General features: G+C 60.6%; 54 protein-coding genes (2 of these 54 cut by a window edge). 32 read left to right on the top strand and 22 right to left on the bottom strand.

All coding sequences use genetic code 11. The features are described 5' to 3' along the window. Positions 1–636 carry the 5' portion of a lipid A-modifier LpxR family protein gene (locus tag ATO10_RS05025; protein WP_051597956.1) on the bottom strand. 291 nt of this gene lie to the left of the window's left edge, so only the first 636 of its 927 coding nucleotides appear in the window; it begins with the start codon at positions 634–636; its stop codon lies off the left edge, out of view. A gap of 178 nt (positions 637–814) precedes the next feature. Between ATO10_RS05025 and ATO10_RS05020 the strand changes: the two genes are divergently transcribed. Next, positions 815–1,927 (top strand): THUMP domain-containing class I SAM-dependent RNA methyltransferase, encoded by a 1,113-nt coding sequence (locus ATO10_RS05020; RefSeq protein ID WP_035248864.1) that lies wholly within the window; start codon positions 815–817, stop codon positions 1,925–1,927. Here ATO10_RS05020 and ATO10_RS05015 read toward each other — a convergent pair. Then, complete coding sequence (locus ATO10_RS05015) at positions 1,924–4,188, bottom strand: adenosylcobalamin-dependent ribonucleoside-diphosphate reductase (RefSeq protein ID WP_035248862.1); 2,265 nt, start codon at positions 4,186–4,188, stop codon at positions 1,924–1,926. The two genes, ATO10_RS05020 and ATO10_RS05015, sit on opposite strands and share 4 nt — an antisense overlap. A gap of 105 nt (positions 4,189–4,293) precedes the next feature. Between ATO10_RS05015 and ATO10_RS05010 the strand changes: the two genes are divergently transcribed. Next, positions 4,294–4,731, top strand: coding sequence for a DUF1489 family protein (locus tag ATO10_RS05010; RefSeq protein ID WP_035249246.1), 438 nt, complete (start codon positions 4,294–4,296; stop codon positions 4,729–4,731). A 66-nt stretch (positions 4,732–4,797) separates the two neighbouring features. Here the strand turns inward: ATO10_RS05010 and hisG are convergent, their stop codons facing one another. Genes hisG through hisS form a run of 3 tightly spaced genes read right to left on the bottom strand, consistent with a single transcriptional unit; the run spans position 4,798 to position 8,067 of the window. Further along, positions 4,798–5,496 (bottom strand): ATP phosphoribosyltransferase, encoded by a 699-nt coding sequence (gene hisG, locus ATO10_RS05005; RefSeq protein ID WP_035248861.1) that lies wholly within the window; start codon positions 5,494–5,496, stop codon positions 4,798–4,800. Then, the gene (locus tag ATO10_RS05000; RefSeq protein ID WP_035248858.1) at positions 5,493–6,593 is read right to left on the bottom strand and encodes an ATP phosphoribosyltransferase regulatory subunit; all 1,101 of its coding nucleotides are present in this window, start codon (positions 6,591–6,593) and stop codon (positions 5,493–5,495) included. Before ATO10_RS05000 ends, hisG begins: the two co-directional genes overlap by 4 nt. Continuing rightward, positions 6,583–8,067, bottom strand: a complete 1,485-nt coding sequence (gene hisS / locus ATO10_RS04995; RefSeq protein WP_035248856.1) for a histidine--tRNA ligase — start codon at positions 8,065–8,067, stop codon at positions 6,583–6,585. Before hisS ends, ATO10_RS05000 begins: the two co-directional genes overlap by 11 nt. 123 nt (positions 8,068–8,190) lie before the next feature. Here hisS and ATO10_RS04990 point away from each other — a divergent pair, with 123 nt between their 5' ends. Next, the gene (locus tag ATO10_RS04990) at positions 8,191–8,400 is read left to right on the top strand and encodes a SlyX family protein (RefSeq protein ID WP_035248854.1); all 210 of its coding nucleotides are present in this window, start codon (positions 8,191–8,193) and stop codon (positions 8,398–8,400) included. Positions 8,401–8,466: 66 nt separating this feature from the next. On the opposite strand, the gene dnaE is transcribed toward ATO10_RS04990, so the two are convergent. Beyond that, the gene (gene dnaE, locus ATO10_RS04985; protein ID WP_035248852.1) at positions 8,467–11,964 is read right to left on the bottom strand and encodes a DNA polymerase III subunit alpha; all 3,498 of its coding nucleotides are present in this window, start codon (positions 11,962–11,964) and stop codon (positions 8,467–8,469) included. 113 nt (positions 11,965–12,077) lie between these two features. Here dnaE and ATO10_RS04980 point away from each other — a divergent pair, with 113 nt between their 5' ends. From ATO10_RS04980 to ATO10_RS04945, 8 genes are all read left to right on the top strand, one after another. Continuing rightward, on the top strand, positions 12,078–12,824 hold the full coding sequence (locus ATO10_RS04980) for a sterol desaturase family protein (RefSeq protein ID WP_035249245.1): 747 nt from the start codon (positions 12,078–12,080) through the stop codon (positions 12,822–12,824). Positions 12,825–13,008: 184 nt separating this feature from the next. Then, positions 13,009–14,376, top strand: coding sequence for a xanthine dehydrogenase small subunit (xdhA, locus tag ATO10_RS04975; protein WP_035248850.1), 1,368 nt, complete (start codon positions 13,009–13,011; stop codon positions 14,374–14,376). Continuing rightward, positions 14,373–16,637, top strand: a complete 2,265-nt coding sequence (gene xdhB / locus ATO10_RS04970; protein WP_035248848.1) for a xanthine dehydrogenase molybdopterin binding subunit — start codon at positions 14,373–14,375, stop codon at positions 16,635–16,637. The genes xdhA and xdhB overlap by 4 nt, the downstream gene beginning before the upstream one ends. Then, positions 16,634–17,578: a xanthine dehydrogenase accessory protein XdhC gene (xdhC, locus tag ATO10_RS04965; protein ID WP_035248846.1), complete on the top strand. Its 945-nt coding sequence runs from the start codon at positions 16,634–16,636 to the stop codon at positions 17,576–17,578. The genes xdhB and xdhC overlap by 4 nt, the downstream gene beginning before the upstream one ends. Next, positions 17,575–19,095 carry an ABC transporter ATP-binding protein gene (locus tag ATO10_RS04960; RefSeq protein ID WP_035248844.1) on the top strand — a complete coding sequence of 507 codons (1,521 nt, stop codon included), beginning with the start codon at positions 17,575–17,577 and terminating at the stop codon, positions 19,093–19,095. Before xdhC ends, ATO10_RS04960 begins: the two co-directional genes overlap by 4 nt. Continuing rightward, positions 19,082–20,167, top strand: a complete 1,086-nt coding sequence (locus ATO10_RS04955; protein ID WP_035248842.1) for an ABC transporter permease — start codon at positions 19,082–19,084, stop codon at positions 20,165–20,167. Before ATO10_RS04960 ends, ATO10_RS04955 begins: the two co-directional genes overlap by 14 nt. Continuing rightward, complete coding sequence (locus tag ATO10_RS04950) at positions 20,167–21,099, top strand: ABC transporter permease (protein ID WP_035248840.1); 933 nt, start codon at positions 20,167–20,169, stop codon at positions 21,097–21,099. The genes ATO10_RS04955 and ATO10_RS04950 overlap by 1 nt, the downstream gene beginning before the upstream one ends. Positions 21,100–21,155: 56 nt before the next feature. Further along, positions 21,156–22,232, top strand: coding sequence for a BMP family ABC transporter substrate-binding protein (locus tag ATO10_RS04945; RefSeq protein WP_035248837.1), 1,077 nt, complete (start codon positions 21,156–21,158; stop codon positions 22,230–22,232). Between the two features lie 51 nt (positions 22,233–22,283). Here ATO10_RS04945 and ATO10_RS04940 read toward each other — a convergent pair whose 3' ends face one another. Next, the gene (locus ATO10_RS04940) at positions 22,284–22,700 is read right to left on the bottom strand and encodes a CBS domain-containing protein (protein ID WP_035248836.1); all 417 of its coding nucleotides are present in this window, start codon (positions 22,698–22,700) and stop codon (positions 22,284–22,286) included. Between the two features lie 179 nt (positions 22,701–22,879). On the opposite strand from ATO10_RS04940, the gene ATO10_RS04935 reads away from it, so the two are divergent. Both ATO10_RS04935 and ATO10_RS04930 read left to right on the top strand, forming a co-directional pair. Next, positions 22,880–23,233 (top strand): carboxymuconolactone decarboxylase family protein, encoded by a 354-nt coding sequence (locus ATO10_RS04935; RefSeq protein WP_035248834.1) that lies wholly within the window; start codon positions 22,880–22,882, stop codon positions 23,231–23,233. 114 nt (positions 23,234–23,347) lie between these two features. After that, positions 23,348–23,959 carry a DUF937 domain-containing protein gene (locus ATO10_RS04930; RefSeq protein ID WP_035248832.1) on the top strand — a complete coding sequence of 204 codons (612 nt, stop codon included), beginning with the start codon at positions 23,348–23,350 and terminating at the stop codon, positions 23,957–23,959. Here ATO10_RS04930 and ATO10_RS04925 read toward each other — a convergent pair whose 3' ends face one another. Continuing rightward, positions 23,960–24,493, bottom strand: coding sequence for a hypothetical protein (locus ATO10_RS04925; RefSeq protein WP_051597955.1), 534 nt, complete (start codon positions 24,491–24,493; stop codon positions 23,960–23,962). Then, positions 24,490–25,476: a 2-hydroxyacid dehydrogenase gene (locus tag ATO10_RS04920; protein ID WP_035248830.1), complete on the bottom strand. Its 987-nt coding sequence runs from the start codon at positions 25,474–25,476 to the stop codon at positions 24,490–24,492. Before ATO10_RS04920 ends, ATO10_RS04925 begins: the two co-directional genes overlap by 4 nt. Before the next feature lie 120 nt (positions 25,477–25,596). Between ATO10_RS04920 and ATO10_RS04915 the strand changes: the two genes are divergently transcribed. Then, on the top strand, positions 25,597–26,088 hold the full coding sequence (locus ATO10_RS04915) for an SH3 domain-containing protein (protein ID WP_035248828.1): 492 nt from the start codon (positions 25,597–25,599) through the stop codon (positions 26,086–26,088). Between the two features lie 67 nt (positions 26,089–26,155). Further along, entirely contained in the window at positions 26,156–27,040 is an 885-nt protein-coding gene (locus tag ATO10_RS04910; protein WP_035248826.1) for a cation diffusion facilitator family transporter, read from the top strand. Positions 27,041–27,171: 131 nt separating this feature from the next. Here the strand turns inward: ATO10_RS04910 and ATO10_RS04905 are convergent, their stop codons facing one another. The 7 genes from ATO10_RS04905 to ATO10_RS04875 form a co-directional block, all read right to left on the bottom strand. Beyond that, positions 27,172–28,065, bottom strand: a complete 894-nt coding sequence (locus ATO10_RS04905) for a DUF7946 domain-containing protein (protein ID WP_035248823.1) — start codon at positions 28,063–28,065, stop codon at positions 27,172–27,174. Between the two features lie 95 nt (positions 28,066–28,160). Further along, positions 28,161–30,182, bottom strand: a complete 2,022-nt coding sequence (locus ATO10_RS04900; protein ID WP_035248821.1) for a M3 family metallopeptidase — start codon at positions 30,180–30,182, stop codon at positions 28,161–28,163. A gap of 55 nt (positions 30,183–30,237) precedes the next feature. After that, on the bottom strand, positions 30,238–31,275 hold the full coding sequence (locus ATO10_RS04895) for a HesA/MoeB/ThiF family protein (RefSeq protein WP_035248819.1): 1,038 nt from the start codon (positions 31,273–31,275) through the stop codon (positions 30,238–30,240). After that, positions 31,275–31,742, bottom strand: coding sequence for a dUTP diphosphatase (dut, locus tag ATO10_RS04890; RefSeq protein ID WP_035248817.1), 468 nt, complete (start codon positions 31,740–31,742; stop codon positions 31,275–31,277). The genes ATO10_RS04895 and dut overlap by 1 nt, the downstream gene beginning before the upstream one ends. Continuing rightward, the gene (gene coaBC, locus ATO10_RS04885) at positions 31,739–32,932 is read right to left on the bottom strand and encodes a bifunctional phosphopantothenoylcysteine decarboxylase/phosphopantothenate--cysteine ligase CoaBC (RefSeq protein ID WP_035248815.1); all 1,194 of its coding nucleotides are present in this window, start codon (positions 32,930–32,932) and stop codon (positions 31,739–31,741) included. The genes dut and coaBC overlap by 4 nt, the downstream gene beginning before the upstream one ends. An 88-nt stretch (positions 32,933–33,020) precedes the next feature. Continuing rightward, positions 33,021–33,833 carry a ChaN family lipoprotein gene (locus ATO10_RS04880; protein WP_035248812.1) on the bottom strand — a complete coding sequence of 271 codons (813 nt, stop codon included), beginning with the start codon at positions 33,831–33,833 and terminating at the stop codon, positions 33,021–33,023. Beyond that, the gene (locus tag ATO10_RS04875; protein ID WP_035248810.1) at positions 33,830–34,702 is read right to left on the bottom strand and encodes an RNA polymerase factor sigma-32; all 873 of its coding nucleotides are present in this window, start codon (positions 34,700–34,702) and stop codon (positions 33,830–33,832) included. The genes ATO10_RS04880 and ATO10_RS04875 overlap by 4 nt, the downstream gene beginning before the upstream one ends. Positions 34,703–34,845: 143 nt before the next feature. Between ATO10_RS04875 and ATO10_RS04870 the strand changes: the two genes are divergently transcribed. Next, positions 34,846–35,733, top strand: a complete 888-nt coding sequence (locus tag ATO10_RS04870; RefSeq protein WP_035248808.1) for a glutathione S-transferase — start codon at positions 34,846–34,848, stop codon at positions 35,731–35,733. 45 nt (positions 35,734–35,778) lie between these two features. Beyond that, positions 35,779–37,287, top strand: coding sequence for a YifB family Mg chelatase-like AAA ATPase (locus tag ATO10_RS04865; protein WP_035248806.1), 1,509 nt, complete (start codon positions 35,779–35,781; stop codon positions 37,285–37,287). Here the strand turns inward: ATO10_RS04865 and ATO10_RS04860 are convergent. From ATO10_RS04860 to rsmI, 4 genes are all read right to left on the bottom strand, one after another. Beyond that, positions 37,284–38,198 carry an alpha/beta hydrolase fold domain-containing protein gene (locus tag ATO10_RS04860; RefSeq protein ID WP_035248805.1) on the bottom strand — a complete coding sequence of 305 codons (915 nt, stop codon included), beginning with the start codon at positions 38,196–38,198 and terminating at the stop codon, positions 37,284–37,286. The genes ATO10_RS04865 and ATO10_RS04860 overlap by 4 nt on opposite strands. Continuing rightward, complete coding sequence (gene gshB, locus ATO10_RS04855) at positions 38,195–39,136, bottom strand: glutathione synthase (protein ID WP_035248803.1); 942 nt, start codon at positions 39,134–39,136, stop codon at positions 38,195–38,197. The genes ATO10_RS04860 and gshB overlap by 4 nt, the downstream gene beginning before the upstream one ends. Positions 39,137–39,200: 64 nt before the next feature. Next, a complete protein-coding gene (locus ATO10_RS04850; protein ID WP_035248802.1) occupies positions 39,201–39,554 on the bottom strand; it encodes a YraN family protein in 354 nt (117 codons plus the stop codon). A gap of 7 nt (positions 39,555–39,561) precedes the next feature. Further along, positions 39,562–40,380, bottom strand: coding sequence for a 16S rRNA (cytidine(1402)-2'-O)-methyltransferase (gene rsmI / locus ATO10_RS04845; RefSeq protein ID WP_238323394.1), 819 nt, complete (start codon positions 40,378–40,380; stop codon positions 39,562–39,564). 145 nt (positions 40,381–40,525) lie between these two features. Here rsmI and ATO10_RS04840 point away from each other — a divergent pair, with 145 nt between their 5' ends. Genes ATO10_RS04840 through murJ form a run of 3 tightly spaced genes read left to right on the top strand, consistent with a single transcriptional unit; the run spans position 40,526 to position 46,006 of the window. After that, on the top strand, positions 40,526–41,701 hold the full coding sequence (locus ATO10_RS04840) for a penicillin-binding protein activator (RefSeq protein ID WP_035248800.1): 1,176 nt from the start codon (positions 40,526–40,528) through the stop codon (positions 41,699–41,701). Further along, positions 41,661–44,471, top strand: a complete 2,811-nt coding sequence (locus ATO10_RS04835; RefSeq protein WP_035248799.1) for a [protein-PII] uridylyltransferase — start codon at positions 41,661–41,663, stop codon at positions 44,469–44,471. Before ATO10_RS04840 ends, ATO10_RS04835 begins: the two co-directional genes overlap by 41 nt. Next, a complete protein-coding gene (gene murJ / locus ATO10_RS04830) occupies positions 44,471–46,006 on the top strand; it encodes a murein biosynthesis integral membrane protein MurJ (RefSeq protein WP_035248798.1) in 1,536 nt (511 codons plus the stop codon). The genes ATO10_RS04835 and murJ overlap by 1 nt, the downstream gene beginning before the upstream one ends. 67 nt (positions 46,007–46,073) lie before the next feature. On the opposite strand, the gene ATO10_RS04825 is transcribed toward murJ, so the two are convergent. Then, positions 46,074–46,760 carry a rhomboid family intramembrane serine protease gene (locus ATO10_RS04825; RefSeq protein ID WP_035249241.1) on the bottom strand — a complete coding sequence of 229 codons (687 nt, stop codon included), beginning with the start codon at positions 46,758–46,760 and terminating at the stop codon, positions 46,074–46,076. A gap of 76 nt (positions 46,761–46,836) precedes the next feature. On the opposite strand from ATO10_RS04825, the gene trpS reads away from it, so the two are divergent. The 5 genes from trpS (at position 46,837) to ATO10_RS04800 (ending at position 51,162) form a co-directional block, all read left to right on the top strand. Beyond that, positions 46,837–47,859 carry a tryptophan--tRNA ligase gene (gene trpS / locus ATO10_RS04820; RefSeq protein ID WP_035248797.1) on the top strand — a complete coding sequence of 341 codons (1,023 nt, stop codon included), beginning with the start codon at positions 46,837–46,839 and terminating at the stop codon, positions 47,857–47,859. A 163-nt stretch (positions 47,860–48,022) separates the two neighbouring features. Further along, the gene (locus ATO10_RS04815; RefSeq protein ID WP_035248796.1) at positions 48,023–48,505 is read left to right on the top strand and encodes a VOC family protein; all 483 of its coding nucleotides are present in this window, start codon (positions 48,023–48,025) and stop codon (positions 48,503–48,505) included. A gap of 262 nt (positions 48,506–48,767) precedes the next feature. Beyond that, positions 48,768–49,628, top strand: coding sequence for a branched-chain amino acid aminotransferase (locus tag ATO10_RS04810; RefSeq protein WP_035248795.1), 861 nt, complete (start codon positions 48,768–48,770; stop codon positions 49,626–49,628). Next, positions 49,621–50,658 carry an AbrB family transcriptional regulator gene (locus tag ATO10_RS04805; RefSeq protein WP_051597953.1) on the top strand — a complete coding sequence of 346 codons (1,038 nt, stop codon included), beginning with the start codon at positions 49,621–49,623 and terminating at the stop codon, positions 50,656–50,658. Before ATO10_RS04810 ends, ATO10_RS04805 begins: the two co-directional genes overlap by 8 nt. A gap of 48 nt (positions 50,659–50,706) precedes the next feature. Further along, a complete protein-coding gene (locus tag ATO10_RS04800; RefSeq protein ID WP_035248793.1) occupies positions 50,707–51,162 on the top strand; it encodes a universal stress protein in 456 nt (151 codons plus the stop codon). Positions 51,163–51,165: 3 nt separating this feature from the next. Here ATO10_RS04800 and ATO10_RS04795 read toward each other — a convergent pair whose 3' ends face one another. Next, complete coding sequence (locus ATO10_RS04795; RefSeq protein ID WP_035248792.1) at positions 51,166–51,723, bottom strand: CGNR zinc finger domain-containing protein; 558 nt, start codon at positions 51,721–51,723, stop codon at positions 51,166–51,168. 114 nt (positions 51,724–51,837) lie between these two features. Between ATO10_RS04795 and ATO10_RS04790 the strand changes: the two genes are divergently transcribed. The 7 genes from ATO10_RS04790 to ATO10_RS04760 form a co-directional block, all read left to right on the top strand. Then, entirely contained in the window at positions 51,838–52,458 is a 621-nt protein-coding gene (locus ATO10_RS04790) for an FMN-dependent NADH-azoreductase (protein WP_035248790.1), read from the top strand. Between the two features lie 112 nt (positions 52,459–52,570). Then, entirely contained in the window at positions 52,571–53,134 is a 564-nt protein-coding gene (locus ATO10_RS04785; protein ID WP_035248788.1) for a NifU family protein, read from the top strand. Next, positions 53,124–53,771 carry a tRNA (adenosine(37)-N6)-threonylcarbamoyltransferase complex dimerization subunit type 1 TsaB gene (tsaB, locus tag ATO10_RS04780; protein WP_035248786.1) on the top strand — a complete coding sequence of 216 codons (648 nt, stop codon included), beginning with the start codon at positions 53,124–53,126 and terminating at the stop codon, positions 53,769–53,771. The genes ATO10_RS04785 and tsaB overlap by 11 nt, the downstream gene beginning before the upstream one ends. Beyond that, positions 53,768–54,187 carry a GNAT family N-acetyltransferase gene (locus tag ATO10_RS04775; protein WP_035248783.1) on the top strand — a complete coding sequence of 140 codons (420 nt, stop codon included), beginning with the start codon at positions 53,768–53,770 and terminating at the stop codon, positions 54,185–54,187. Before tsaB ends, ATO10_RS04775 begins: the two co-directional genes overlap by 4 nt. A gap of 163 nt (positions 54,188–54,350) precedes the next feature. Next, a complete protein-coding gene (locus ATO10_RS04770; protein ID WP_035248781.1) occupies positions 54,351–55,355 on the top strand; it encodes a BMP family lipoprotein in 1,005 nt (334 codons plus the stop codon). Between the two features lie 78 nt (positions 55,356–55,433). Next, positions 55,434–56,966: an ABC transporter ATP-binding protein gene (locus ATO10_RS04765; protein WP_035248778.1), complete on the top strand. Its 1,533-nt coding sequence runs from the start codon at positions 55,434–55,436 to the stop codon at positions 56,964–56,966. After that, on the top strand, positions 56,966–57,142 hold the beginning of the coding sequence (locus ATO10_RS04760) for an ABC transporter permease (protein WP_035248774.1). 918 nt of this gene lie beyond the right edge of the window; only the first 177 of its 1,095 coding nucleotides appear in the window; it begins with the start codon at positions 56,966–56,968; its stop codon lies beyond the right edge, outside the window. The genes ATO10_RS04765 and ATO10_RS04760 overlap by 1 nt, the downstream gene beginning before the upstream one ends.

Genomic DNA, 57,142 nt, shown 5'->3' with positions numbered 1-57,142 from the left:
GTTGCCGCCGTCAAACCCGCCAAAGATCAGATCGCTGCCGACCCGCACAAAGGTTTCCACCCCGGCCTGTGCCTCGACAAAGGGACGGGCTTCGACCACAGCGCCCATCGGCAGGGGCATCGTGGCAGAAACGGTGGCAGTGGGGAAAATGTCGTTGGGCAACTGATTGGCCGCCGCCACGCTGGGATCATCCGCGCCAAGCAGTTCATGGGTCCATTCCTGAAAACCAGAAAGGCCGGTCTGAGGGCCAACCAAGACCAGATCACCGCCAACGGTGTAATCCACCAAGCCGCGTGCAAAATGGGTATGTGCGCCAAAGGATAGCACGCCCGCATAGCGGCGGTCATTGGGGGGCGCGACCGGTGCGGTCAGGCTCTCGGGCGTGTAAATCGCACTGCGAAAGCGATATTCGATCACATCGCCGAACCCCTCGGGCTGACCGCCGCCCCAGCTGTACCCGCGCACCATCGAAACGGTGTAGGAATCCGTCAGCCAGCGATCTTCGCCATCCCCCAGAAAGTCGTTGTTAAAGATAGTGCCCCAGCCCAAGGTCTGTCGCTCTTGCGCCTGCGCTGGCAACCCTGCCATCGCCAGCCCGCACGCCAAACCCAGCGCTGCCCAATTGGCCGCTTTCATGCCTGTCCCCGATCGTTTTTGTTCGTCTGCTCTTTGGCCGCAAGATACCGAATCGCGCGAATCTCGCCAAGCGCAGAAATACCCTTGCAGCCTTATTTTGCTTCCTTGGGGGACTTTGGCGGGAAGTTTTGGCCAGAAAGTGGTCGAAGCGGGGTGTTTTTCCGGCTAAGCAACCGCAATGAGCGAACAGCCAGAGTTTGAAATTTTCCTTGCCGCCACGCCGGGGCTGGAAAGCGTGGTGCAGCACGAAGCCCGCGCTCTGGGCTTTGCGGCGCCCAAAACCGTGGCCGGCGGCGTATCGTTCATGGGAAGCTGGCCGGATGTCTGGCGCGCCAACCTGACTTTGCGCACCCCCAACCGGGTGCTGGCCCGCATCGGCGGTTTTCGCGCTATGCACTTGGCGCAGCTTGACAAACGCGCGCGTAAATTTGGCTGGGCGCAAATATTGTCGCCCGACCTGCCCGTCAAGGTCGAGGTCACCTGCAAACGCTCGCGCATCTATCACGACCGCGCCGCCAAGCAGCGCATCGAGACCGCCCTGCGCGAAAGCGCGGGTCTCCAAATCGACCCGGAGGCCCCCCTGCGCCTGATGACCCGGATTGAAGATGACCTATGCACCTTCAGTCTGGACACCTCGGGTGAGCCTTTGCACAAACGCGGCCACAAGCAAGAGATCGGCAAAGCGCCCATGCGCGAAAATCTGGCCGCCGCTTTTCTGCATCAATGCGGCTATGAGGGGACAGAGCCGGTGTTGGACCCCATGTGCGGTTCAGGCACCTTCGTGTTAGAGGCCGCCGAGATCGCGATGGGTCTTTTGCCCGGGCGAAGCCGCAGTTTTGCATTTGAAAGCTTCGCCAGCTTTGACCAAGGCGCGTGGGATGCGATGAAAGCGCAAACCACACCCCGCCACACCGATCTGCGGTTCTATGGATCAGACCGTGACACCGGCGCCGTGCACCGTTGCGGCGCCAATGCCGCGCGCGCCGGTTTGACCGACATCACACAGTTTGATCACTTCGCCATCAGTGACCGACCACGCCCCGAAGGGCCACCCGGTCTGGTCATCGTCAACCCGCCCTATGGTGGTCGGATCGGGAATAAGAAACTGCTCTACGCGCTCTACGGCGCATTGGGCAAAACCCTGCAGGAACGGTTCAAAGGCTGGCGGGTGGGCATCGTCACATCCGAGGCCGGGCTGGCCCGCGCCACGGGGCTGGCTTTCAAGCCCCCAGGCCCGCCAATCCCGCATGGTGGCCTTAGGATCAAGCTATACCAGACCGCACCGCTTTAGCCGCACTTTGAATGACCGCAGCTGGGGCAGGTCATGCAGCCCTCGACCATCTTCATGCCAAACTCGCCACAGCTGGGGCAGGCAGGGCCGCGCGGGCGTTCCCCCACTGCCATGGCCTCGGCCTGCGGGTCAGCCTTCAGGCCCATACCCTCGCCTTCGATAAAGCCGATGGTGACCAGATGGCGCTCAATCACGCCGCCAATCGCCGCCAGAATCGACGGGATATACTTGCCCTGCATCCACGCGCCACCGCGCGGGTCAAACACCGCCTTCAGCTCTTCGACCACAAACGACACATCGCCGCCGCGCCGGAACACCGCTGAAATCATCCGCGTCAGCGCCACCGTCCAGGCGAAATGTTCCATGTTCTTCGAGTTGATGAACACCTCAAACGGGCGACGATGGCCGTTGATCACCACGTCATTGACGGTGATGTAAATCGCATGCTCGCTGTCGGGCCATTTCAGCTTATAGGTATTGCCTTCAAGGGCTTGCGGGCGGTCCAGCGGCTCGCTGATATAAACCACATCCGCACCACTATCGACCTCAGGCGCCTTTTCGGTTTCTTCAGACACACTCAAAACCGAGCCTGTCACATCGTTCGGGCGATAGGTCGTGCAGCCCTTACAGCCGGTCTCATAAGCCTCCATATAGACGTCCTTGAAGGCTTCAAAACTGATGTCCTCGGGGCAGTTGATGGTCTTGGAAATCGAACTGTCGATCCACTTTTGCGCCGCAGCCTGCATGCGCACGTGATCCAAAGGCGCCAGCGTTTGGGCGTTCACAAAATAGTCCGGCAGGTCTTTGTCGCCAAACTTTTCACGCCACATCTGAACGGCGTAATCGACCACCTCTTCTTCCGTGCGCGAGCCATCTTTTTGCAGAACCTTACGGGTGTAAGAATAGGCAAAGACCGGCTCGATCCCGCTGCTGACATTGCCCGCATAAAGACTGATCGTGCCCGTCGGTGCGATCGAGGTCAGCAAGGCGTTGCGCACCCCGTGCTTGGCAATTGACGCCCGGACGTCATCATCCATATCGCCCATATGCCCCGACGCCAGGAACTGATCCGCATCGAACAGCGGAAAGGCGCCCTTCTCCTTGGCCAAGTCCACCGACGCCAGATAGGCGGCGCGGGCGATCCGTTGCAGCCAGCGCTCGGTCTGACGCGCCGCTTCCTCTGAACCGTACCGCATGCCGACCATCAGCAACGCATCCGCCAAGCCCGTCACGCCCAAACCAATCCGCCGTTTGGCTTGAGCTTCTTGTGCTTGTGCCTCCAGCGGGAAGCGGCTGGCATCCACCACGTTGTCCATCATCCGCACCGCGGTGGCGACCAGATCATCCAGCTGATCCTCGTCCAGATCAGCCCCGCCCTCAAACGGGTCTTTAACCAGACGAGCAAGGTTGATCGAGCCCAGCAAACACGCGCCATAGGGCGGCAAAGGCTGCTCGCCACACGGGTTGGTGGCCGCGATGGTCTCGCAATAGTTCAGGTTGTTCATCGCGTTGATCCGGTCGATGAAAATCACCCCCGGCTCGGCATAGTCATAGGTCGCGCGCATGATCTTGTTCCACAGATCACGGGCCTGCACCGTATGATAAATCTTGCCGTCAAAGATCAGCTCCCATGGGCCATCCGCCTTGACGGCCTCCATGAACGGATCGGTGACCAGCACCGACAGGTTGAAGTTGCGCAGCCGCGCCGGGTCTTCCTTGGCGGTGATGAAGGCCTCGATATCCGGGTGGTCACAGCGCATCGTCGCCATCATCGCGCCGCGGCGCGAACCGGCCGACATGATGGTGCGGCACATCGCGTCCCAGACATCCATGAAAGACAAAGGCCCCGAGGCATCTGCCGCCACGCCTTTCACATCGGCGCCGCGCGGACGGATGGTGCTGAAATCGTATCCGATGCCGCCGCCTTGCTGCATCGTCAGCGCGGCCTCTTTCAGCATGTCAAAGATGCCGCCCATATTGTCGGGCACGGTGCCCATGACAAAACAGTTGAACAACGTCACCGAGCGCGCTGTCCCCGCCCCGGCGGTAATCCGACCTGCGGGCAGAAATTTGAAATCCTCAAGCGCGGAATAAAATTTGCCTTCCCAATCACTTGGGCTTCTCTCAACCTCGGCCAGGGCACGGGCGATCCGGCGCCAGCTGTCTTCGACCGTCAGGTCAATGGCGGTCCCGTCTGCCTCTTTCAGGCGGTATTTCATATCCCAGATCTGTTCAGCGATCGGAGCGGTGAAACGGGTCATGGCAGCTTCCCTGGCAGCAAAATTCAAGGGCTACCACAATAGAATTTTACTGGATTTCGCGCAAGATATAGTTGCCGCCAATTGCGGGTGCACTATCATCAGCGCATGGGCAAAAGTGACAAAATCAATCTCGTGAAACTCTGTGTCGGCGTAGAAAAGGTCGAAGACCTGATCGCCTGGCAGGCCCATCGGCGCGCGCAATTTCCCGGCACGCCGACCCGCCACGTCACACGCATGTGGCCCAAACGCAGCGATGAATTGCTGAATGGCGGGTCGATTTACTGGGTGATCAAAGGCGTGGTGCAGGCCCGCCAAACCGTTCTGGACCTGCAAGAGGTCCGGGGCGAGGACGGCATCCGCCGCTGCGCCATCGTGCTGGGTGATGATGTCATTCGCACCCAACCCGCACCGCGCCGCGCGTTTCAGGGCTGGCGCTACCTAACGCCCCAAGACGCCCCTGCTGACCTGCCGCAATCGCGCGCGTCAGAGGATGTTTTGCCCCCAGAACTGTCGGCCGCGTTGGCCGACATCGGGGTCATCTGACGGCGCAAAAACCGCCATACACAAGTCATGCACAACGCATGCACAATCCATGCATACGCGATGCGCTTACAGGCTGATGTCCAACTTGGCGATCAGCGCATCATAGCTGGCGCGCATCTCGTCGCTCCAGCCGGTGCGGCGGCCCCTAAACAGCGTAGCCTGCGATTGGTGAATGCTACCGTCCGACAGGATCTTCAGATGGTTGGCGCGCAGGGTTTCCCCGGTTGAGGTGATATCGGCGATGGCCTCGGCGGTCAGGTTTTTGACGGTGCCTTCGGTCGCGCCTTGGCTGTCAACCAGCTGGTAATCTGCCACGCCAGCGTCGCGCAAGAACTCGCGCACCAGACGGTGGTATTTGGTGGCGATCCGCAGACGGAAACCGTGCTGCGCGCGGAACGCAGCCGAAGCCGCATCCAGATCGTCCAGCGTATCGACATCGGCCCAGCACTTGGGCACGGCGATGATCAGATCGGCATGGCCAAAGCCCATCGGCGAAAGTGCGCGGAGCTTGTCATCCCAATCGGCGATTTTTTCGCGCACAAGGTCCGAGCCCGTAACGCCCAGATGAATACGCCCTGCCGCCAGTTCGCGCGGGATTTCCCCGGCAGACAGCAGCACCAGTTCGATCCCGTCAACCCCGTCGACGGCCCCGGCATATTCGCGGTCTGAGCCGGTACGGCGCAGGCTGACATCACGGTCGGCGAACCACTGAAAGGTTTTTTCCATCAGCCGGCCTTTGGAGGGCACACCAAGTTTCAGCATCACTTGCCCCCCTTGGTCAGCAACAGGACCTCGGCCGGGCGCACGACCCCGCCGACGGCAGGCATGGCCTGCCCCAATACGCCGGTCAGCGCATCATAGCGCCCGCCACTGGCGACAGGCGGCAAATCGAGCCGGGTCTCGTTGTAGAACCCAAACACGAACCCATCGTAATATTCCATCGTGGTGCGGCCATAGCTGGCCTCGAAATCCAGATTATCGACATCGACCCCCCGCGCGCCAAGCGCGGCCAGACGTTTTTCAAGCCGCTCAACAGCATCGGCAATCGCGGGCATATCCACCGCAATATCGCGCAGCTGTTCCAGCGCGTTGGGTGCGGTTTCGCGCAGGCCAAGAATTTGATCGAGGATTTCAAGTTCCGTCTGCGACAACGCTGCGGCGGCGGCATCTTCTTGCAGGGCCTCAATGCGCGCGGCGACTTCGGCCTGACTGCGCAGCCCAATCGCGGGACCATTGGCGGCAAGCACCGCGTCAACGCCCTGTTCTGCAACCTGCGCCAGCAGGTTTTGACGACTGGCCGGCGCAGGACTGCGCCCGCCGAACCGGTCAATCAGCGCGCGGAACCGGCGCGGTCGCCACAAGTGGCGGCGCAGCGCGGCCTTGCGTTTGTCGGTGGTCGAAAGCCCGTCCACCGCCGCCAGCAAAATGCCCATGTCGCCGGTCGCGGCGCGCAGGCCCAGCGGCGAGAGCACCTCGTCAAACAGCGCGAACACATCGGCATCCGCCTGTTCGCGGTCGGCGTCGCCGAACTGCTCATAGCCCACCTGAAAGTACTCATTGGGGCGACCCTGTTCGTGTTCCTGTTGGCGGAACACCTTGCCCATATAGGTATAGCGGCCCTGATCGGCGCCCTCGTCCAGATGCATCCGCACCACGGGCACGGTGAAATCGGGGCGCAGCATGACCTCACCACGCAGGGGATCCGAGGTCACGTAAGCTCGGGCGCGGATGTCCTCGCCATAGAGGTCCAGCAGCGTGTCGGCGGGTTGCAGCATGTCGGTTTCGACAGGCAGCGCCCCGGCGCCTTGGAAGAACTTAAACAGCCGTTCCGATTGGGCGCGAATTTCAGCGTCAAACCGCATCGTTTTCGCCTTCGATGATGGCGCGGATGCGGGCGACCATATCGGCGCGCGACACTTCGAACTGGGCGGGCTGGGATTTCCATTCCTCAAGGCTGGCGCTTTGGGCAATCTTGGCGCCCAGCACCAGATCCTTGACCTGCACCACACCGCGCTCGGCCTCGTCGCTGCCTTGAATGACCGCGACGGGTGACTGACGCTTGTCCGCGTACTTCAACTGGTTGCCGAAGTTCTTGGGGTTGCCCAGGTAAACCTCGGCCCGGATACCGGCTGCGCGCAGCTCGGCCGCCATGGCCTGATAGTCTGCCATGCGGGTTTTATCCATCACCGTGACCACAACGGGGCCTTGCTCAGACCCGCCCATGCGGCCCTTGGCGCGCAGCGCGGCCAACAAGCGATCGACCCCGATTGAGACGCCGGTGGCCGGCACGGCTTGCCCGGTGAAACGCTTGACCAGATCGTCATAGCGCCCCCCCCCGGCGACCGAGCCAAACTGGCGCGGACGACCCTTTTCATCTTTGATTTCAAAGGTCAGCTCGGCCTCAAACACCGGGCCGGTGTAATAGCCAAGCCCGCGCACAACGCTGGGGTCGATCTCAACCCGGTCCGGGCCAAATCCCTGAGCAGCCAAAAGCTCAGCGATGGTTTCCAGCTCGGCAATGCCCTCGGCGCCCACTTTGGATTCGCCTACAGCCGCGCGCAGGTTTTCGAACGTCTGCGCAGCGGTGTCGGCTTTCGACGTCAGGAAAGCAATCACCGGCTCTGCCTGATCGTCCGACAGGCCCACACCGTCGATATACGCGCCCGAGGCATCCAAGCGCCCCTTGCCTAGCAACTGGCGCACGCCGTCGGCGCCGACTTTGTCGAACTTGTCGATGGTGCGCAAAACGTCGTCGCGGGCGGCGTCATCGCTCAGACCCATGGTCTCCAGAACGCCGTTCAAAACCTTGCGGTTGTTGACGCGCACGATGTAGTCACCACGCGGAATACCAACGGCCTCCAGCGTGTCAGCCAGCATGCCGCAAATCTCGGCGTCCGCGGCCACGCTTGCCGAACCAACCGTATCGGCATCACACTGATAAAACTGGCGAAACCGCCCCGGCCCCGGCTTTTCATTGCGCCAAACCGGGCCCATCGCATAACGGCGATACGGGCTGGGCAAATCATTGCGGAACTGTGCCGCGACCCGCGCCAAAGGCGCCGTCATATCATAACGCAGCGCCAGCCAATCGCCGTCATCTTCCTCCTGCCAGGCGAACACACCAGCGTTCGGGCGATCCACATCGGGCAGGAACTTGCCCAGCGCCTCAACCGTTTCAACGGCCGAGGTTTCCAGCGGATCAAAGCCATGACGATGATACACCTCGGCAATCGTGTCGAGCATCGCTTTGCGCTCTGTCACATCCACCCCAAAGTAATCGCGGAACCCTTTCGGGGTCACCGCCTTGGGGCGCCGGGGCTTTTTGTCCTTGGCCATCATGCTATCCATAGGTTGCAGTGTCGCGCGCGGCATAGCGGATGGGGGCAGCCGGGGCAAGGTCGGCTGGCCATTCGCCCCCATTTCGCGCTAAACCGCCGCAATCAACCAACGGAGCCCTCCATGAGCGACGACCGCCTGACAAAACTGGAAACCCGCGTGGCTGAACTGATCGCCACGACCGAGGACCTTTCCGATATCGTCGCCCAACAGGCGGATGAAATCGCCCGCCTGACCAACCGCGTACGGATGCTGAAGGAGCGCGAGGCCGAACGCGAACTGACCGACGGCGCCTCCGTGCCCTTGGCCGATCAAAAACCGCCCCACTGGTGAGCCACCCACCCGAGGCGCCATAGGGGCGCCGAGACATCTCTTGCGCCCAAAGGGCGCGCAATTTGGTTACACTTCCTCGACCTGCACCACACCGGGCAGCGACTTCAACGCGCCTTTGATCTGCGGGTTCAGCGGGAACTGGTCGGGCAATTCCACCGACACCTCTCCGGGCAAAGCAGGGTCCATGAGGCAAAACTGCACCGGTCCGCGCGATCTGATTTTCTCATTCTTGGCGCGCTCCAGCAAAGATTGCACCGCTGCCACCGCCGCCACATCATCGGCGAAAATCTTCAACCCCATCGACCCGGCATCGGCCACCACCGCGTCCACGGGCGTGACGGAATTGGCCAACAGTTTCAGCTGATCGCTTTCCAATTCGGCCTTAACGCTCAGCACGACATTAGCGCCGGTTTCCAGAAAATCGCGGGATTTCTCCAACACCTCTGAAAACAGCGTGACCTCGTACAGCCCGGTTGGGTCTGACAATTGGGCAAAGGCAAACCGGTTGCCCCGCGCTGATTTACGTTCCTGCCGCCCCGCCACCGATCCGGCCAGACGGGCCACAAACGCCCCGCCCTGTGCCTTGGCGGCGACCTCTTCCAATGTCATTACCTTCTGGCGGCGCAGCGCGGGCATGTAATCATCCAGCGGATGACCCGATAGATAAAACCCAATCGCCTTATGCTCTTCGGCCAGACGCTCATTTGGCATCCAATCGCCCACGGGCGACAGGCGCGGCTCGGGCAGGTCATCCCCTGCCTCGCCAAACAGCGACACCTGATTTGAGGCGCGCTGTTCATGGATCGCGGCTGAATAATTCACCAGCGCGTCCAGATTATCAAATACCCGGCGCCGGTTTGCGTCCAGCTGATCAAACGCGCCGGCCCGCGCCAGCATTTCCATCGGGCGTTTGCCGATACGTTTCAGATCGACCCTGCGGGCAAAATCATAGAGCGTGGCGAAAGGTTTGCCATCGCGCGCCTCTTCGATCAGTTTCATCGCCTCGGCGCCGACGTTTTTCAGCGCGCCCAGCCCATACACCAGCTCCTGATTCACCACTTTGAACACCGCGTCCGAGCGGTTCACGCAGGGCGGCACAATCGGGATATCCAGCCCGCGCCGGACTTCCTCGGCATAGACTGCCAGCTTGTCGGTCAGGTGGATATCGCAGTTCATGACACCGGCCATGAACTCGACCGGGTGGTTGGCTTTTAGCCAGGCGGTTTGATAGCTGACCACCGCATAGGCGGCGGCGTGGGATTTGTTGAAACCGTAGTTGGCGAATTTCTCAAGAAGGTCGAAAACCTCGGTCGCTTTTTTCTTATCGACCCCGTTTTCCGCCGCGCCCTTTTCAAACTTGGGGCGCTCGGCATCCATCGCCTCTTTGATCTTTTTACCCATCGCCCGGCGCAGCAGGTCAGCGCCGCCCAGCGTGTAATTCGCCATCACCTGAGCAATCTGCATCACCTGCTCCTGATAGACGATAATACCCTGAGTTTCCTCAAGAATATGATCGATCAGCGGGTGAACGGATTGCAGATCCTTCTGGCCGTTTTTTACCTGACAATAGGTCGGGATGTTTTCCATCGGACCGGGGCGGTACAGCGCCACAAGCGCCACGATGTCTTCGATACAGGTGGGCTTCATCTGGCGCAGCGCGTCCATCATACCCGAGCTTTCCACCTGGAACACAGCGACCGTTTTCGCGCTGGCGTAAAGCTTATAGGTGGGCTCATCTTCAAGTGGGATGGCGTTGATCTGGTTCTCGGCCCCCTCGGCCGGTTCATAAAGCTGCGTGCCATCGGCGGCCACGTGCAGAGGGCGACCCTGGGCGTGGATTTGCTCAATCGCGTTTTGAATCACCGTCAGGGTTTTTAGGCCCAGAAAGTCAAACTTCACCAGACCGGCCTGTTCGACCCACTTCATGTTGAACTGGGTGGCGGGCATATCGGAACGCGGATCGCGGTAAAGCGGCACCAGCTGATCGGTGGGGCGGTCGGCGATCACCACGCCCGCGGCGTGGGTGCCGGCGGAGCGCAGCAGCCCCTCGACCTTCATGCCATATTTCAGCAGCCGGTCGACGACTTCTTCGTTGCGGGCCTCTTCGGCCAGACGGGGTTCATCGCGCAGGGCCTGTTCAATGCTGACGGGTTTGACGCCCTCAACCGGGATCATTTTCGACAGGCGATCTACCTGCCCATAAGGCATCTGCAACACGCGGCCCATGTCGCGCACCGCCGCCTTGGACAGCAAAGCGCCAAAGGTGATGATCTGCGCCACCTTGTCGTCACCGTATTTGTCCTGCACGTATTTGATCACCTCTTCGCGGCGATCCATGCAAAAGTCGATGTCGAAGTCGGGCATGGAGACCCGTTCGGGGTTCAAAAAGCGTTCGAACAGCAGGCTGTAGCGCAGCGGATCAAGGTCGGTGATGGTCAGCGCATAGGCCACCAGTGACCCCGCGCCCGAGCCCCGCCCCGGCCCCACCGGAATGTCATTGTCCTTGGCCCATTGGATAAAATCCGCCACGATCAGGAAGTAGCCGGGGAAGCCCATGCCTTCGATGATGTCCAGCTCAAAGTCCAGCCGTTCCTGGTATTTTTCCACAGTGTCAGCATGCGGGATCACGGCCAGGCGCTCTTGCAGGCCCGCGTTTGCCATGCGGCGCAGCTCGGCGACCTCGTCATCGGCAAACTTGGGCAAGATCGGCGCGCGTTTTTCCGATTTATAGGCGCAGCGCTTGGCAATCTCGACGGTGTTTTCCAGCGCTTCGGGCAGGTCGGCAAACAGCGCGGCCATTTCCTCGGGCGTTTTGAAATAATGCTGCGGTGTCAGACGGCGGCGGGCTTCGGATTGATCGACATAAGCCCCCTCGGCGATGCAGATCATCGCGTCATGGGCCTCGTACATGTCGGACTTGGGGAAGTAGACATCGTTGGTGGCGACCAGCGGCAGGTCCATCGCATAGGCCATTTCGACATGGCCGCGTTCGGTTGCTTGTTCAGCCTCGGTCAGCGCGCCGCCTTCGCCGGGGTGACGTTGCAATTCAACATAGAGCCGATCCGGGTAAGTCGCCGCCAGACGTTTCATTAGCGCCTCGGCCTTGGGGGTTTGTCCGTTTTGCAGGAACTGGCCAATCGGCCCTTCGGGGCCGCCGGTCAGACAAATGACGCCCGCCGAATACTGCTCCAGCTCGTCCAGCGTCACATGGGGCAGCTGGCCATCGGTGCGCAGGTACAGGCACGAGTTCAGCTTTTCGAGGTTCATATACCCCGCCTCGTCCTGCGCCAGCAGGACCAGCGCCGCAAAGGGCCGGGGCTTTTCGCCCGGCGCGGGCGGGTCAAATGCGACATCGACCTGACAACCCATGATCGGCTGAACCCCGGCGCCTGAGGCCAGCGTGGAAAACTCCAACGCCGCAAACATGTTGTTGGTGTCGGTCACGGCGACGGCGGGCATGCCCATGTCGGCGCAGGTTCCGGCCAGTTTCTTGACCCGCACCGCCCCTTCGAGCAACGAGTATTCGGTGTGCAGGCGCAGGTGGATGAATCGCGGATCAGTCATGGCCGCCACGCTACCCCGGCCATGGAGGCGGGGGAAGGTACGAAGTGATGCCGTGGCGAAACTCTTGCCCTGCGGCGCAGTGGTCGGGCAGCATCCGGGGCGGGAGGATGGCAATGAAACGCTTAAGGATCATGGCCCGGCATGACAGTGTCATTGCCATGGCGCTGTTGTTTGTGGCCGGGACAAGCTGGCTGATTTTAAACGGCGGAGCGCTGGTCTGGGCCTGTGTGCCCATCGGTATCGGTCTGCAACTGCTGAATGAATACAATATTCACCGGCACCTGTTTCACCTGAAACCGCCGCGCAATCAGATGTTCTTTAACCTGCTGTACCGCGCCCATTATGGCCATCACGACTTTCCAACCTGCGAAAAACTGTTGTTTGTGCCGATCTGGTTCGCCTTGCCGATGGCGGGCGTGAACTTTGCATTGGTCTATGGCGTTGCATCCCTGTTGGGCCTGCCCGCTGCCCCTGTCGCCGTGGCGGTGGTTTTGGTGGGTGGGGTCGGCATGTTTCTGGCCTATGAATGGTTCCACATGACGGCACATATGAATGCGCGCAAAACGGCGGCGGAGCGGCGGGTGACCCAGCTCCATGCGCAGCACCATTTTCGCGACTTTTCGAAGTGGTTTCATGTCAGCCCCGGGGGCGAGATCATCGACAAGGCGCTTGGCACGGCAATCGACCGCGACAGCCTGCGCCAGCAATCGCGCATCGAGTTCATCACCACGCTGGGCCTGCGCCCCGATGACCCGCGTTTGCTGAAGGCGCGCGCTCGTTTCGCGCAAATGGCGGGACTAAGCGCACAAGACCTGCAACGCGCCGCGCAAATGCCCGCGACGGCCCATAAAACAAACTGAATGGCCTGAATCCTGCCCATTTTTTGACCATATGGTCTAAATCCGTGTAGGCTGAGGCATGAAACCGTTGCATTGGCCCGCCCTGAAGGCTTGGTTTGCAGGGGTTTGGTCGCAGTTGCTCTCTTTCTGCCGCATCGGGTGAGCGCTTTGGACCGGGGAACAGACAGCGGCGGATGACAGACATATGGATGTCTCGTTTTTACTGAATGGTCAGCCGGTATCCCTGCGGGATGTCTCGCCGACGCAGACCTTGCTGAACTGGTTGCGCGAAGAGCGTGGGCTGGTTGGCACCAAAGAGGGCTGCAACGAGGGCGATTGCGGCGCATGCACGGTCAAGGTGACCGACGTCGATGGCGCGAAGGCGCTGAACGCCTGCATCCTGTTTTTACCGCAGTTGCAGGGCAAAGCTGTGCGTACCGTGGAAGGGCTTGAAGGGCCCGATGGCGCACTGCACCCTGTGCAGCAGGCGATGATTGATGAACATGGTTCGCAATGTGGTTTCTGCACGCCGGGGTTTGTCATGTCGATGGCGACAGCCCATGGCACCGGCGACACTGATTACGACACAGCGTTGGCCGGAAATCTGTGCCGCTGCACTGGCTATGCCCCGATTGTGCGGGCCTGCGAAGTGGCGCAAGAGCTGCCCGAGCCAGACTGGATGGAAGAGCCGCTGGATAGCGTCCCGGATGTGGCATGTTCGCCTTTTCTGCCGCAAAGTGCGGATGAACTTGCCGCATGGTATGCCGAAAACCCCGACGCCACTTTGATTGGCGGGGCGACGGATGTTGGGCTTTGGGTGACCAAACAGTTGCGCGATCTGGCTCCTGTCGCGTTTTTGAACGGTTGCTCAGACTTGCAACAGATCGAGGTGGGCGAGGACGCGATCCGCATTGGAGCGGGGGTCACGATCACCGATCTGGCGGCGGCCTTGGTGCCCCTGTACCCCGGAATGCGGGACGTTTTTCATCGCTATGCCTCGGTCCAGATACGTAATGCGGCCACGATCGGCGGGAACATCGCTAACGGCTCGCCCATTGGTGATGGACCGCCCGTGTTGATCGCACTGGGGGCGGAACTGACCCTGCGCAAAGGAAATGAACGCCGTTCCATTCCGCTGGAGGATTTCTTTATTGATTATGGAAAACAGGACCGCGCGCCGGGTGAGTTTGTCGAAAGCATCACCATCCCGCGCAAGCCGAGCCAACTGCGGGCCTATAAGCTGAGCAAACGGTTCGATCAGGATATTTCGGCCGTGTGCGGCTGTTTCAACGTCGTGGTTAAGGACGACATCGTGGCCAGCGCTTGCATTGCGTTTGGCGGCATGGCGGGCACCCCTAAACGGGCGACACAGGTTGAAGCGGCGTTGCTTGGCCAGCCGTGGACGATGGACACGATCAACGCAGCAGCCCAGATGTGGGCGCAGGATTTCACCCCTATGACCGATATGCGCGCCAGTGCGGACTATCGGCTGGAAACCGCAAAGAACATGCTGACCCGGTACTTCCATGACGTGTCGGGCGCAGCCATCGCGGTGCGGGAGGTCTCGGTATGAGTGTCGCCAAACCCCTGCCCCATGACGCCGCTCGCCTGCATGTGACGGGGCAAGCACGGTATGTTGACGATATTCCCACGCCCGGCAATGCGCTGCATCTGGCCTTTGGCATGTCTGAGATCGCTCGTGGGCGGATTTTGGCGATGGACCTAAGCGTGGTGCGCGCCGCCCCCGGTGTGGTTGCCGTGCTGGTGGCTGAAGATCTGCCCGGCGCGAATGATGTCTCCCCGTCGATCCATGATGAGCCGCTGTTGGCCGAGGGCGAGGTGTTCTATCTGGGTCAGCCGCTGTTTTTGGTCGCCGCCGAAAGCCATCTGGAAGCGCGCAAAGCCGCGCGCTTGGCCAAGGTCGACTATGAAGAACTGCCTGCCATTCTGACGATTGATCAGGCAATGGCGGCGGACTCGCGGTTTGAAGACGGTCCGCGCATTTATCAGATCGGCGATGCCGACGCAGCCATGGCCAAGGCGACGCATGAGATTGACGGCTCGATGGAGCTGGGTGGGCAGGAACATTTCTATCTGGAAGGTCAGGCCGCCATGGCCGCGCCGATGGAAGGTGGCGACGTTCTGGTGCATTCCTCAACCCAGCACCCGACAGAGATTCAACACAAGGTGGCCGAGGCCCTGAACACCGACATGAACGCCGTTCGGGTCGAGGTCCGCCGCATGGGCGGGGGCTTTGGAGGCAAGGAAAGCCAAGGCAACGCTTTGGCGGTATCTTGCGCCGTGATTGCGCAGATGACGGGCCGCCCCGCCAAGATGCGCTATGACCGCGATGACGACATGATGATCACCGGCAAGCGGCATGATTTCCGGTTGGATTACCGCGTCGGGTTCGATGAGACGGGCAAGGTGCAAGCCATTGAATTCACACAATATGCACGCTGCGGCTGGGCGTTGGACCTGTCGTTGCCGGTGGCCGATCGCGCCATGTTGCATGCCGATAACGCCTATCACCTGCCGCACGCGCGGATTGTCAGCCACCGCTTGAAAACGCATACCCAATCGGCCACGGCCTTCCGTGGATTTGGCGGGCCGCAGGGCATGGTCGGCATCGAACGCGTGATGGATCATATCGCCCACCATCTGGGTATGGACCCGCTGCAAGTACGGCAGGCGAATTTCTATGAGAATGGCCAGAAAACGCCCTATCACATGGAGGTCGAAGATTTCATTCTAGATCAACTGGTGCCCGAGCTGGCGCAACAGGCCGAGTATGAAAAGCGGCGCAAAGCCGTGGCCGAATGGAACGCCCGAAACGATGTTCTGAAAAAGGGCATCGCCCTGACGCCGGTCAAGTTCGGGATCTCGTTCACTTTGACCCATCTGAACCAGGCGGGCGCCTTGGTGCATGTTTATTCTGATGGTTCAATCCATCTGAATCACGGCGGTACTGAAATGGGCCAAGGCCTGTTCCAAAAGGTCGCACAAGTGGCAGCGAGCTGTTTTGGCGTCGATGTCAGCACCGTCAAAATCACCGCGACGGACACGGCAAAAGTGCCCAACACCTCGGCCACGGCGGCGTCCTCGGGTTCTGACCTGAACGGTATGGCGGTCAAAGCCGCCTGTGACACGATCCGCGAGCGAATTGCCGAACACCTGTTGCCCGACGCGCCGCGCAAGGTGCATTTCGCGGGCGGCAAAGTGTTTGTCGGTGACGAGGAAATGACATTTGCCGAGGCCGCGGCCGCGGCCTATCAGGCGCGGGTGTCGCTGTCCTCGACCGGGTTTTATAAGACACCCAAAGTCGAATGGGACCGGATCAAAGGCGAAGGGCGGCCGTTCTTCTACTTCGCCTATGGCGCGTCAATCACCGAAGTGGTGATCGACACCCTGACCGGCGAAAACCGTATCCTGCGCGCCGATGTTTTGCACGATGCTGGCGCGTCGTTGAACCCCGCCTTGGACATCGGGCAGGTCGAGGGCGCCTATGTGCAAGGCGCCGGCTGGCTGACGACCGAGGAACTGGTTTGGGACGACAAAGGGCGGCTGCGCACACACGCGCCGTCGACCTATAAAATCCCGGCCTGCGCGGACCGGCCTGATATTTTCAACGTGTCCTTGTGGGACAAAGGCCGCAACGTCGAGGAAACAATCTATCGCTCTAAAGCGGTGGGGGAGCCACCCTTCATGCACGGCATATCGGCTTTGCTGGCCCTGTCAGATGCGGTGGCGGCCTGCGGTGACACCTATCCCGATCTGGACGCGCCGGCGACGCCTGAATGCATTTTGAAAGCCGTTCAAAAGGTGCGCTCATGACGATCCGACCTGATGAGATTGCGGCAGCGATTACCGTCCATGGCCCGGTCGTGCGGGTTGTGATGGCCGATGTCAAAGGCTCCTCCCCGCGCGAGGCGGGGACCGCGATGCTGGTGTGGGAAGGTGGCCAAAGCGGCACCATCGGGGGCGGCGCTTTGGAACTGCAAGCGGCACAAACCGCCCATGTTTTGCTGCGCGACAACGCACCACCCCGGCTTGAACGTTTCGCCCTTGGCCCATCGTTGGGTCAGTGCTGCGGCGGTGCGGTCACCTTGGTGAGCGAGGTCTGGGACAAAGCCAAACTGGACGCACTGCCCCAGCAGACCCGCGCGCTGAACCTGCGCGGGGGCGACATGCCCCTAAGCGTGCGCCGCGCCTTGGCGCAGGCCCGCAATGGCGCTGCGCCCACAGGCACCCTGTTGATGGACGGTTGGCTGATTGAACCCGTCGCCCCGCCCGCAAGCCCGTTGTGGATTTACGGCGCGGGCCACGTGGGGCGCGCATTGGTCAATGTGCTGGCGCCTCTGCCTGATCTGGCCATCACATGGGTCGACACGGGCGCGGACCGGTATCCCAATACCATCCCTGCTAATGTGACCCAACTGGTCGCCACCGACCCGGCGCTGGTGTGCGCACACGCGCCGCAAGACGCGCAACACCTGATCCTGACCTATTCCCATGCGCTGGACCTTGATCTGTGCCACCAGTTGCTGCTGCGCCCTGCGGCAGGCATCGGGCTGATCGGGTCAAAAAGCAAATGGGCGCGCTTTCGAAACCGCCTGACAGCTCTGGGCCACTCCGCAGCCCAGATTAACCGCATTCAGTGCCCGATCGGGGACCCGAGCCTTGGCAAACATCCACAGGCCATTGCCGTGGGCGTCGCCAGCGCGCTACTGTCATCCCGCATCGCCCATTCAGCCGCAAAGGACGCCACCGCGTGACATCTCTGCTGACTTTAGAGGGGCTGACCAAGGCCTATCCCGGTGTCGTCGCCAATGACGACGTGTCGTTCGAAATTGCACCGGGCGAGGTGCATGCATTGTTGGGGGAAAACGGTGCGGGCAAGTCGACCCTTGTGAAGATGATCTACGGGTTGGTGAAGCCAGACAAAGGCAAAATGACGCTGAACGGCGCGGTGTTTGAACCGGCCGAGCCGCGTGCCGCCCGCGCCGCTGGCGTGGCGATGGTGTTTCAGCACTTTTCCTTGTTCGATGCGCTGAGCGTGGCGGAAAACATCGCGCTTGGCATGGAAAACCCGCCCAAGATGGGTGACCTGGCGGCGCGCATTCGTGAGGTATCCGAAACCTATGGCCTGCCTTTAGACCCCGATAAGGTGGTCGGTGATCTGTCGGCGGGCGAGCGTCAGCGCGTGGAAATCATCCGCTGCCTGCTGCAAGACCCGCGCCTGTTGATCATGGATGAACCCACCAGCGTTCTGACCCCGCAAGAGGTTGAAATTCTGTTCAAAACCCTGCGCCAGCTCAGCGCCGAGGGCACGGCGATTTTGTATATTTCCCATAAGCTTGAGGAAATACGGTCGCTGTGCGACGGTGCCACCGTGTTGCGGCTTGGCAAGGTCGTTGGCCGTTGCAACCCGCGCGAAAAATCCGCCTCGGAATTGGCCGAGATGATGGTGGGCAGCGCGTTGACCCCACCGTCGCGCGCCAGCACCGATTTTGGCGAGGTGGTGCTGGAGGTTTCCAACCTGTCGATCCCCTCGCCCAACCCGTTTGGCACCTCGTTGAAAGACGTGTCTTTGACCCTGCGCGCGGGCGAGATTCTGGGCATCGGCGGGGTTGCGGGCAACGGGCAGGACGAATTGCTGGCCGCCCTGTCGGGCGAGGCGTTGGCGCCGCGCGGTGCCGTCACCCTGCATGGCAATGACATCAGCCAGATGGGCCCAACCCCGCGCCGCCATATCGCGGTTCTGGCCGCGCCCGAAGAACGGCTGGGCCATGCCGCTGCGCCGGACATGAGCCTGATCGAAAACGCTTTTCTGACGGGGGCAGATCGCGAAGATCTGCACAAGAACGGCTTTGTAAAATGGCCCGCTGCCCGCGCCTTTGCGGAAAAGATCATCGAAGGGTTCGACGTGCGCACGCCGGGGCCACACAATGCTGCACGCTCACTTTCGGGCGGCAACCTGCAAAAGTTCGTTATCGGGCGCGAGGTGCTGCAACGTCCCGAAGTGTTGGTGGTGAACCAGCCGACCTGGGGTGTTGATGCCTCGGCCGCGGCGGCGATCCGCCAGTCGATCATCGACCTGGCACAAAACGGCACGGCGGTGATCGTGATCAGCCAGGATCTGGATGAACTGATGGAAATTTCCGACAATTTCGCCGCATTGAACGAGGGGCGTTTAAGCCGCCCCCGCCCCGCGCAGGGGCTGAGCATCGAAGAGATCGGATTGATGATGGGCGGCGCCCACGACATGGAGGTGGCCCATGTTGAGGCTTGAGAAACGCCCGACCCCGTCAAAAACGTGGTCCTATGCCACGCCGGTTTTGGCGGTGGTTCTGACGATGATCGCCGGTGGCATATTGTTTGCCATGCTGGGCAAGGACCCTTTCCTGGCGATCAAAACCATCTTCTGGGACCCGCTGTTCAACGAACAATTCGCCAGCTATTCCCGTCCGCAGTTGTTAGTGAAATCGGGGCCATTGATCCTGATTGCAATCGGCCTGTCTTTGGGCTTTCGCGCGGGGATCTGGAACATCGGGGCCGAGGGCCAGTATATCATCGGTGCGATCTGCGGCGCGGCGGTGGGGCTGGCGTTTTACCCGATGGACGCGTGGTTTATCTTTCCGCTGATGGTGATTGCGGGGGCCTTGGGCGGCTTGCTGTGGGCGATGATCCCGGCATTGCTAAAGACCCATTTCCGAACAAACGAAATTCTTGTGTCGCTGCTCTTGGTCTATGTGGCCGAGCAGCTCTTGGCCTCGATGGCGTTGGGCGCGTTGCGTAACCCAGAGGGCGGCGGCTTTCCCGGCTCGCGTAATCTGAAACAATACGAGGCGGCTTCGAACCCGGAATTGATCGCCAATTCGGGCATGCACTGGGGCATCGTCGCCGCGTTTATCGCGGTGATCGCGACTTATATCCTGCTGAACCGCCACATCCTTGGCTTCCAGATCAGGCTGACGGGGGAAAGCCCGCGCGCGGCACGGTTTGCCGGGGTGAACCCGACCGCATTGATCCTGATTTGCATGGGCACCTCGGGCGCTTTGGCGGGTCTGGCGGGCCTCTTTGAGGTTTCAGGCCCTGCTGGGCAGATCAGCATTGATTTCAACCAGGGATATGGTTTCACGGCGATCATCGTGGCCTTTCTGGGCCGTTTGAACCCAATCGGCATCTTGCTGGCCGGATTGCTGATGGGGCTGACCTATATAGGCGGAGACTTGGCGCAGTTCATGCTGGGCCTGCCTGCCTCGGCCATTCAGGCGTTTCAGGGAATGCTGTTGTTCTTCTTGCTGGGGGTCGATGTGCTGACCAATTTCCGTATCCGATTTGGCAAAGTGGAGGCCGCGTGATGGACCTGTCTGCGATCAACCCGCTTGTACTGATTGCCTCATTGATGGTGGCGGCTACCCCGATCCTTCTGGCCGCCATTGGCGAGCTGGTGGTGGAAAAGGCCGGGGTTTTGAACCTTGGTGTTGAGGGGATGATGATCACCGGCGCGATCTGCGGTTTCGCCATCGCAGTGGAAACCGGCAGCCCGGCGTTGGGCTTCATCGCCTCGATGATCGGGGCGGCGCTGTTGTCGCTGATCTTTGGCTTTTTGACCCAAGTCCTGATGTCAAACCAGGTGGCCACCGGACTGGCGCTAACCCTGTTCGGGCTGGGTCTGTCGGCGCTTTTGGGTCAGGGGTATGTCGGAATCAAACCCCCCGCAACCCATGACATCAACTTTGGTTTTCTAACCGAGATTCCGGTAATCGGGCCGATCCTGTTCACCCATGACATCATCGTCTATGCCTCGCTGGCGCTGATCGCAGCGACCTGGGCAGTGCTAAAGTTCACCCGTGTTGGTCTGATCCTGCGCGCGGTGGGCGAAAACCACGATGCCGCCCATGCGCTGGGATACAAGGTCGTGCGCATCCGCATTCTGGCGATCATGTTTGGGGGCGCCTGTGCAGGGCTGGGCGGCGCGTATCTAAGCCTTGTGCGTGTGCCGCAATGGACCGAAGGCATGACCGCAGGCGCGGGTTGGATCGCGCTGGCGCTGGTGGTGTTTGCCAGCTGGAAACCTCTGCGGGTGCTGGTCGGGGCCTATCTGTTTGGCGGCATCACCGTGCTGCAGCTGAACCTGCAAGCCGCCGGGGTTGCTATCCCTGTCGAGTATTTGTCGATGTCGCCCTATCTGATTACCATACTTGTGCTGGTCATCATGTCGTCGGACCGCTCGCGCGCGGCGCTCAATGCGCCCGCCTCGCTGGGCCGTGTGTTCCATGCCTCAAGCTGAGGCGTATCTCTCAACCAAGGGCCGAAACAGGCCCGCACCAACAGGAGAAGAAGTAAATGAAACGCAGAATGTTGCTGGGCGCCGCCGCGGCGCTGGGTCTGGCTGCCGCGACGGGCGCCTATGCCGCTGACCCGACCAAGGTTGGCTTTATCTATGTCGGCCCCGTGGGCGATGGCGGTTGGACCTATGAGCACAATCAGGGCCGTCTGGCCGTAGAAGAGGCCTTTGGCGATGCGGTTGAAACCGTCTATCAGGAAAACGTGCCCGAAGGGGCCGACGCCGAACGCGCGATGACGCAAATGGCGCTGTCGGGCGTTGATCTGATCTTCACCACCTCGTTTGGCTATATGGACCCAACCATCGCCGTGGCCGAGAAATTCCCGAACGTTAAGTTCGAACACGCCACCGGCTATAAGCGCGCTGACAACGTCAGCACCTATTCGGCCCGCTTCTATGAAGGGCGCGCCGTTCAGGGCACCATTGCTGGTCACATGACCAAGTCGAACAAAATCGGCTATATCGCGTCCTTCCCGATCCCCGAAGTGATCCGCGGCATCAACTCGGCCTATATCCACGCCAAGAAGGTGAACCCCGATGTCGAGATGTCGGTGATCTGGGCCTACACCTGGTTTGACCCGGCCAAAGAGGCCGACGCCGCCACCGCGCTGATCGAACAGGGTGCTGATGTGATCTTGCAGCACACCGACTCGACCGCGCCGCAAGCGGCCGCTGAAAAGGCCGGTGGCGTGATCACCTTTGGTCAGGCATCGGACATGGGCGAATTTGCCCCGCTGCCGCGCGTGAGCTCGATCATCGACGACTGGGCACCCTATTACATCGCCCGCACCAAGGCGGTAATGGACGGCACCTGGGAAAGCACAGACACTTGGGATGGCATCGGCGCTGGCATGGTCGGCATTGGTGAGATCTCGGACGCGGTTCCTGCCGAGGTCAAAGCCGAAGCGCTGGCGATGAAAGACGCGCTGGCCGACGGCAGCTATCACGCGTTCACCGGCCCGTTGAACAAGCAGGATGGCTCGGCTTGGCTGGCTGAAGGGGAAGTGGCCGATGACGGCACGCTGGCTGGCATGAACTTTTACGTCGAAGGCATCACCGGCGACATCCCGCAATAAGCGGCGCTGACTGAAAGATCGAAAGCCCCGCCATATGGTGGGGCTTTTGCGTTAATGGCTGAGCTCCTGAAACCGTTCGAACATCATCCGGTATTCGGTGGGGATATCGCGAAACGACAAGATGCCCGCAGGTTTGCCATTCTCCAGCACCGGCAGGTGGCGAAATTTGCCGCCGATCTTGGCGGCCAGCGCATCGCTGACGCTGTCTTGCATATCCACGGTCACCGGATCGCGGGTCATGACCTCGGACACAGGGGTTTGTTTTACATCCAGACCCGCCGCAACTGCGCGATAAACCACATCGCGTTCGGTCAAAATCCCGGCCAAGGCCCCATCGGGGGCCAGCACCAACACGGCGCCAATCCGGTGATCCATCATCATTTCGCACGCCGTTTGCACTGAATTGCTGTCCGGCACGGTGTAAAGCGTGCGACCTTGCAAAATGTCTTGAATGGATTTGATCAGCATACGGTCCTCCGTGATCTGTCGCGGATGGGATAAGTGTTTAGCACCCACGCCCGTCGCGCTGGATGACACAGGTCAAATCATGCCAAACATGCGACTTTGCGCATGTGATTTGACGCGGATCAAAGTCCCCAAGCCCGATCCATGCTTTGAACGGCGCATTCCAAGAACAGGAGCCGAGTATGAGCTGGACCGCAAAAAGCACCGATATCAAGAACCAGTTGCGCAATCTGAACAAGGTTGTGCCGGGCATGGCCAAAGGCTTTCAGGCGCTGTCCAAGGGCGTGAAAGAGGGTGGCGTTCTGGAATTCAAACACAAGGAATATGTCGCCCTAGGCATCGCTGTGACGCAAAAATGCGAACCCTGCATCGTGCTGCACATGGAGGCCTTGGTGCGCGTCGGTGCCAGCCGCGAGGAAGTGGGCGATGTGCTGGCCATGGCGGTTCAGATGGGCGGAGGCCCGGCCATGATGTATGCCGCCAAGGCGATGGAATGCTTTGACGAACTGACTGCCAAGGCACAGGCTGCCGCCTGATCCGCGTTGCGGGGAAGATTAACGCGGCTCTCCCTCTCACGGATGTCATGAACTCGGGCTATGGTCGCCCCAAATGGCCCATCTGTGGCCCGACATTATCCCGGAGGTATTCTCATGTCGCTTCTTGCCCTGTTGCAGCAATCTCAAAACGGTCAAGGCCTGGGTCAATTGGCCAGCCAGTTCGGGCTGGACACTGATCAGGCCGGTGGACTGGCGGAAATGCTGGCGCCTGCGATTGGGTCGGCTGCGAAACAGCAGGCCGAGGCCGGCGGTCTGGAAGGCCTGCTGGGCGCGCTGAAAGGCGAAGGCATGGGCGCGATGTTCGACGATGCCACCGCAGCCGCCGCGCCCGAAGGCCAGAAAGCCGGCATGGATTTCCTGCAAGGGCTTCTGGGCGGCGAAAGCAACGCACAGGAACTGGCCACCGAAGCCGCAAACCGTTCGGGTATTGATGCAGGCACTGTGGCGCAATTTCTGCCCGCACTGGCCGCGATGTTGCAAGGTGGGATGCAAAAGAACATGCCCGACAACGCCATTGAGGGCATGATGTCGGGCCTGATGGGGGGCGGCACGCAGTCGGGTGGCGGTTTGGGCGGCCTGATTGGTGGCCTGCTGGGCGGCAACAAAGGCGGCAGCGGCCCTGACCTTGGCATGCTGACCCAAATGCTGGATGCCGATGGTGACGGCTCGCCCATGGATGACATCCTGGGCAAATTCCTGAAGTAATCAGCTGGGTTCGGCGCGGGTTTCGCGCCGAACCCGCCAGATGCGCCACGCCATAAAGACGACTCCAAAGGCCAAACCAATCAATCCTGCAAGGTAGCTTGTGTTGTGCATGAACCCGGCGCGCACAAACGGGGCCGGATCAGACAGACCGGTTGGAACGTACATCAGGTGATAAAGGTCAGGCGGCACCGTAAACAGCAAGCTGGCAAGTCCTAACCCCAAGGTCAGCCCCACCACCAGAATCGCCGCCATGGCAAAGGTTTTTGCCGCCCGCGCAGCCCCCGGGATCGCTATGCTGAGCAAAGCAATCGGTGCCCCGATGATCAACCCCATCCACCAGCTGGCGCGCCACCCCACGATCGCGGCGCCCAAGCGCCCGTGCTGATCTGCCGGGATGCCAAACTGGCGGAACTTGAACGCGTGGAAATAGTCCGGCCCAACGCTATAGCTGATCTGGTTATGCACCGCGCCATAAAGCCCCGCCAACAGGCAGGCACCCAGCAGCAGAAATGGCAAAAGCAACAGGCGGGTCACAGCATATTCGGCACGACCAAATCCGGCGGCCGGTGCCCGTCGGCATAGGTTTTGACGTTGATGATGACCTTCTCGCCCATCTCAACACGCCCCTCGCGCGTGGCTGATCCCATATGCGGCAGCAGGACCACATTGGAAAGCTCGCGCAGACGGGGATTGATTTGGTGACCATGTTCGAACACATCCAGCCCGGCCCCGGCGATTTCGTCCGCCCGCAACATGCGGGTCAGTGCGTTTTCGTCAATCACTTCGCCGCGTGAGGTGTTCACGATCACCGCATCCGGCTTCATCAGCTTCAGCCGCCGCGCGTTCATCAGGTGAAAGGTCGAGGGCGTATGCGGGCAGTTGATCGAGATGACATCCATCCGGGCTACCATCTGATCAAGGCTTTCCCACCATGTGGCGCCCAGCTCTTCTTCGATGTCCGGGTGCAACCGGCGCCGATTGTTGTAATGCACCTGCATGCCAAAGGCGGCGGCGCGGCGCGCAACGGCCTGACCGATCCGGCCCATGCCCAGAATTCCCAGCCGACGCCCCCCGACACGCCCCCCCAGAAACGCGGTCGGTGCCCAGCCTTCCCAACTGCCGCTTTGCATGACGCTGAGACCTTCGGGAATTCGGCGTGTCACAGCCAGAATCAGCGCCATAGTCATATCGGCGGTGTCCTCGGTCACCACACCGGGGGTATTTGACACCAGAATTCCGCGCTGACGGGCCGTGTGCACATCAATGTGGTCAACCCCCGCACCATAGTTCGCGATCAGTTTGAGCCGATCCCCGGCGGCGGCCAGCATGGCCTGATCAATCGAGTCAGTGACCGTGGGCACCAGAACGTCGGTGCGTTTCATGGCTTCGACCAGTTGTTCGCGGCTCATCGGGTGATCATCCGCGGAAAGCTCGACGTCGAACAGCTCCTTCAACCGGGTTTCTACCACGTCGGGCAACCGTCGCGTAACGACAACACTCAGGCGTTGAGCAGCCATGAAGCGCCTCCTCGTTCTTTCCAAGCCACGTCCTTAATGGCAAACTGTCAAGGAACGGGGCACAGCACAAGACCCCAATCCCTTAAAGGCATGCGCCCCCTTGCCGGGCGCGAGTAGGAAATGCAACGCGTAGTGATATTCATGATCGTGGCTCTGGCCATGGTCAGTACCAGTGCAGCACAAGAGCGCGGGCCGGTGACAAACCTGCCCTTGCCCCGGTTTGTGTCAATGAAAGCCGCCGAGGGCTATGCCCGCCACGGCCCCGGCAAGACGCACCGGATCGACTGGGTCTATAAGCACCGAAACCAACCTCTTGAAATTATTGCTGAATACGGACACTGGCGCCGGGTCCGTGACCGGGATGGCGCCGGGGGCTGGATGCATTACTCGTTGCTGTCAGGGGTGCGCACCGTGCTGGTTGAACAAGACATGCTGGAGCTGCGCCGCAATCCTGAACCCTCTGCCCCGGTTATGGCGCAAGCAGAACTGGGCGCGATTGCACGGCTGGAAAAATGCGTTCTGGACTGGTGCCGGATCAGCGCCGACCGACGCACCGGTTGGGTGCCCAAACAGGCTTTGTGGGGTGTCGCAGCCGAAGAGATCGTCGAGTAACCGCCACTTGCCCGTGGCGCGGCAACGCGCTAGCCCTTGGGTCATCGATACTGACCGAGCACCGCCCATGCCCACCAACTCTCTTCGTATGAACCTGTCTGCCGGGATTGCCTCTGTCTTGGTGGCACTGACGCTGGTGCTGTTGAAAACTTGGGCGCTGAGCACCACCCAAGCGCTTTCCATCGCCGCCTCGCTTGCGGATTCGGCCTTGGATCTGATGGTGTCACTGGGGGGCATGGCGGCAATATTCTATGCCGCACGCCCGGCGGATGATGACCACAACTTCGGCCACAGCTCGGCCGAAGATCTGGCCGCGCTGGCGCAATCGCTGTTCATCTTTGTATCTGCCGGGGTGATCTTCTGGGCCGCTGTGCGCCGCTTGCTGAGCGGTACGCCTGAACAGCTGTTGTCCGAGGGGCGCGGCATGATCGTGATGGCAGTTTCCATCGTTTTGACCGCGTCCTTGGTGATATGGCAACGCTGGGTCGCCGCCCGTACGGGCAACAAGGTGGTACGCGCTGACAGCCTGCACTATCTGGGCGATTTAATCCCCAATATCGGCGCCATCATCGCGCTTTGGGCCTCGGCCCAGTTTGGCTTTGTCGGGGTCGACAGCGTGGTGGCGTTGGGCGCCGCCATGATGCTGGCCGTCGGTGCCCTGCGGATCGGCAAAGGTGCGTGGGACGCTTTGATGGATCGCGGTGCGCCGCCCGAGGTGGTCGAGGGCATCGCCACCATCGCGCAAACATGGCCCGGCGTGTACGGCTTTCACGATCTGCAAACCCGCACCGCCGGCAGCAAGATTTTCGTGAACCTGCATATTGAACTGAACGGAGATCAATCCCTGCACGCCGCCCATGCCATCGGCGCAGGGCTGAAACGCGCGATCATCGCCGCCTATCCCAACGCCGAGGTGATCATTCACAAAGACCCGGTCTACGACGCGGATTAGGTAGAAAAAAGATTTTTTGATAATTAAGTTTTCAGCTTCAAGTACCTAAGCTCCAACCAATTCAAGAAAGATTTCGTGCCCCCCTAAGAACACTATCGTGGGCCTGATGCTTGTTCATGAAGTCGTGAACCCTATCCGTCTCTTGGGCCAGTTTCAGCATCCGGATCCACCACCCCAGATGCATCAAGAATGTAAAGGGTTTTTAACTCGCCGTCAGAAGTTCTGGACGGCTTCGCGGACACTTCGAGAATACCTTTTTGAGCAACAGCATCAGTGTAAACGTTACCTTCCTCAGAAAACGCAGGGTCACGCACATTAGCGGTGATGAACTTACCAGGCTGATCCGGGTGCTCGACTTTCAGTTGTCTATTGTGGTGAATAAGACCATCAATGCGCAAGCGCATTCTTTCCATATCTCCAACCTCAAGTTTATCTTTTGACCTGATCGCATCAGCCATCGGTACATCGATCTGATGAGTAAGAAGAAGCGGCTCTTCTGTACTATCCGCTATCAACGAAACCTTGTCCGCAGACTCCCCTACTGGAGCAACAAAGTTCTTTGCTGGCGATTTCATTTTGTCCAAAACTTCCAACATGAAATCCTTCGTTCGCTGTTCGCTCTCTGCATGGCTCTTGTGAACGTCCTTTGACATTTCCAAGATAACTTGCAAATGCGGATCAGCGTCTTTCTGTCTACCTCCTACCATGCTCGTAACCCAACTGATCCAGTGCCACAGAAATTCTGCTGCCTTAGTGTAGAACATTTCGTGAACAATTGGCAACGCCACTGCTGTGAACGGAGCAAGATATACCACCCATTCAAATGAGCCCTCTTCAGGCTCTTGCGCGACGATCCGCATAGGAAAGCGCTCTCCCTTTCTAGGCACTCGTTGGTCAGAAAGGGCTATTAGACCTGTATTTGCGAGCTTGTCCAATCCAAGAGCAGCCTCTCCGAATGCACGAAGATCGAGCATATGCTTGTCAGCATCCAGTCCAGCATAGTGGATTTTAAGTAAAGTTGACATAAAGACCCCTCGCACAACTCAAGGGAGCGTAAGCCGATTTCTGATTACCCGTCAATCAATCCGTTTGTAAGGGGGCTAACCCCAAAATCTGGACTCTAAGCCGCCAGCCCGCGCCCTTTCAGCAGGGCCTCGACCCCCGGCATGCGACCGCGGAATTGTTTGTAGAGCGTGTCTGCCTCGACCGAGCCGCCGCGTGACAGGATGTTGTCCTCAAGGCTTTGGGCAATGCCTGCGTCAAAGGCCGATCCGGCCTCCTCAAAGGCGGCAAAGGCGTCGGCGTCCATGACCTCGGACCACATGTAGCTGTAGTAGCCCGCCGAGTATCCATCGCCCGCAAAGACATGGGCAAAATGCGGCGTGGCGTGGCGCATGCGGATGGCGTGGGGCATGCCGATCTCGGCCAAAACCTGCGCCTGCGCAGCCATCGGATCGGCGGGCGGCGTGCCTTCGTGGAAGGCCAGATCAACCAGCGCCGAGGCCACATATTCCACCGTCGCGAACCCCATGTCATAGGTTGCAGCTTTCAGCAGCCGGTCCAACATGTCTTTGGGCATGGCTTCGCCGGTATCGGCATGGGTCGCGAATTCCGCCAGCACTTCGGGTACTTCCAGCCAGTGTTCATAAAGCTGACTGGGCAATTCGACGAAATCGCGGGCCACTGACGTGCCCGAGATCGACTCGTAGGTCACATCCGACAGCATCTGGTGCAGGGCATGGCCGAACTCGTGGAACAGGGTCCGCGCATCGTCATAGGACAAGAGCGCCGGTTCCCCGTCGGAAGGTTTGGCGAAGTTGCACACGTTATGCACCACCGGCGTCACCACGCCGTCGAGTTTGCTTTGCGAGCGGCTGGCCGAGCACCATGCGCCCGACCGTTTTGAGCCGCGTGCGAAATAGTCGCCGATGAACACCGCCACGTGGGTGCCGTCGCGGGTGACCTCCCATGCGCGGACATCCGGGTGGTACATCGGCGCTTCCAGCTCTGCGAATTCCAACCCGAACAGGCGGTTGGCGCAGGCAAAAGACGCCTCGATCATCCGTTCCAATTGCAGATACGGCTTCAGCTCGGCCTCATCCAGATCGTGTTCTTCCTTGCGGCGTTGCTCGGAGTAATAGCGCCAGTCCCAGGCCTCTAGCTGGCCGTTGATCCCGTCCCCGTGCATCCGGGTTTCCAGCGCTTCGGCATCTGCCTCGGCGGCGGCGCGGGCGGGCGCCCAGACATCCATCAACAGGCCGCGCACGGCGTCGGGGGTTTTGGCCATCTCGGTTTCCAGCTTGTAGCTGGCGAAGTCGGCATAGCCCAACAACTGCGCCCGTTCATGGCGCAAGGCCAGAATTTCGGCAGCAATGGCGCGGTTGTCGGTTTCGCCGCCATTGGCGCCGCGCGCGACCCACGCCTCGTAAGCCTTTTCGCGCAGATCGCGACGCGGCGAGAATTGCAGGAAGGGCACAATCAACGACCGCGACAGGGTCACCACTGGGCCATCTGCATCCTTTTCCGAACCCGCTGCACGGGCAGCGGCCACCACAAAGTCGGGCAAGCCGTCCAGATCGACCTCGGCCAAGTCCATGAACCAATCACGTTCATCTGCCAGCAGGTTCTGGGTGAACTGCGTGCCCAGCACGGCCAGCCGCGCCTTGATGTCTTTCAGCCGATCCCGCGCCGCGCCCTGCAGCTGCGCCCCCGCCCGTACGAACCCACGACGGGTCAGCATCAGGACGCGGGCCTGTTCATCGGTCAGGTCCAGAGTCTCGCGGGCTTGCCACAGCGTTTCGATCCGCGCGAACAGAGCGGCATTCATGGTGATTTCGGAGGAATACGCCGCCAGCTTGGGCGCAAAGTCGCGCTGCAGCCCATCGCGCACGTCATTCGCATCCGCCCCGGCCAGCGAATAAAACACCCCCAGCATCCGGTCAAAACCCTTGCCCGCCCGTTCCAGCGCGTTGATCGTGTTATCGAAGGTCGGCGCATCGGCATTGTCGGCAATCGCCATGATGTCAGCGCGGGCTTCTTTGATCAGCGCGTCAAAGGCCGGGGCAAAATCGGCATCTGAAATCGCCTCAAACGGCGGCAATTCAAATTGGGTATTCCAATCGCGCAAAAACGGGTTCGACATGGGCAATCTCCTTTGCGCTCAAGCTAGGGGTGCGCAAGGGGGATTTCCAGCCCTGTCATGCACCACCGCAGACCGGGCAGTCCCCACGGGGTTTGAGCTTCATCACCCGGTTTTCGGCGTAAAGCGCGTCATAGATCATCAGCCGCCCGCGCAGGCCTTCGCCGGCATTCGTGATCTCTTTGATCGCTTCGACCGCCATCATAGAGCCAACCACGCCAGGCAAGGCCCCCATAACCCCCGCCTGCGCACAGGAAGGCGCCAGGCCCGGCGCGGGGGCCTCGGGAAACACGCATTCATAGCACGGCGCGCCCGACCCCGGGTGATAGAGGCTGATTTGCCCCTCCCACTGAGTGATTGCGGCGGAAATCAGGGGTTTGCCCAGCGCCACCGCGACCCGGTTTACCATATAGCGGGTGTCGAAATTGTCGGTGCCATCAAGGATCAGGTCATAGTCAGCGAACAACGCCGCGGCGCTGGCCTCGTCCAGACGTCGCTGATAGGGGCGCACCGTGACATAGGGATTTATGGCCGCCATCGCGCTTTGGGCCGAAAACACCTTGGGCATGCCAATCCGGGCATCCGCGTGGATCACCTGCCGTTGCAGGTTTGACGCGTCGACCGTGTCATCATCTACAACGCCAATGGTCCCAACCCCGGCGGCGGCGAGATAGAGCAACAGGGGCGAGCCAAGCCCGCCTGCACCGATCACCAGAACCTTGGCGTCTTTCAGCGCTTTCTGCCCCGGACCGCCTACTTCGCGCAGCACGATATGGCGGGCGTAACGTTCCAGTTCAGCCTCGGAAAACGCGCCTTGGCGGGGGGGCTGTTCGGGCGCCGGTTGCGCGCGTGCTTTCAGCCATGTCAGGCCCGCGCGATAGATCACGACCACAGCGGCCAAAAGGCCAACGGCCAGCCATTCCTCTTTGGTGCCCCCAAGCGCCTGTTTCAACGCGTGCCCTTCGGGGAACAGCAGTTGCACAAACATCACCGCGACATAGAGAAGCCCAACCATCAACCAGCGCGCCCGCATCGACACTTTCATGAAGTGCCCCATGACGAACAAACCAACTGCGGCCAGAAGGACGATCAGCATCAGTTGCGGCCCGTAGAGCCAAATCCGCCGGTACCACGTTCGGTATCGCCCAGCGCTTCGGTCAGCGTGAAGCTGGCCTGCACAACCGGGGCCACAACCATCTGCGCGATCCGGTCGCCATGCTGGATCGTATACGGCGCATCGCCCAGATTGATCAGGATCACACCCAAAGGCCCGCGATAGTCGCTATCAATGGTGCCTGGTGTATTCGGGAGGCTGATCCCGTGTTTCAGCGCAAGACCTGAACGCGGCCTGATCTGCACTTCGAACCCATGCGGAATTTCCATGCGCAACCCTGTGGGGATCAGCGCCCGTTGCAGCGGTTGCAGGGTGATACCCTCGGCCCGCGCTTCCTGTGGCAGGTTGGCGCGCAGGTCGGCGCCTGCCGCACCAGTGGTTTCATACGCGGGGATCGCGATGGACATATCGGCACCCGTGTCCCGGATCAGCTTGATTTCGGGGGTCATGTCAGGGCCTCAGCGATTTTGGCGGCTAACTGGCGGGCGACGGTGTCTTTGTCCATGCGTGGCCAGCTGTCCGCGCCCGCGTCCGAGATCACCGTGACGGCGTTCTCATCGCCGCCCATGATGCCGGTTTCGGGGGACACATCATTGGCCACGATCCAGTCACATCCCTTGCGGTCACGCTTGGCGGTGGCGTGGGCAATCACGTCATCGGTTTCGGCGGCAAAGCCCACGACCAATTCGGGGCGGCCCTTGGTCATCTGGCTGACGGTGGCCAGAATGTCGGGATTCTCGGCGAACTCAAGGTCCGGCATCCCGCCCTTGGTTTTCTTCATCTTGCTGTCAGAGGCATTCGCGACGTGCCAATCGGCGACAGCGGCAGCAAACACCGCCGCATCAGCCGGCAGAGCGTCCTGAACCGCGTCCAGCATTTGTTTGGCGGTTTTCACCCGCACGACTTTCACGCCTGTGGGCGGCGAAACATCTGCCGGGCCGGTCACAAAGGTCACCTCTGCGCCCTGCGCCGAAATGGCCCGCGCCAGCGCCGTACCCTGCGCCCCTGAAGACCGATTGGCGATATAGCGCACCGGATCAATCGGTTCATGCGTCGGGCCAGAGGTCACAATCACATGCTTGCCCTTAAGCGGCCCGTCGGCCAGCGCGGTTTCAACCGCCGCTACGATGTCAGGCACTTCGGACATGCGACCGGGCCCGTATTCACCACAGGCCATTTCGCCCTCATCCGGGCCGACAAACAACACGCCATCTTCGCGCAGCTGGGCGACGTTGCGCTGACAGGCCGGGTGTTCCCACATGCGCACGTTCATCGCAGGCGCGACCAGCACCCGCTTGTCGGTTGCCATCAACAGGGTCGAGGCCAGATCGTTGGCCAGCCCACCGGCCATCTTGCCCAACAGGTCCGCCGTGGCGGGCGCCACAACCACCAGATCAGCCGCACGGGACAGTTCGATATGTCCCATCTCGGCTTCGTCGGTCAGGTCAAACAGATCGCGATACACTTTGTTCGCCGCTAAGGCCGAAGTCGACAGGGGGGTTACAAATTCTTCGGCCGCTTTGGTCAGAACCGGCACGACCTCTGCGCCACGTTCACGCAGACGGCGGATCAGGTCCAACGACTTAAAGGCCGCGATCCCGCCGCCGATAATCAACAAAACGCGTTTGCCTGCCAGCATGCGTGCACTCCCTTAGGCTTTCCCAATGTCTAGGGCGCGCGCGGGCGCGATACAAGCTTCCTTGCTGATGGCGCCGAGGGGTCGGATGCTACTCTTGCGGTTTTGTAAAGACCGCGCAGGGGTCTTCACGCGGCACCGGTTCGGTGATCAGCCACAGATCAAAAGGCTGCGGCGTGTCGGGCAAGTCTTCAAACTGCGCGATGGACAAAACGTCGACATCGGGTTCTGCCAAAGCCAACGCTGCGGGCATCCCCCAATCGTTGCGCGCATGGCCATTGCCGGTGATTACCACCACGGGCGCGCCCAAGTCTTGCAGTGCCAGCCGGACCTGTTGTGCCAGCATCGCGTCGCGCAGGCGTTGCGATTCAACCATGCCGCCCAGCATTTGTTCGGGCAATGCGTTGCAATGGGCCTCCATTTGCAACGCTTCTCGTGTCGCCTGCATGGCGTCGGGCAATGGCTGTTGCAAAGCGAAATCCGCGGCGCCCTCTCCCAGAACAGAAGCAGCCCCCTGCATGACAGAGGCCCGCAGCTGTTCACGAGGCACGCCGCCGCCATAGATCGCGGCATTCGGCGCGGCCGTGAAAATGGGATAATAGAAACCAAAATCCGGCCAGCCCAGACTTGCCCAGCCCAGTGCCCGCTCCAGCGTTTCTTTCGAAGCCCGATTGGCGGGCGTAACGGCCGCGGCGATGTCCGCATTGAACATCTCAAACACGATGGCCTTGGGGCCGATCGCCGCAACGGCCTGTGCCTGATAAGCGTGATGAATCGGATTGTCGTGCACTTCGCCCAGCACATAAACCTGTGCGGGCGGCAAATCCTGCAAAGCGTCCGGCATAATTTCAGTGGCAATCGCCGGCGCCGCGCTTAGAACAAAAGCGAATGTAAGAGTTTTCATACCAACAGGTCTTGCACCTGTGATCCATGAGTTTCAAGGCTCTTGCGCATCTTGCCAAAAGCAATGGCCTCAAGCTGGCGCACCCGTTCCTTTGACAGGTTCAGTTCCTGACCAAGGCTTTCCAGAGTGCGCGGTTTATCCGTCAGCCTGCGTTCGCGCAGGATAAAAGCCTCGCGCGCATTCAGCCCTTCCATCGCTTCGGCCAGCCAGCCGCGTAACACCAGACGATCGCGGGCATGGGTCACCTCGGCCTCTGTGTCGGTATCCGGGTCTTCAAGCGTGTCGATCCATTCCCGTCCTTCATCATCAGACGCCTGCGTGGCGTTCAACGAAAAATCCGAACCTGACAGCCGCCCTTCCATCAGCTCCACATCTGCGACCGAAACGCCCACTTCGGACGCAATCATGTGACGCAACTGATGGCTGTCCAGCTTCTCTCCGCGCTGCTGGGCATCGCGCTCCAAGCCCGCTTGGACCCGGCGCATATTGAAGAACAGCGATTTTTGCGGCGAGGTAGACCCCGTGCGCACCATTGACCAGTTACGCATGACGTAATCCTGAATCGACGCTTTGATCCACCACACTGCATAGGTCGAAAAACGCACCCCGCGGTCTGGGTCAAATTTGTCGGCAGCTTTCATCAGGCCAAGGCTGGCCTCTTGCACCAGGTCATTCATCGGGGCGCCGTAACGTTTGAACTTTGCAGCCATGGACACGGCCAAACGCATGTAGGCGGTGATAAGACGGTGCAGCGCCTTCTCATCACGCTGATCGCGCCAGGCGCGGGCCAGGGCCTGTTCAGTTTCGGCATCCAACATCTCGGCCTTCATGGCGCGGCTGGTCAACGTGCTGGAGTGATCAAGAGGCATGATATTCTCCGTCTGGTCGGTGATATAAAGGCTACGCGACGGGGGGCGGACTGGATCAAAAATTGTTCCATCACGCACCCTGATATCTGAATCCACAATTCATCATTTGGAACCGGGGCCGGGTGCATCCTAAGCTTCAACACATGACATATACGCTCTATATCGGTGACAAATCCTTCTCTAGCTGGTCGCTGCGCGGCTTGCTGATGCTGGAAAATTTTAACCTGCCCTATCGTTCGAAAAATATCGGCCTCTATTCGGGGCACATGGCGCAGGATATGGCCCCCTTGGCACCGGCGCGCCTTGTGCCCGTGCTGCAAACGCCCGAAGGCGATGTGGTGCAAGACACCCTGGCCATCGCTGAAACTCTGGCCGAACGCCACCCCGACGCCGGGCTGTGGCCCAGGGACGCGTCTGCCCGCACCTTCGCCCGTTGGATCGTGGCTGAAATGCATTCCGGCTTTGGCCCGCTGCGCGAAACCTGCCCGATGAACCTGCGACAAGCGATTGACGGGTTCGATGTGCCCGAAGCAGTGTTGCGCGATTTGGAGCGCATTGAGCTGCTCTGGTCGACCGCGCAGGAACGGTTTGGCCGCGCCGACAGCCCGTGGCTGTTTGGCGACTATTCGCTGGCCGATGTGTTTTACGCCCCGGTCGCGGCGCGGATCGCGGGCTATGGCCTGCCTGTTGGTCCAGCCGCACAAGCCTATGTTCAGGCCCATCTGTCGGATCCGGCCTTTCGCCGCTGGCGCGCCGAGGGATTGTGCGTCTCTTATGATCCGGTGCCCTATGAGAACGCCTTCCCGGCGGATGCCGAACGCCGCCCCTGGCCGGGCCCCGCGCGCCTGCCCGCCCGCGCCATCGACCATGGACCGTCAGAAAACGCCACCTGCCCCTATTCGGGTGACCCGGTCACAGATTTTCTGGAGCTTAATGGTCGCGTCTTTGGCTTTTGCAACGCGTTTTGCCGCGACAAAACCGTGAATGACGCCGCTGCCTACCCGAAATTCATGACCATTTACCAATCGTAAACCATGCTGAGCTAGCCGTTAACCATTGCGTTAACGGAGAGAGACATGGTCGCGCGCGCCTATACGGTGGCCTTTGAAGGGGTCGACGCCAAATTGGTTGAGGTCCAATGCGCCGTCTCGGCCGGGTTGCCCTCGTTCTCCATCGTCGGCCTGCCTGACAAGGCTGTGTCCGAGGCCCGCGACCGCGTGCGCGCCGCGCTGTCAGCGATGGCGTTGGCGCTTCCGTCGCGCCGGATCACCATCAACCTATCGCCCGCCGACATGCCCAAGGAAGGCTCGCATTTCGATCTGCCCATCGCCATGGCGCTGTTGGCGGCGCTGGACGTCATCCCGACCGACGATGTCGAACAAACGGTGGCCTTGGGCGAGATGTCACTCGACGGCTCTCTGGTGCCCGTGATCGGCGCCCTGCCCGCCGCGATGGCCGCATCGCAAGCCGACCGCGCGCTGTTATGCCCCAAAGCCTGCGGGGCCGAGGCCGCGTGGGTGGGTGACACGCAGGTGTTGGCCGCCGGGTCGCTGGCCGATGTGGTGCGCCACTATACCGGCCAGTCCCCCCTTGCCCCGGCCGACCCGGGCGAGGTGCGCGTTGACCCAACCGCCCGTGACCTGCGCGATGTCAAAGGCCAGGAACGTGCCAAACGCGCACTGGAAATCGCCGCCGCCGGGCGCCACCATTTGCTGATGACTGGCCCGCCTGGCTCGGGCAAATCCATGATGGCGGCGCGGATGCCTGGCATCCTGCCCCCCATGACCCCGGCTGAGGCGCTGGAAACCTCGATGATCCATTCCCTAGCCGGGTTGCTGAACGAAGGCGGCATCTCGCGCACCCGTCCGTTTCGCGAACCCCATCACACGGCCTCGATGGCGGCGATTGTCGGCGGAGGGCGCGGCGCGAAACCCGGCGAAATCAGCTTGGCCCATAACGGCGTTCTGTTCATGGATGAATTCCCCGAATTCCCCCGCACCGTGCTGGAAACCCTGCGCCAACCCATCGAAACCGGCGAGGTCGTGGTGGCGCGCGCCAATGCGCACATGCGCTACCCGTGCAAGTTCTTGCTGGTCGCCGCCGCCAACCCCTGCAAATGCGGGCAGATGACTGACCCGGCGCTGGCCTGCTCCCGCGCGCCCAATTGCGGTGCGGACTATCTGGGCCGCATCTCTGGCCCGCTGATGGACCGGTTCGATCTGCGGATCGAGGTGCCCCCGGTGGCCTATACTGATCTGGACCTGCCCGACAGCGGCGACACCTCGGCCCAGGTCGCCGGGCGCGTCGCCACCGCCCGTGCGGTACAAACCGCACGGTTCGAAGGCACGCCGGAATTGCGCTGCAACGCCGATGCCGAAGGCCAAATGCTGGAAGAAATCGCCACACCAGATGCCGAGGGGCGCGATCTGCTGCAACGCGCGGCCGAGAAATTCCGCCTGACGGCGCGTGGCTATCACCGCGTGCTGCGGGTGGCGCGTACCATCGCCGATCTGGATGGGTCAGAACAAGTCAGACGCCCGCATGTGGCCGAGGCCGCAAGCTTCCGCCTGATGACCGGCAGCTAGTTTTCGTTGCGCGCGAATAAGCGTACCCGGATGTGCCCGGCCAATTGGCTTAGGGTTACACGGGCCTCGGGCAGAAGATTGTGAAACAGCGGCCAAACGTGCGGCAGGCCTGCTTCTAGCCGCGTCACAACCTGCACCCCATCGCGTTTCAACCGCGCCGCCATGTTCACCGTGTCGTCCCGCAAAATCTCGGCGTGGCTGGCATAGAGATACACCGGCCCAGCCCCCTCAAATGACGCATAGAGTGGCGAGGCCCTCGGATCACGCGGATCAGCGCCGTTCAGGTAACCTTTGGCGGTTTGCGGCATCTTTTCGGGAGGCAACATCACCTCGCTGGCGTCATTGTCACGATGCGAATCCGCCGATACCGTCAAATCCGCAAAGGGTGAAAAGGCGAAGGTCATCGCCGGTTGTGCCAGACCCTCACGACAGATCCCGGCCAATAAAGCCAACGCCAGCCCGCCGCCGGCACTGTCACCACCAATCACGATCTGAGCGCCCTCGAACCCGCGTGCCAACAGCGCTTTATAGGCCGCAAGCGCGTCATCATAGGCCGCTGGAAACGGGCTTTCCGGCGCTTTGCGATAGTCAGGCAAAACCGCGGGCATACGGGTCAGTTTTGCCAGCTGGCCCATCAACGCCCGGTGCGTGGTCGGCGACCCCATGAAATACCCGCCGCCGTGAAAGTACAGGATCACATAGTCATCGTCGCAGTGTTTGGGCCGCACCCAAAGGGCGGGGACATGCTCCAGACGGTCGGCTGTAAACTTGGTGCCACGCGGTGCGCGGAACCAAAGTTTAGACTTGAAGGAAAAAGCCCGGCGTAGCTTATCTGGCGAGGCACCGCGTGCCAGCCAGGGCCGCTCAAACCAGCTGAGCGAAAGGTTGAGAACGGGGCGAACCCAGCTCATCCGCGCTTTGCCTCAATCGCCTGCCAAACCTTTTGGGCAATGTTCACGCCGTCAAACCGCTCCAGCTCTTGAATGCCGGTGGGCGAGGTCACGTTGATTTCGGTCAGGTAATCGCCGATCACATCGATGCCGACGAAGATCTGGCCATGTTCGCGCAGCACCGGGCCGATGGTCTCACAAATCTCACGGTCGCGATCGCTGAGCGCGACTTTTTCAGGTCGCCCGCCCACGTGCATGTTCGAACGGGTCTCGCCCGCTTGGGGCACCCGGTTGATCGCGCCCACGGGTTCACCATCAACCAAAATCACGCGTTTGTCGCCGTTTGACACGTCCGGCAGAAACTTCTGCGCGATCAAAGGTTCGCGTGAGATGCCGGTGAACAGTTCGTGCAGAGACGAAAGGTTGCGGTCATTGGGATCCAAACGGAACACGCCAGCGCCGCCATTGCCATAAAGCGGTTTAAGGATGATGTCGCCATGGGCGTCTTTGAACCGGCGGATCGTGTCCAGATCGCGGGCGATCATGGTGGGCGGTATCAATTCAGGGAATTGCAATACCAGCAGTTTTTCCGGGAAATTGCGCACCCAAAACGGATCGTTCACCACCAGAGTCTGCGGATGGAGCCGCTCCAACAAATGGGTCGTTGTGATGTAGCCCATGTCAAAAGGAGGATCCTGCCGCAGCCAGACCACGTCATAATCACTCAGATCAACATCCTGCTGATCGCCCAGCGTGAAGTGATTTCCCACTTCCCGGCGCACCGTCAGCGGCCAGCCCCGCGCCATGACCTTGCCACCGTCCCAGTAAAGATAGTCCGGCGTGTAATAAAACAGCGTATGTCCACGCGCCTGCGCCTCTTCGGCCAAGCGGAACGTACTGTCTGCATTGATATCGATGGCCTCAATCGGGTCCATCTGGATGGCGACTTTCAACGACATGTAAAACCCTCCAAGTCTGGAGTTCTACATGGCCTGCCCGGCGCCACGTTGCAACGGCAATTCACTAAGCGCCCAAGGCGCCCTCGCGAATGTCGACCCGCCCCATGCCGTCAACCAGCGCTGCATCAAACCGCATCGGCGTCAGCTGCCCCATTGGCAAACGCTCCACAAACTCTGACGCTGCCATGAATATCCGTTCGATCTGCTGCGTGCTGATCTTTGCTGCGGCGCCCGCGAAATCCTTGCTTTTCTTGACTTCGACAAAAACAATCTCGTCCCGATCCCGAGCGATCAGATCGATCTCTCCGCCCTGCCCACGCCATCGGGTTTCCAATACCTGCAGGCCGCGCCTTTCATATTCGCGCCCCACGCAGCTTTCTGCTGCCATGCCCGCAAGGTAGGACTGTTTTCCACTCACGATCTGTTTACTCCTCTCGCGACAGCGCCAAAGCCGCCTGATATACGTCCCGGCGTGGCAGGTTCAGCGCCGAGGACACCTTAGCCGCCGCATCCTTGACCGACATATCCGCCAGTGCTGTCCGCAATGCGTCTTCGATCTGTGCGGCATCGGCTTTCTGGCCTTCCCCGCGATCGATCAAGACGACAACTTCACCTTTGACCTTTCGATCAGCATAGCTTTCGGCCAGCGATCCTAATGTGCCGCGCGCCGTTTCCTCGAAACGTTTGGTCAGTTCGCGGCATATCACCGCGCGCCGCTCTTCTCCGAAACATTGCACACTGTCGGTTAATAGTTTCCCAACACGTTTGGGAGACTCGTAAATCACCAGCGTTGCCCCGCTTTGATCGAGACTTTGGAGCCACTTTCGCCGCGCAGAAGACGAAGTAGGTGCGAATCCGGCAAACAGAAACCGATCACTGGGCAAACCCGAAACAGTCAGCGCGGCCAACACCGCCGATGGCCCCGGTGCGCTTGTTACCGGCAGATCGGCCTCAATCGCTGCACGCCCCAGCTGATAGCCGGGGTCAGCCACCAGAGGCGTCCCGGCTTCGGAGGCATAGGCCACGGACTTGCCTTCGTTGATGGCCCCCAGCAGCCGGTCGCGCACGCCCGGGCCGCTATGGTCGTGATAGGCCACGACGGGTCGGCCATTTACCGCCACACCGTGCAGTTGCATCAGGTGTTTCACCGTCCGCGTATCTTCGGCGGCGATCACATCAGCCGAGGCCAGGATATCCAGCGCACGCAGTGTAATATCGCGGGCGGTTCCGATCGGAGTCGCCACGAAATACAGTCCGGGCGCCAAAGGCGTTGCGTCAATTTGCACGGGGAATTTGAACCTTCCGAGAAACGTTTACTTGCCCCGCCGGAACGCTTAGTGTCTGGCGCGACACCGGGCCCCTGAGCCTGACAGTTTGGAGTGTTTCGCTATGTTCGCCGTTTTCCGTGCCGCCCGCAAGTCCGTACGCAGCGGGTTAATTGCCCTTTCTGCCGCTGTTTTAGTGGCCGCATGTCAACCGATCTCGACCACGGGCGGGCCTTCGATCAATACCTCCAAACCTGTGCCTGTGGCACTGTTGGTGCCCGGCGGTTCGGGCCAATCCGGCGATGAAGTGCTGGCCCGTCACTTGCAGAATGCGGCCCGGTTGGCCTCAAGCGATCTGGACGGCGTTCAGATTGATTTGCGCGTCTATAACACTTCCGGTCAGGCGGATCAGGCTGCGGCGATGGCAACCAAGGCCGTGAGCGAAGGCGCAAAGATCATCCTTGGCCCGCTGTACGCGCAGAATGCCAATGCCGCGGGCGTGGCTGCCGCCAACCGAGGTGTGAACGTTCTAAGCTTTTCAAACAACGCCGAGATCGCAGGCGGCAACGTTTTCGTGCTGGGCCCGACGTTTGACAACACCGCAAACCGGCTGGTGCGCTATGCCGCGCGCAATGGCAAAGGCAACCTGATGATCGTGCGCGACGGCAATGTCGCAGGCGAGGCTGGCGCCGCCGCTATTCGACAGGCCGCAGCCAATTCAAGCGCGTCGATTGTGGGCGAAGCCGCTTATGAGTATTCGCAAAACGGTGTCGTGCAGGCTGTGCCTGTCATCGCCAACACGGCCAAAAGCACCGGCGCACAGGCACTGTTCCTGACGGCGGATACCGCAGGGTCGTTGCCCTTGCTGACACAGCTGCTGCCGGAAAACGGCATCAAGACCGACACTTATCAGTATATCGGCCTGACCCGCTGGGATATCCCGCCGGAAACGCTGGCGATCCCCGGGGTTCAGGGGGGCTGGTTTGCCCTGCCCGATCCCGCACTGAACGCCCAATATAACTCCCGTTACCAAGCCGCTTATGGCGAACAGCCTCACCCGGTTTCGGGTCTGGCCTATGACGGAATCGCCGCCATCGGCGCACTTGTGCGTCAGGGCAAATCCGATGCGCTGACGGCGCAGGCGCTGACACAGGCCTCGGGCTTTGCTGGCGTCAACGGCGTCTTCCGTTTGCGCCCCGATGGCACCAATGAACGCGGCCTTGCTGTGGCCGAAATCCGCAATAATCAGGTGGTTGTGATTGACCCTGCCCCAAGAAGCTTCGGTGGCGCCGGATTCTGATCCGGCCCACGCCCCGTCCCTGCCGCAAACGGATCTGATCCGCCCGGCATCCGAAATTTTCGACCAGATCGCCTTTGACCGCGCCTTTGACAAGGCCGCGGACAGTTGTGCTGACGCCCGCGCCATTCGTGACGCTGCCGTCAAATTGCTGCTCGAGGCCCGCAAATCCGGCAACGAAGCCATCGCCGAAGCTTTTGCAGCTTCGCCCTTTGCAGCCCGCAAAGTTGTGCGTTCGTACGCGTATCTGACCGATTGCATTGTCACCAATGTCTACCAGATCGCGTTGCGCCGCCTGCACCCGCAACAAAGCCCAACCGAGGGCGAACGCATCGCCTTGTTGGCTGTAGGCGGGTATGGTCGCGGGGAAATGGCGCCACAATCGGATGTCGATCTGCTGTTCCTGACGCCCTACAAGATCACCCCCTGGGCCGAGAGCCTGATCGAATCCATGCTCTATATGCTGTGGGATCTGCGGCTGAAGGTAGGGCATTCGTCGCGTACGATCAAAGACTGCGTCCGGCTTGGCCGCGAAGATTACACCATCCGCACCGCCCTGCTGGAACACCGCTTTCTGTGCGGCCACGCGCCGCTGGGCGAAGGGCTAAGGCAAACCCTCCGGGACGATCTGTTCAGCAATACCGCTGCCGATTTCGTCGAAGCAAAGCTGGCTGAACGGTCTGAACGCCACCGCAAACAAGGCGGCCAGCGCTATATGCTGGAACCCAATGTAAAAGAGGGAAAAGGCGGTCTGCGCGACCTGCAATCGCTGTTCTGGATCGCGAAATATGTTCACGATGCCGAAGACGCCACCGAACTGGTCGATCTGGGGGTTTTCACCCCAGAAGAAGATCAGAACTTCGACCGGGCCGAAGAGTTTCTCTGGGCCGTGCGTTGTCATCTGCACCTGATCGCCAACCGTCCGGTCGATCAATTGACGTTTGATATGCAGATCGAAGTTGCCGAGCGGATGCAATACACCGATCACGATGGGCGCCGCGCGGTTGAACACTTCATGCAGGACTATTTTCGCCATGCGACCCATGTGGGCGAACTGACCCGGATTTTCCTGACCTCGCTCGAGGCCATCCATGTCAAACAAGCCCCCTCGCTGATCGGGTTCTTCCGCCGCAAACGTCGGGCCAAGGCCGGTTACAAGATCGAACATAACCGCCTGATGGTCGATGATGAGGCCACGTTCTTTGAGGACAAGCTGAATATCCTGCGCATCTTCGAAGAGGCCCTGCGCACCGGCACGTTGATCCACCCCAACGCGATGCGGCTGATCTCGTCGCATCTGGACCTGATCGACGATAGTTTCCGCCGGGATCCCGAAGCGCAGCGCATTTTCATCGACCTGATGCTGAAACACGGCAATCCTGAACGTGCGCTGCGTCGAATGAATGAGCTGGGTGTTCTGGCCGCGTTTATCCCCGAGTTTGAACCCATTCAGGCCATGATGCAGTTCAACGTTTACCACAGCTACACGGTTGACGAGCATACGATCCAGACGATCTCGGTTTTGGCCCAGATTGAGCGCGAAGAGCTGCAAGAAGAGCTCCCGGTTGCCAGTCGCATCCTGAAGCGCGGGGTCAACCGCAAGATCATGTATATCGCGTTGCTGCTGCATGACATTGGCAAAGGCCGCCCCGAGGATCACTCGATCCTGGGGGCGCAGATTGCCAAAAAGGTCGCGCCGCGTCTGGGGTTGAAACCTAAGGAATGCGAAACCGTTGAATGGCTGGTGCGCTATCACCTGCTGATGTCGGATACGGCGCAAAAGCGCGACATTTCGGACCCGCGCACAGTGCGCGAATTCGCCAAGCTGGTCAAAACCACCGAACGGCTGGACCTGCTGACGGTGCTGACGGTTTGTGACATCCGCGGCGTCGGCCCGAATGTATGGAACAACTGGAAGGCCCAGTTGCTGCGCAGCCTGTTCAGCCAGACCCGCGAAGTGCTGGAAAACGGCATGGAAGCGCTGAACCGCAAGACCCGCGAAAGCGATGCCAAGAAAGCCCTGCGCGCGGCTCTGCCCGATTGGCAGCGCAAAGCGCTTACTGCCGAAGTGGGCCGCCATTACAGCCCCTATTGGCAGGGTCTGCCGACAGAAACCCATGCGGTGTTCGCAGGCCTGTTGAAAGACCTGCCCGATGACGAAATTCGCATCGATCTGCACCCCGACGAAGACCGCGACGCCACCCGCGCCTGTTTCGCACTGGCCGATCACCACGGGATTTTCTCGCGGTTGGCCGGGGCCTTGGCGATGGTCGGGGCCAACGTGGTAGACGCGCGCACCTATACTTCGAAAGATGGCTATGCGACGGCGGTGTTCTGGATTCAGGACGCCGAGGGCGCCCCCTACGAGGTCAGCCGCCTGCCGCGTTTGCGCGATATGATCGACAAAACGCTGATGGGCAAAATCCGTCCGCGCGACAAGTTGGCCAGCCGTGACAAAATGTCGAAACGCGAACGTGGGTTCGAATTCCCGACTGCGATCACCTTCGATAATGACGGCTCTGAAATCTATACGATCATCGAGGTCGATACCCGCGACCGCCCCGGATTGCTGTTTGACCTGACCCGGGTCTTTGCCAAACACAACATCTCGATTGCCTCGGCGGTGATCGCGACATACGGGGCGCAGGTCGTGGATAGTTTCTATGTGAAAGACCTGTTTGGGCTGAAAATTCACTCCAAACTCAAGCAGGAAGCGCTTGAAAAGAAACTCCGCACCGCAATTGAAAAGGGTGATGAAAGGGCACGCAGCTGATGCGCCCGATCCGGCTGATCCAGGGCTTCCTGACCGTTGGAGGGTGGACTCTGGCCAGCCGTATCTTGGGCTTTGTACGCGACATCATGATCGCTGCCTATCTGGGCACCGGGCCACAGCATCAGGCCTTTGTCATTGCCTTTTCGCTGCCTAACATGTTCCGCCGCTTCTTCGCCGAAGGCGCGTTCAACATGGCCTTTGTGCCGATGTTTTCCAAACGCCTGGAAGCCGGAGAAGAGGCCGAAACATTTGCCCGCGACGCCATGTCGGGCCTGTTGGGAATATTGCTTTTACTAACGCTGATCGCCCAGCTGGCGATGCCTGCGTTGGTGCTGGCCATGGCCAGCGGGTTCGAAGACGAGCTGTTCGATCTGACCGTGTTCTACGGCCGGATCGCTTTTCCCTATATCCTTTTCATATCATTGGCCGCCTTGCTGTCGGGAGTGTTGAACGCGGCGGGGCGTTTTGCTGCCGCAGCGGCGGCGCCGGTGTTGTTGAACGTGGTGTTCATTGGCGCGATGACCGGCGCGGCGATTCTGGGGGCTGATATTGGCGACACGCTGATCTGGGCCGTGCCCGTGGCTGGCGTCGCGCAACTTGCGCTTGTCTGGCACGCCGCCCGCAAAGCCGGGTTCACCGTGGTGCCGCATCTGCCCCGCATGACGCCCGAGCTGAAACGCCTAGCCATCATCGCAGCGCCCGCTGTGTTGGCAGGGGGCGTGGTGCAGGTGAACCTGTTGGTGGGACGTCAGGTCGCCAGCTATTATGATAGCGCCGTCTCCTGGCTTTATAACGCCGACCGTTTGTACCAGCTTCCGTTGGGCGTGGTGGCAATTGCCATCGGCGTGGTGCTTTTGCCCGATCTGTCGCGCAAGCTGAAGGCTGAAGATGGCGATGGTGCGCGCCATTCGCTATCGCGCGCGGCCGAGTTCTCTCTGGCTCTGACCCTGCCTGCCGCCGTGGCCTTGGTGGTGATCCCAGCGCCTTTGATTTCGGTGCTGTTCCAACGCGGCGCTTTTACAGCGGCGGACGTCGGGCCTACGGCTTTGGCCACGGCGATATACGGCATTGGTATGCCGGCATTTGTGCTACAAAAAGTGCTGCAGCCCGTGTTTTACGCCCGCGAGGACACCAAACGCCCCTTCCATTACGCTGTTGTGGCAATGGTGGTGAACGCGGCCTTGGCCATAGGTTTAGCGCCCGTAATCGGGTTTATCGCAGCGGCCATCGCAGCTTCGGTCGCGGGCTGGGCGATGGCAGCATTGCTGTGGGTTGGCTCGCGCAAAATGGGGGCCGACGTGCAACTGGATGCCCGGTTCTATGGACGGCTGCCCCGGATCATCGCGGCTTCGGCCATCATGGGAGCCGCGCTTTGGCTTGCCGAGGCCGTCTTGCACGAGGCGCTTTATACCGACACGTTGCGTTATGGGGCGTTGGCCCTACTTATCGTGATCGGCAAAGGCGTCTATCTGGCGGCGGCGCATGCGACAGGAGCGTTGCGCCTTTCAGAACTGAAATCTTCGATGCGCCGATAGCATATGTTATCAAGCGGCATTGGCCTTTGGCCAATAAGAGATTGTTTGATTGGTGCCCAGAAGCACCCTAGCGGTGTTTGATCCGCGCGCGCACCCTGCTCCAGCCTCCCGGACTAACGATGAACGACAGGGCAAAGCCTGCGACAAACCCGGCGATATCCGCGACCCAGTCATTGGTGCCGCCAAACAGCAGGGTAAAGATCAGCTGTATTCCCATCAAAAAGGCGATCAGCGTGAAGGCTTGATACTGGCTGCTGCCTTCCACCCCGAACTTGATCCAAAGAAGAAAGGTATAGGCGCCGATCAGCCCATATACCGCAGGGTACCCTCCGACCAAGGGCCGCATATCATCCAGCACCAGCCCATAGGCCGCCGCCCCCGCAAAGGCAGAGCCGAAAAAGATGACCAGAACCGCCGGGGCCGAAAAGATGCGCCCCACCATATTGCCCAACGCCAAAAGGAAAACGATCACGAAAATCGTCTGGGTGAAGCTGTAGTTGACGAAAACATAGCTGAACATGCGCAGCAAGGCGCCGCCGCCCATATCCCCCGTCGCCAGCATCCGGTCAAACAGGGGGCCGAAGAAGCCGTAATCTTCTATCGCGGACAATCGCCAGCCCACAGCATTCGGACCACCGACAAATCCGCGAGTCCCGGCACTGAAGGCCAACTCCAGCAGAATGATCGGTGTTGCCAGTGCCCAGACGATGGGTGGCAATGGGTTCACGGGCGGAGCGTTGGGGTCAGTGTGCATCAAAGCCTCTTGGTTGACGGGCGCGCCCCCCATGGGTAAGCGAGCATGACATGAAATTCCAGACGGAGAATGCATCATGACGGAGGTGGTCCACACACCGCGCGTCTTTTCAGGCATCCAGCCCTCGGGCGGCCTGACCCTTGGCAATTATTTGGGTGCGCTTAAGCGTTTTGTCACCACCCAGAATGCAGGCGACAAAGAAACCATCTTTTGCATGGTCGACCTGCACGCCATTACCGTCTGGCAAGACCCGGCTGATCTGCAACATGCCACGCGCGAACTTTGCGCCGGGTTCATTGCCTCGGGTATCGATCCGGAAAAGTCGATCTTGTTCAACCAAAGCCAGGTGCCCGAACACGCACAACTGGCCTGGATCTTTAACTGCGTCGCCCGGATGGGCTGGATGCAGCGTATGACCCAATGGAAAGATAAGGCGGGCAAGAACCAGCAAAACGCCTCGCTGGGTCTGTTCGCCTATCCCGCGCTGATGGCGGCCGACATTCTGATCTATCACGCCACCCATGTGCCTGTGGGCGAAGACCAGAAACAGCACCTCGAACTGACTCGCGACATCGCGATCAAGTTCAACAATGACTTCGGCGTTGATTTCTTCCCGGTGACCGAGCCGGTGATCGAGGGTGCCGGCACCCGCGTGATGAGCCTGCGCGATGGATCGAAGAAAATGTCGAAATCTGATCCCTCAGATATGTCGCGCATCAACCTGACGGATGACGCCGACACCATCGCCAAAAAGATCCGCAAGGCCAAGACCGATCCGGAACCGCTGCCCGACAGCCTGGAAGGGCTGGAGGACCGCCCCGAAGCCCGCAACCTGATCAACATCTATGCAGGACTGTCTGACCAAACCGCCGAACAGGTAATCCAGCAAGTCGCAGGCCAGCAATTTGGCACGTTCAAACCCGCGCTGGCGGAACTGGCAGTTGAAAAACTGTCGCCTATCTCAGCGGAAATGACCCGCCTGATGCAGGACACGGCCGAGATCGACCGCATTCTGGCGCGTGGCGCCGAACGCGCCCGCGACCTTGCCGCACCGATCCTGAAAGAGACCTACAAGATCGTCGGAATGGTCGGCGCCTGACGCCCGCCCGACGCGCCTCAGGGCGCGGAGACATCCCTTAACCGCCCCTCAAGGGGCGGTTTCCTTTTGACTGCATTTTCGCACAAAAACTGTGATTATGCGGGCCTTTTGCGTCAAGCCGCACAGACATATCCTCAGGCCAACACGTTTAAAGGATTTGACCATGCCCCTTCACCCCAACACACGCGTCGGACACATCCATCTGAAAGTTTCGGATGTTAACCGCGCAATCGCATTTTACAGTGGCGTACTTGGCTTCGATGTCACCCAACGCTACGGCAGACAGGCCGCGTTTTTGTCGGCTGGCGGCTACCATCACCACATTGGTCTGAACAGCTGGGAAAGCGCGGGGGGCACACCGCCGCCTCCGGGTCATACCGGCCTCTATCACACTGCCTTCCTCTATCCTGACCGTGCCAGCCTTGGCGATGCTCTGGCCCGCGTGATTGAAGCCGGGATTGATCTGGACGGCGCGGCTGACCACGGCGTATCCGAGGCAATCTATCTACGGGACCCGGATGGCAACGGGGTCGAACTCTATCGCGACCGCCCAGAATCCGAATGGCCTCGTACCGCAAATGGGGACCTTGCAATGGACAACGCGCCGCTGGACCTTCAGGCGCTCCTGGATGATCGCGCCAGCTGACGTCACGAAAGCTTTGCCTGAACGTCACCTAATCGAGTCATCGCGCCCCTAGCCTGTCCCTACCAGGTCGCCAGGTGCGCCCTCGGTGCGGTCACGTCTCTTGTGCCCCCAAGAGCCACGGATACACCCCATCCGACCGCAGTGCTTTCGGGCGCCCACACCCGCAGCACCCGCCCCTGGCCCCCGGCCGGGGGCAAGTTGTGACTGGCCCCCACGAAGGCAGAAGTCTACAATCCGGATCAAAACGACACCGGAGAACCAGATGGCAACGGGCACAAACATCCGCACCTACTTCAACGGCACCTGGCACAACGAAGATCTGGCCATCATGCGCGCCGCCGATCACGGCAGCTGGCTGGGAAGCACGGTGTTTGACGGGGCTCGGTTCGTGAATGGGCTGACCCCCGATCTGGAGCCGCATTGCGCCCGCGTCAACGCCTCGGCAAAAGCACTGATGATCACCCCAACGGTCACGACACAAGACATGGTACAGATCGTGCTTGAGGGTCTAAAAACCTATCCCAAGGACGCCGCCGTCTATATCCGCCCGATGTATTGGGCGCTGCATGGTGGCGATCTGGGCGTAAACCCAAAACCCGGGGCCACCGGATTTGCCATCTGTCTGGAAGAAATCCCGATGGCCCCGCCCGAGGCCGCAACCACCCTAACCACCACCCGCTTTCGCCGCCCGGTGATGGAGGACGCCGTGGTCAACGCCAAGGCTGGTTGCCTGTATCCCAACAACGCGCGGATGTTGATGGAGGCCCGCGCCAAAGGCTTTGGCAACGCGCTGGCCGCAGATGCGCTGGGCAATGTGGCCGAAGCCGCAACCGCCAACGTCTTTATGGCCCGGGATGGCGAGGTCTTGACCCCTATCCCAAACGGCACATTTCTGGCCGGGATCACCCGAGCCCGCCACATCAAGAACCTGCGCGCTGCGGGCGTAACGGTGCATGAAACAACACTCAGCTTCGAGGACTTCAAACAGGCCGATGAAGTTTTCCTTTCAGGCAATATGATGAAGGTCACCCCGGTCAGCGCTTTTGAAGACCGTCAGTACCAAATCGGCCCGATCACCCGCATGGCCCGCGAAAGCTATTGGGATTGGGCCGCCAGTGTCTGACTGGCGCAACAGCGCGCTGACGCTCGCCATCGGTGCAGTTGGGGCGCTTCTGGCTTGGGCCATCAATATGCCGCTTGCGTTTCTGGCCGGTCCCGCCGTGGCGGTGGCGGGCGCCGGGATCGCCGGTGCGCCTGTCGTCATCGCCCGAACGCTGCGCGAAACCGGTTTCGTTCTGGTCGGTCTGACGATCGGTTCCTTGGTCACGCCCGATAGTATCGACGCCATGCTGCGTTGGCCCATTGCCTTTGTGTTGCTTGTGGCGCTGACGTTCCTCACCCCTTGGGTCGGCCAGTGGGTTCTGACGCGCAGTTTGGGCTTTGACGACAGGGATGAGGCCTTTTTGGCCTCGTCGCCCGGGCACCTTAGCCTTGTGGTGGCCCTGGCCGACAGTCTTTCCCTGTCAGTCACCCGCCCCACAGTGCTGGCCGCAATCCGCGTGCTGACGCTGACATTATGCGTACCCTTTGCCGCGCGGATGGCCGGGCTTGACGTTGGCCCCGGGTTGCAATCGGGCGCGCATGCGGCGCCCTGGCTGGCCATAGCGGCCCAGATCATTGCCACCCTGGCGCTGGCACCGCTGCTTGGCCGGATGCGCTTGCCTGCCCCCTATCTTCTGGCCGCGATGATGATCGGCGCGACAACCCACCTGACCCAGTGGGTGGATGGCAATATCCCGGTCTGGCTGTCGCAATGCGTGTTGGTGCTGATGGGCAGTCTGATCGGCACCCGTTTTGTCGGAACCTCGCTGCGGGCCATGGGTGCCAATCTTGGTACCGGCCTTTTGATCGTTGGGCTTTCAACCGGTCTGGCCTTGGTGTTTGCCCTGATCGCCGCGCCGCTGTCGGGCCTGCCTTTGCTGGACCTTCTGCTGGGCTTCGCACCCGGCGGGCTTGAAACCATGGTCATTGTCGGTGCGGCAATGGGCGCCGATCCCAGCTTTGTCGCCGCCGCCCATGTGTTGCGCCTGATCGTTCTGGCGCTAATTCTGACGGGCTATGCCACCCGCATGTCCCGACGCGACAGCCCATAGACTTGTGACCAAGGCTGAGGCACACTGCCCCTGCTGGAAAGGACGATCATGCGTAAATTCCTGGTCATACTGGACGACAGCCGCGAATGCCTGAACGCGATGCGCTTTGCCGCCTTGCGGGCCGAACACACGGGCGGCGGTGTGGTGATCCTGTCTGTGATCCCGCCAGATGAGTTCAATCACTGGATCGGTGTCGGCGACCTGATGCGCCAAGAAGCCCGCGAGCGGATCGAAGTCCATTACGAAGTCTTCGCCAAATGGATGCGCGACAAGCACCAGATTGATCCGCAACTGGTGATCCGCGAAGGCGAGGCCGTAGATCAGATCATGTCCCAAATCCGCGACGACTCGGAAATCGGGGTTCTGGTTCTGGGTGCGGGTACCAGTAAGAAAGGCCCCGGCCCCTTGATCACGCAGCTGTCCAAAAACTCGGGCGCGTTGCCAATCCCGATGACGGTCGTGCCCGGTGATCTGCCCAAAGAACGGCTCGAGGCAATCTGCTAACGTCTATTCAGACTTTAACTTGGCCCGGTGTGCCGCCGCCTTGGCGCGGTTGCCACAAACCGCCATCGAACACCAACGCCGCTTGTTGTTCTTGCTGATATCCTTGAACCACATGGTGCAGGTTGGCCCGTTGCACTGCCGTACCCGTTCGGGCGCATCTTCGGCCAATAGCTCGGCGATGGCGATGGCAATGGGAACCAGCAAATCTTCGGGCTTCTCCATCCGCCAAACACGGCGCAGCTGGGGAACTTCGCCAGTCTGCAACAGCTCGAGATGGCTGTGTTCCTTGGCAAGGATCGAATTGACCTGATCAAAGATCGCCGGATCGCCGTCATTCATGTACCGCCTGAACTGCTCGCGCAGCGCCCGCGCCTGCACCGCGATCTTGTCAGGCGCTGTCTCGGCCAAAGAGCCCGCTTCGGCCAGCCCCACATCGTCGAGCCATGCGCATAGGTCCGCGCCATTCTCAAGCCACTCGATCTCTTCGCCCTTCGGCGCGCCGATGGTGTTCAGAAAATCCAGCGCCGGGTGGTCAGCGATGATCATGGCGGGTGGTCGCATGGTGGCTCCTGTGCGTTTGATCACAAATACGTAACCCTCAATTTCAGGTTTGACAAGTTATCCGCACAGCAATAACCGTCTAAATACACTTTATTCAGTTACTAGGAGCATCCCATGCCCAAACTTCTGCACATCGTCGCCTCGCCCCGGGGTGAAAACTCGAAATCGAACGCGCTGGCCCGCGCCTATATCGACGCGGCCAAAACCGCGGACCCGTCGCTTGAGATCGACACGCTGGACCTGTGGGCCGAAGACCTGCCCGCCTTTGACGGCGACCCCGCTGCTGCCAAGATGACTTTCTTTGGCGATGGCGAAATGGACCCGGCCAAACAAACCGCTTGGGACAAAGTGGCCGAGGTCACCAACCGCTTTCTGGCCGCAGATCACTATGTCATCGGTGCGCCCATGTGGAACGGTGGCGTATCCTACCGTCTGAAACACTACATCGACATCATCACCCAACCCGGCCTGCTGTTCGGGTTTGACCCGGAACAGGGCTATTTCGGCCTGCTTGAAAACAAAAAGGCGACAGTCATCGCCTCCAGCGGCGTTTGGGCCCCCGGCGCAGACCCCAAATATGGCTCGGATTTCCACTCCAGCTATCTGGAATGGTGGCTGAACATGATCGGCGTGACCGATATCGAGATGATCCGGTTCCAGCCCTCGCTGTTGACTCAAGACCCGCAGGCTGGCTTCGACGCCGCACTCACAGAAGCCCTGCGTCTGGCGGCCTGACCCCGGCCGCCCCGGTGGCCCGATCTCCCGTCGGGCCACCCCCTTAGAACCATTCTAAACCTTGACACAAAGCCCCCAAAAGCGCATATCCGGTAAGCACATCGGAGGCCCCATGTTTATTCAAACCGAATCCACACCGAACCCCGCAACGCTGAAATTCCTGCCCGGCCGTGACGTGCTTGGCACAGGCACCGCAGATTTCCCCAGCGTTGAAAGCGCGGCCAGCTCGCCGCTCGCAACGCGTCTGTTTGCCGTGATCGGCGTGACCGGCGTGTTTTTTGGCTCGGACTTCGTGACCGTCACCAAGTCCGATACGGTGGAATGGGATCACATCAAACCCGCTTTGCTGGGCGCGATCATGGAGCATTTTCAAACCGGCGAACCGGTTCTGTCTGCCGAAGCTTCCCCCGCCGCTGGCCATGCGGATCATGACGGCGAAGACGGCGAAATCGTTGATCAGATCAAAGAGCTTCTGGACACCCGCGTGCGCCCTGCCGTGGCACAAGATGGGGGCGACATCACCTTCCATGGGTTTGAACGCGGTGTGGTTTACCTGCACATGCAAGGCGCCTGCGCTGGCTGCCCGTCGTCGACCCTGACGCTGAAAATGGGCATCGAGAACCTGCTGCGCCATTACATCCCCGAAGTGACCGAGGTACGCCCGGTTGCCGCCTAAGCCGCTGATTTTGGGTTTTGACACATCGGCCGCGCATTGCGCGGCCGCTTTGCTGTCGGGCGATACGGTTTTGGGCAGTTTCCACGCGCCGATGACCAAGGGACAGGTAGAACACCTGATGCCCCTGCTTGAAAACCTGCTGGCAGAAACGGGCCACACTTGGGCCGATCTGACTGCGCTAGGCGTTGGCGTCGGCCCGGGCAATTTCACCGGCATCCGCATCGCCGTATCTGCCGCGCGCGGCCTGGCAGTGTCGTTGGATATCCCGGCCGTCGGAGTGACCGCATTCGAAGCGCTGGCCCACGACCTGCCCACCCCGGTTTTGGCCACGGTCGATGCACGGCGTGGCCAAGCCTATGCCTGCGTGATGGGCCGCGAAACAGAAGAACCAATGCAAACCAGCCCTGACACCCTACCCGCCGACATGGCGGGGCTGAACTGTGTTGGCCATGCCTCTACCGACTTTGCTGCACAGACCAGCGGCGATCCTCTGCCCCCGCGCTATCCTTTGGCCGAGTCCATCGCCCGGATCGCCGCAAAACGTTGGCAAACGACCACCACCCGTCCTGCACCATTGTACCTGCGCGCCGCTGATGCCGCCCCGGCCTCGGATCCGCCGCCGGTGATCCTGCCATGACTCCTGCCCAACTGGCCGCTCTGCACGCCCTGTGTTTCACCGTGCCGCGCCCTTGGTCCGCAGACGAGTTCACCGACCTTCTGGACAGCAAAGGCGTGTTCGTCCAAGGCGACGGGCACGGGTTTATTCTGGGCCGTGTGATCGCCGGAGAGGTCGAATTGCTGACGCTTGCCGTTCATCCCAAAGCCCGCCGTGCCGGGATCGGGGCGCGGCTGCTGGCCGGTTTTGAACAACACGCACAAAGCCAGGGCGCACAGGATGCGTTTCTGGAAGTCGCTGCAGACAATACCGCGGCCCGCGCATTGTACGAAAACGCGGGTTACGCCAGTGCCGGGCTGCGCAAAAGCTACTACCAAGGGCCACGCGGTGCCCATATTGATGCGCTGGTATTGCGCAAATCCTTTACGCACAGCTGACGCTACGTCACGGCCAAACCTTACCGAAAAGTCAAAAATCGGTTGACCCGCATTCCCGCCTGCGTCCTAAATTGCGCATGATAATCCAAGCCGGGGGCGGGCGGTGACAGGGCGTATTGCCTTTGCGTCTGAACCTTCCGGCAAACCAACCGGGAGCTTAACCATGACCCTGATGCGTACCTTCCTTGGCGCAGCAGCCACGCTGGCCCTTGGCGCGACTGCCGCGCTGGCCGAACCTGCCGTGATCTTTGATCTGGGCGGCAAATTCGACAAATCCTTTAACGAAGCCGCCTTTAACGGCGCTGAACGTTGGGCCACAGAAACCGGCGGCAAGTATCTTGAAATCGAGATGCAATCTGAAGCCCAGCGCGAACAGGCGCTGCGCCGCTTCGCCGAAACCGGCGCCAACCCGATCATCACCACCGGCTTTGCCATGGCTGACCCGGTGGCCGAGGTCGCGCCAGATTACCCCGACACCAAATTCGTGAATATCGATGGCTTCCTGCCTGAAATTCCGCCCAATGTGCAGATGATCGTGTTCGAAGAACATCAAGGCAGCTATCTGGTCGGCATGTTGGCAGCGATGAAATCCGCAAACGGGACCGTCGGTTTTGTCGGCGGCATGGACATTCCGCTGATCCGCCATTTCGCCTGCGGCTATGCCCAAGGGGCGAAGGCTGTGAACCCTGACATCAGCATCATTGCAAACATGACCGGCACCACTCCGGCGGCGTGGAACAACCCTGTAAAGGGCGGTGAACTGGCGCAGGCGCAGATCGCGCAAGGCGCAGATGTGATCTATGCTGCGGCTGGCGGTACTGGCGTGGGCGTGCTGCAAGCTGCTGCCGACGCGGACATCCTGTCGATCGGCGTTGATAGCAACCAAAACCACCTGCACCCGGGCAAGGTCCTGACCTCGATGCTGAAACGCGTCGATGTTGCGGTCTATAAGTCGATGATCGCCGGAGATGCGCTGGAAACCGGCTCCATGCAGGTGCTGGGGCTTGCAGATGACGGCGTGGGCTATGCCGTGGATGAAAACAACGAAGCCCTGCTGTCCGAAGAAATGGTCGCTGCCGCCGAGGGCGCCAAAGCCAAGATCATTGCCGGTGAACTGGACGTGGTGTCCTATTACGCCAATGACAGCTGCCCGGTTCTGGATTTCTGATCGGACCCATATAAACCTACGGGCCGCGGCTTTGGCTGCGACCCGCCTGCCTGCAAGATCCCGCCAAAGGAGGCCCGCGTGACCGCCCCCGCGATTGAACTCAACGGCATCTCCAAAGCCTTCGGCCCGGTGCAGGCCAACAAAGATATCTCTATCCGGGTGATGCCCGGCACGATCCACGGCATCATCGGCGAAAACGGTGCCGGTAAATCCACGCTGATGAGTATTCTCTGTGGATTTTACAAAGCCGACGCCGGCGAGATTTTCATCAATGGCACCCTCACACCCATCCCCGACAGTCAAGCCGCGATCCGGGCCGGCATTGGCATGGTGTTTCAACACTTCAAACTGGTGCAGAATTTCAGCGTGCTGGAAAACATTATCCTTGGCGTAGAAGAGGGCGCGCTTTTGCGCCCCTCGCTGGCCAAGGCGCGCAAAGAGTTGCAGCATCTGGCGGATGAATACGAATTACGCGTCGATCCTGACGCCCTGATTCAGGATCTGTCTGTCGGGCACCAACAGCGGGTGGAAATCCTCAAGGCGCTGTACCGCAAGGCGCAAATCCTGATCTTGGACGAACCTACCGGCGTGTTGACCCCGGCCGAGGCCGATCAGCTGTTTCGCATCCTTGAACGGCTGCGCGCCGAAGGCAAAACCATCATCCTGATCACCCACAAACTGCGCGAGATCATGCATATCACCGACACGGTCAGCGTGATGCGGCGTGGGCAGATGACCGATACGGTCAAGACCAAAGACACCAACCCGCAGCAGCTGGCCGAAATGATGGTGGGCCGCAAAGTGCTACTGCGCGTCGACAAAGCCCCGGCACAGCCCGGCGCGAACGTGCTGGAGGTCGACAACCTGCGCGTCACCGACGACGACGGGGTTGATCGGTTGAAAGGCATCTCGCTGAATGTCCGCGCGGGGGAAATTCTTGGTATCGCGGGGGTGGCGGGCAATGGCCAGTCCCATCTGATGCAGGTGCTGGGCGGGATTACGCCGGGTACCGGAACCGTGCTGCTGAACGGGCAGGAACTTGACCTGACCGGCAAAAGTTCAGACGGGCGATCGCGCCGCAAACGCGGCATCGCCCATGTGCCCGAAGACCGTCAGCACGAAGGGCTCATTATGGACTTCAGCGCATGGGAAAACACGGTTTTCGGGTATGACGATGATCCGGCCTATCAGGCCAACGCCCTGTTGATGGACAATGGCGCAATCCGGGCCGAGACCGCCGCCAAGATGGAACGTTTCGATGTGCGCCCACCTGATCCGCAGCTGGCGGCCAAGAACTTCTCGGGCGGCAACCAGCAGAAAATCGTTCTGGCGCGCGAAATCGAACGCAACCCCGATTTGCTGCTGGTCGGCCAACCCACCCGCGGCGTCGACATTGGCGCGATCGAATTCATCCACAAACGTTTGGTCGAACTACGCGACGCGGGCAAAGCGATCTTGCTGGTCTCGGTCGAACTGGAAGAAATCCTGTCATTGTCTGACCGGATCGCCGTGATGTTTGATGGTCAGATCATGGGCGAACGCCTGCCCGGCGAAACCGACGAAAAAGAGCTGGGCCTGTTGATGGCCGGCGTGCGCGAAGAGGCCGCCTGATGAGCAAAATGCCTAAATGGGCGGATATCGTCCTGATCCCACTGATCAACCTGATGTTGGCCTTTGCCCTTTCTGCGCTGGTCATTCTGGCGATCGGCGAAGACCCGGTCGAGGCCTTGATATTGATGGTCAAAGGGTCTTTTGGGTCGACCTACGGCTGGGGCTATACGCTGTAT

Source organism: Actibacterium atlanticum (assembly GCF_000671395.1).
GTDB classification, from domain to species: domain Bacteria; phylum Pseudomonadota; class Alphaproteobacteria; order Rhodobacterales; family Rhodobacteraceae; genus Actibacterium_D; species Actibacterium_D atlanticum.
Note: the sequence above shows the minus strand (reverse complement) of the source record. Positions and strands in the feature narration are given on the sequence as shown.

Coding starts and splice junctions, on each gene's coding strand:
- ATO10_RS05020 (WP_035248864.1), top strand. CDS start 815: ATGAGCGAACAGCCAGAGTTTGAAATTTTCCTTGCCGCCACGCCGGGG.
- ATO10_RS05015 (WP_035248862.1), bottom strand. CDS start 4,188: ATGACCCGTTTCACCGCTCCGATCGCTGAACAGATCTGGGATATGAAA.
- ATO10_RS05010 (WP_035249246.1), top strand. CDS start 4,294: ATGGGCAAAAGTGACAAAATCAATCTCGTGAAACTCTGTGTCGGCGTA.
- ATO10_RS05000 (WP_035248858.1), bottom strand. CDS start 6,593: ATGCGGTTTGACGCTGAAATTCGCGCCCAATCGGAACGGCTGTTTAAG.
- hisS (WP_035248856.1), bottom strand. CDS start 8,067: ATGGCCAAGGACAAAAAGCCCCGGCGCCCCAAGGCGGTGACCCCGAAA.
- ATO10_RS04990 (WP_035248854.1), top strand. CDS start 8,191: ATGAGCGACGACCGCCTGACAAAACTGGAAACCCGCGTGGCTGAACTG.
- dnaE (WP_035248852.1), bottom strand. CDS start 11,964: ATGACTGATCCGCGATTCATCCACCTGCGCCTGCACACCGAATACTCG.
- ATO10_RS04980 (WP_035249245.1), top strand. CDS start 12,078: ATGAAACGCTTAAGGATCATGGCCCGGCATGACAGTGTCATTGCCATG.
- xdhA (WP_035248850.1), top strand. CDS start 13,009: ATGGATGTCTCGTTTTTACTGAATGGTCAGCCGGTATCCCTGCGGGAT.
- xdhB (WP_035248848.1), top strand. CDS start 14,373: ATGAGTGTCGCCAAACCCCTGCCCCATGACGCCGCTCGCCTGCATGTG.
- xdhC (WP_035248846.1), top strand. CDS start 16,634: ATGACGATCCGACCTGATGAGATTGCGGCAGCGATTACCGTCCATGGC.
- ATO10_RS04955 (WP_035248842.1), top strand. CDS start 19,082: ATGTTGAGGCTTGAGAAACGCCCGACCCCGTCAAAAACGTGGTCCTAT.
- ATO10_RS04950 (WP_035248840.1), top strand. CDS start 20,167: ATGGACCTGTCTGCGATCAACCCGCTTGTACTGATTGCCTCATTGATG.
- ATO10_RS04945 (WP_035248837.1), top strand. CDS start 21,156: ATGAAACGCAGAATGTTGCTGGGCGCCGCCGCGGCGCTGGGTCTGGCT.
- ATO10_RS04940 (WP_035248836.1), bottom strand. CDS start 22,700: ATGCTGATCAAATCCATTCAAGACATTTTGCAAGGTCGCACGCTTTAC.
- ATO10_RS04935 (WP_035248834.1), top strand. CDS start 22,880: ATGAGCTGGACCGCAAAAAGCACCGATATCAAGAACCAGTTGCGCAAT.
- ATO10_RS04930 (WP_035248832.1), top strand. CDS start 23,348: ATGTCGCTTCTTGCCCTGTTGCAGCAATCTCAAAACGGTCAAGGCCTG.
- ATO10_RS04920 (WP_035248830.1), bottom strand. CDS start 25,476: ATGGCTGCTCAACGCCTGAGTGTTGTCGTTACGCGACGGTTGCCCGAC.
- ATO10_RS04915 (WP_035248828.1), top strand. CDS start 25,597: ATGCAACGCGTAGTGATATTCATGATCGTGGCTCTGGCCATGGTCAGT.
- ATO10_RS04910 (WP_035248826.1), top strand. CDS start 26,156: ATGCCCACCAACTCTCTTCGTATGAACCTGTCTGCCGGGATTGCCTCT.
- ATO10_RS04905 (WP_035248823.1), bottom strand. CDS start 28,065: ATGTCAACTTTACTTAAAATCCACTATGCTGGACTGGATGCTGACAAG.
- ATO10_RS04900 (WP_035248821.1), bottom strand. CDS start 30,182: ATGTCGAACCCGTTTTTGCGCGATTGGAATACCCAATTTGAATTGCCG.
- ATO10_RS04895 (WP_035248819.1), bottom strand. CDS start 31,275: ATGCTGATCGTCCTTCTGGCCGCAGTTGGTTTGTTCGTCATGGGGCAC.
- dut (WP_035248817.1), bottom strand. CDS start 31,742: ATGACCCCCGAAATCAAGCTGATCCGGGACACGGGTGCCGATATGTCC.
- coaBC (WP_035248815.1), bottom strand. CDS start 32,932: ATGCTGGCAGGCAAACGCGTTTTGTTGATTATCGGCGGCGGGATCGCG.
- ATO10_RS04880 (WP_035248812.1), bottom strand. CDS start 33,833: ATGAAAACTCTTACATTCGCTTTTGTTCTAAGCGCGGCGCCGGCGATT.
- ATO10_RS04875 (WP_035248810.1), bottom strand. CDS start 34,702: ATGCCTCTTGATCACTCCAGCACGTTGACCAGCCGCGCCATGAAGGCC.
- ATO10_RS04870 (WP_035248808.1), top strand. CDS start 34,846: ATGACATATACGCTCTATATCGGTGACAAATCCTTCTCTAGCTGGTCG.
- ATO10_RS04865 (WP_035248806.1), top strand. CDS start 35,779: ATGGTCGCGCGCGCCTATACGGTGGCCTTTGAAGGGGTCGACGCCAAA.
- ATO10_RS04860 (WP_035248805.1), bottom strand. CDS start 38,198: ATGAGCTGGGTTCGCCCCGTTCTCAACCTTTCGCTCAGCTGGTTTGAG.
- gshB (WP_035248803.1), bottom strand. CDS start 39,136: ATGTCGTTGAAAGTCGCCATCCAGATGGACCCGATTGAGGCCATCGAT.
- ATO10_RS04840 (WP_035248800.1), top strand. CDS start 40,526: ATGTTCGCCGTTTTCCGTGCCGCCCGCAAGTCCGTACGCAGCGGGTTA.
- murJ (WP_035248798.1), top strand. CDS start 44,471: ATGCGCCCGATCCGGCTGATCCAGGGCTTCCTGACCGTTGGAGGGTGG.
- ATO10_RS04825 (WP_035249241.1), bottom strand. CDS start 46,760: ATGCACACTGACCCCAACGCTCCGCCCGTGAACCCATTGCCACCCATC.
- trpS (WP_035248797.1), top strand. CDS start 46,837: ATGACGGAGGTGGTCCACACACCGCGCGTCTTTTCAGGCATCCAGCCC.
- ATO10_RS04815 (WP_035248796.1), top strand. CDS start 48,023: ATGCCCCTTCACCCCAACACACGCGTCGGACACATCCATCTGAAAGTT.
- ATO10_RS04810 (WP_035248795.1), top strand. CDS start 48,768: ATGGCAACGGGCACAAACATCCGCACCTACTTCAACGGCACCTGGCAC.
- ATO10_RS04800 (WP_035248793.1), top strand. CDS start 50,707: ATGCGTAAATTCCTGGTCATACTGGACGACAGCCGCGAATGCCTGAAC.
- ATO10_RS04795 (WP_035248792.1), bottom strand. CDS start 51,723: ATGCGACCACCCGCCATGATCATCGCTGACCACCCGGCGCTGGATTTT.
- ATO10_RS04790 (WP_035248790.1), top strand. CDS start 51,838: ATGCCCAAACTTCTGCACATCGTCGCCTCGCCCCGGGGTGAAAACTCG.
- ATO10_RS04785 (WP_035248788.1), top strand. CDS start 52,571: ATGTTTATTCAAACCGAATCCACACCGAACCCCGCAACGCTGAAATTC.
- ATO10_RS04775 (WP_035248783.1), top strand. CDS start 53,768: ATGACTCCTGCCCAACTGGCCGCTCTGCACGCCCTGTGTTTCACCGTG.
- ATO10_RS04770 (WP_035248781.1), top strand. CDS start 54,351: ATGACCCTGATGCGTACCTTCCTTGGCGCAGCAGCCACGCTGGCCCTT.